The 55,205-nt window shown below is 63.9% G+C and carries 59 protein-coding genes and 2 tRNA genes (2 of these 61 running past the window's edge); 23 read left to right on the forward strand and 38 right to left on the reverse strand.

All coding sequences use genetic code 11. The features are described from left to right. The 10 genes from pheT to K3178_RS10370 all read right to left on the reverse strand — a co-directional run. On the reverse strand, positions 1-685 hold the start of the coding sequence (pheT, locus tag K3178_RS10325) for a phenylalanine--tRNA ligase subunit beta (protein ID WP_221571355.1). 1,709 nt of this gene lie to the left of the window's left edge; only the first 685 of its 2,394 coding nucleotides appear in the window; its start codon is at positions 683-685; its stop codon lies off the left edge, out of view. After that, positions 682-1,818, reverse strand: a complete 1,137-nt coding sequence (gene pheS, locus K3178_RS10330; protein WP_221571356.1) for a phenylalanine--tRNA ligase subunit alpha — start codon at positions 1,816-1,818, stop codon at positions 682-684. The genes pheT and pheS overlap by 4 nt, the downstream gene beginning before the upstream one ends. 57 nt (positions 1,819-1,875) lie before the next feature. Further along, the gene (locus K3178_RS10335) at positions 1,876-2,799 is read right to left on the reverse strand and encodes a helix-turn-helix domain-containing protein (RefSeq protein ID WP_221571357.1); all 924 of its coding nucleotides are present in this window, start codon (positions 2,797-2,799) and stop codon (positions 1,876-1,878) included. Positions 2,800-2,872: 73 nt separating this feature from the next. Beyond that, on the reverse strand, positions 2,873-3,766 hold the full coding sequence (locus K3178_RS10340) for a helix-turn-helix domain-containing protein (RefSeq protein WP_221571358.1): 894 nt from the start codon (positions 3,764-3,766) through the stop codon (positions 2,873-2,875). 124 nt (positions 3,767-3,890) lie between these two features. Next, positions 3,891-4,817 carry a helix-turn-helix domain-containing protein gene (locus K3178_RS10345; RefSeq protein WP_221571359.1) on the reverse strand — a complete coding sequence of 309 codons (927 nt, stop codon included), beginning with the start codon at positions 4,815-4,817 and terminating at the stop codon, positions 3,891-3,893. A gap of 107 nt (positions 4,818-4,924) precedes the next feature. After that, positions 4,925-5,284 carry a 50S ribosomal protein L20 gene (gene rplT, locus K3178_RS10350; protein WP_006834668.1) on the reverse strand — a complete coding sequence of 120 codons (360 nt, stop codon included), beginning with the start codon at positions 5,282-5,284 and terminating at the stop codon, positions 4,925-4,927. Between the two features lie 23 nt (positions 5,285-5,307). Further along, positions 5,308-5,511, reverse strand: coding sequence for a 50S ribosomal protein L35 (gene rpmI, locus K3178_RS10355; RefSeq protein ID WP_086438021.1), 204 nt, complete (start codon positions 5,509-5,511; stop codon positions 5,308-5,310). 118 nt (positions 5,512-5,629) lie between these two features. After that, a complete protein-coding gene (locus K3178_RS10360) occupies positions 5,630-6,376 on the reverse strand; it encodes an SDR family oxidoreductase (RefSeq protein WP_221571360.1) in 747 nt (248 codons plus the stop codon). Positions 6,377-6,471: 95 nt separating this feature from the next. After that, a complete protein-coding gene (locus K3178_RS10365) occupies positions 6,472-7,110 on the reverse strand; it encodes an outer membrane protein (RefSeq protein WP_221571361.1) in 639 nt (212 codons plus the stop codon). 104 nt (positions 7,111-7,214) lie between these two features. Continuing rightward, the gene (locus tag K3178_RS10370) at positions 7,215-7,994 is read right to left on the reverse strand and encodes an inositol monophosphatase family protein (RefSeq protein ID WP_221571362.1); all 780 of its coding nucleotides are present in this window, start codon (positions 7,992-7,994) and stop codon (positions 7,215-7,217) included. Between the two features lie 151 nt (positions 7,995-8,145). Here K3178_RS10370 and K3178_RS10375 point away from each other — a divergent pair, with 151 nt between their 5' ends. Further along, positions 8,146-9,099 carry a helix-turn-helix domain-containing protein gene (locus K3178_RS10375; RefSeq protein WP_221571363.1) on the forward strand — a complete coding sequence of 318 codons (954 nt, stop codon included), beginning with the start codon at positions 8,146-8,148 and terminating at the stop codon, positions 9,097-9,099. Here K3178_RS10375 and K3178_RS10380 read toward each other — a convergent pair. From K3178_RS10380 to glpX, 4 genes are all read right to left on the reverse strand, one after another. Then, positions 9,096-9,557: a cupin domain-containing protein gene (locus K3178_RS10380; RefSeq protein ID WP_221571364.1), complete on the reverse strand. Its 462-nt coding sequence runs from the start codon at positions 9,555-9,557 to the stop codon at positions 9,096-9,098. The two genes, K3178_RS10375 and K3178_RS10380, sit on opposite strands and share 4 nt — an antisense overlap. A gap of 50 nt (positions 9,558-9,607) precedes the next feature. Next, entirely contained in the window at positions 9,608-10,543 is a 936-nt protein-coding gene (locus tag K3178_RS10385; protein WP_221571365.1) for a ribose-phosphate pyrophosphokinase, read from the reverse strand. 101 nt (positions 10,544-10,644) lie between these two features. Next, positions 10,645-11,328: a DUF6920 family protein gene (locus tag K3178_RS10390; RefSeq protein ID WP_221571366.1), complete on the reverse strand. Its 684-nt coding sequence runs from the start codon at positions 11,326-11,328 to the stop codon at positions 10,645-10,647. Positions 11,329-11,375: 47 nt separating this feature from the next. Further along, a complete protein-coding gene (gene glpX / locus K3178_RS10395; RefSeq protein WP_221571367.1) occupies positions 11,376-12,347 on the reverse strand; it encodes a class II fructose-bisphosphatase in 972 nt (323 codons plus the stop codon). 107 nt (positions 12,348-12,454) lie between these two features. Here glpX and K3178_RS10400 point away from each other — a divergent pair, with 107 nt between their 5' ends. Further along, positions 12,455-13,051 carry a hypothetical protein gene (locus K3178_RS10400; RefSeq protein WP_221571368.1) on the forward strand — a complete coding sequence of 199 codons (597 nt, stop codon included), beginning with the start codon at positions 12,455-12,457 and terminating at the stop codon, positions 13,049-13,051. Here K3178_RS10400 and K3178_RS10405 read toward each other — a convergent pair. The 3 genes from K3178_RS10405 to K3178_RS10415 form a co-directional block, all read right to left on the reverse strand. Further along, positions 13,005-14,312 carry a homoserine dehydrogenase gene (locus K3178_RS10405; protein WP_221571369.1) on the reverse strand — a complete coding sequence of 436 codons (1,308 nt, stop codon included), beginning with the start codon at positions 14,310-14,312 and terminating at the stop codon, positions 13,005-13,007. The two genes, K3178_RS10400 and K3178_RS10405, sit on opposite strands and share 47 nt — an antisense overlap. Further along, positions 14,305-14,718, reverse strand: a complete 414-nt coding sequence (locus tag K3178_RS10410) for an acyl-CoA thioesterase (protein ID WP_221571370.1) — start codon at positions 14,716-14,718, stop codon at positions 14,305-14,307. The genes K3178_RS10405 and K3178_RS10410 overlap by 8 nt, the downstream gene beginning before the upstream one ends. A 69-nt stretch (positions 14,719-14,787) precedes the next feature. Beyond that, positions 14,788-15,609 carry a hypothetical protein gene (locus K3178_RS10415; protein ID WP_221571371.1) on the reverse strand — a complete coding sequence of 274 codons (822 nt, stop codon included), beginning with the start codon at positions 15,607-15,609 and terminating at the stop codon, positions 14,788-14,790. A gap of 385 nt (positions 15,610-15,994) precedes the next feature. Between K3178_RS10415 and K3178_RS10420 the strand changes: the two genes are divergently transcribed. From K3178_RS10420 to K3178_RS10440, 5 genes are all read left to right on the forward strand, one after another. After that, positions 15,995-16,642 carry an energy transducer TonB gene (locus K3178_RS10420; RefSeq protein WP_247713723.1) on the forward strand — a complete coding sequence of 216 codons (648 nt, stop codon included), beginning with the start codon at positions 15,995-15,997 and terminating at the stop codon, positions 16,640-16,642. A gap of 46 nt (positions 16,643-16,688) precedes the next feature. Next, entirely contained in the window at positions 16,689-17,495 is an 807-nt protein-coding gene (locus K3178_RS10425; protein ID WP_221571373.1) for a MotA/TolQ/ExbB proton channel family protein, read from the forward strand. Between the two features lie 84 nt (positions 17,496-17,579). Next, a complete protein-coding gene (locus K3178_RS10430) occupies positions 17,580-18,107 on the forward strand; it encodes an ExbD/TolR family protein (RefSeq protein WP_221571374.1) in 528 nt (175 codons plus the stop codon). 47 nt (positions 18,108-18,154) lie between these two features. After that, the gene (locus K3178_RS10435; protein ID WP_221571375.1) at positions 18,155-18,598 is read left to right on the forward strand and encodes an ExbD/TolR family protein; all 444 of its coding nucleotides are present in this window, start codon (positions 18,155-18,157) and stop codon (positions 18,596-18,598) included. A 162-nt stretch (positions 18,599-18,760) separates the two neighbouring features. Then, positions 18,761-19,198, forward strand: a complete 438-nt coding sequence (locus tag K3178_RS10440) for an ExbD/TolR family protein (protein WP_247713724.1) — start codon at positions 18,761-18,763, stop codon at positions 19,196-19,198. A 6-nt stretch (positions 19,199-19,204) separates the two neighbouring features. On the opposite strand, the gene K3178_RS10445 is transcribed toward K3178_RS10440, so the two are convergent. Then, positions 19,205-21,667, reverse strand: coding sequence for a ligase-associated DNA damage response DEXH box helicase (locus K3178_RS10445; protein WP_221571376.1), 2,463 nt, complete (start codon positions 21,665-21,667; stop codon positions 19,205-19,207). Positions 21,668-21,868: 201 nt separating this feature from the next. Between K3178_RS10445 and K3178_RS10450 the strand changes: the two genes are divergently transcribed. Beyond that, positions 21,869-22,105, forward strand: a complete 237-nt coding sequence (locus tag K3178_RS10450; RefSeq protein WP_221571377.1) for a hypothetical protein — start codon at positions 21,869-21,871, stop codon at positions 22,103-22,105. Between the two features lie 9 nt (positions 22,106-22,114). On the opposite strand, the gene pgmG is transcribed toward K3178_RS10450, so the two are convergent. The 3 genes from pgmG to K3178_RS10465 are packed head-to-tail and all read right to left on the reverse strand — an operon-like array spanning position 22,115 to position 24,650. Beyond that, positions 22,115-23,518, reverse strand: coding sequence for a phosphoglucomutase/phosphomannomutase PgmG (pgmG, locus tag K3178_RS10455; RefSeq protein ID WP_221571378.1), 1,404 nt, complete (start codon positions 23,516-23,518; stop codon positions 22,115-22,117). A 2-nt stretch (positions 23,519-23,520) separates the two neighbouring features. Next, on the reverse strand, positions 23,521-23,817 hold the full coding sequence (locus tag K3178_RS10460) for a J domain-containing protein (protein ID WP_221571379.1): 297 nt from the start codon (positions 23,815-23,817) through the stop codon (positions 23,521-23,523). Next, positions 23,814-24,650: a division plane positioning ATPase MipZ gene (locus tag K3178_RS10465; RefSeq protein ID WP_221571380.1), complete on the reverse strand. Its 837-nt coding sequence runs from the start codon at positions 24,648-24,650 to the stop codon at positions 23,814-23,816. Before K3178_RS10465 ends, K3178_RS10460 begins: the two co-directional genes overlap by 4 nt. A 73-nt stretch (positions 24,651-24,723) precedes the next feature. Between K3178_RS10465 and panC the strand changes: the two genes are divergently transcribed. Continuing rightward, complete coding sequence (gene panC, locus K3178_RS10470) at positions 24,724-25,575, forward strand: pantoate--beta-alanine ligase (RefSeq protein ID WP_221571381.1); 852 nt, start codon at positions 24,724-24,726, stop codon at positions 25,573-25,575. 274 nt (positions 25,576-25,849) lie between these two features. Here the strand turns inward: panC and K3178_RS10475 are convergent. The 9 genes from K3178_RS10475 to pepN form a co-directional block, all read right to left on the reverse strand. Further along, positions 25,850-25,923: transfer RNA gene (locus tag K3178_RS10475), tRNA-Gly, on the reverse strand. A 71-nt stretch (positions 25,924-25,994) separates the two neighbouring features. Continuing rightward, complete coding sequence (locus tag K3178_RS10480; protein ID WP_221571382.1) at positions 25,995-26,633, reverse strand: OmpA family protein; 639 nt, start codon at positions 26,631-26,633, stop codon at positions 25,995-25,997. Then, on the reverse strand, positions 26,630-28,480 hold the full coding sequence (locus K3178_RS10485; RefSeq protein WP_221571383.1) for a cation:proton antiporter: 1,851 nt from the start codon (positions 28,478-28,480) through the stop codon (positions 26,630-26,632). The genes K3178_RS10480 and K3178_RS10485 overlap by 4 nt, the downstream gene beginning before the upstream one ends. An 89-nt stretch (positions 28,481-28,569) precedes the next feature. Next, a complete protein-coding gene (locus K3178_RS10490; RefSeq protein ID WP_221571646.1) occupies positions 28,570-29,106 on the reverse strand; it encodes an adenine phosphoribosyltransferase in 537 nt (178 codons plus the stop codon). A gap of 79 nt (positions 29,107-29,185) precedes the next feature. Then, positions 29,186-30,034 (reverse strand): cytochrome c1, encoded by an 849-nt coding sequence (locus K3178_RS10495; protein WP_221571384.1) that lies wholly within the window; start codon positions 30,032-30,034, stop codon positions 29,186-29,188. A gap of 18 nt (positions 30,035-30,052) precedes the next feature. Beyond that, positions 30,053-31,348, reverse strand: coding sequence for a cytochrome b (locus tag K3178_RS10500; protein ID WP_221571385.1), 1,296 nt, complete (start codon positions 31,346-31,348; stop codon positions 30,053-30,055). 23 nt (positions 31,349-31,371) lie between these two features. Next, positions 31,372-31,944, reverse strand: a complete 573-nt coding sequence (petA, locus tag K3178_RS10505; protein WP_221571386.1) for a ubiquinol-cytochrome c reductase iron-sulfur subunit — start codon at positions 31,942-31,944, stop codon at positions 31,372-31,374. A 195-nt stretch (positions 31,945-32,139) separates the two neighbouring features. Further along, on the reverse strand, positions 32,140-32,829 hold the full coding sequence (pgeF, locus tag K3178_RS10510; RefSeq protein ID WP_221571387.1) for a peptidoglycan editing factor PgeF: 690 nt from the start codon (positions 32,827-32,829) through the stop codon (positions 32,140-32,142). After that, positions 32,822-35,473, reverse strand: coding sequence for an aminopeptidase N (pepN, locus tag K3178_RS10515; RefSeq protein ID WP_221571388.1), 2,652 nt, complete (start codon positions 35,471-35,473; stop codon positions 32,822-32,824). The genes pgeF and pepN overlap by 8 nt, the downstream gene beginning before the upstream one ends. A gap of 42 nt (positions 35,474-35,515) precedes the next feature. Here pepN and K3178_RS10520 point away from each other — a divergent pair, with 42 nt between their 5' ends. After that, complete coding sequence (locus tag K3178_RS10520) at positions 35,516-36,307, forward strand: Rossmann-fold NAD(P)-binding domain-containing protein (RefSeq protein WP_221571389.1); 792 nt, start codon at positions 35,516-35,518, stop codon at positions 36,305-36,307. Here K3178_RS10520 and K3178_RS10525 read toward each other — a convergent pair. Both K3178_RS10525 and K3178_RS10530 read right to left on the reverse strand, forming a co-directional pair. Further along, positions 36,291-37,235 carry a DMT family transporter gene (locus K3178_RS10525; protein ID WP_221571390.1) on the reverse strand — a complete coding sequence of 315 codons (945 nt, stop codon included), beginning with the start codon at positions 37,233-37,235 and terminating at the stop codon, positions 36,291-36,293. The genes K3178_RS10520 and K3178_RS10525 overlap by 17 nt on opposite strands. Then, positions 37,232-38,227 (reverse strand): threonine aldolase family protein, encoded by a 996-nt coding sequence (locus K3178_RS10530; protein ID WP_221571391.1) that lies wholly within the window; start codon positions 38,225-38,227, stop codon positions 37,232-37,234. The genes K3178_RS10525 and K3178_RS10530 overlap by 4 nt, the downstream gene beginning before the upstream one ends. A gap of 54 nt (positions 38,228-38,281) precedes the next feature. Between K3178_RS10530 and K3178_RS10535 the strand changes: the two genes are divergently transcribed. Continuing rightward, complete coding sequence (locus K3178_RS10535) at positions 38,282-38,578, forward strand: GNAT family N-acetyltransferase (protein ID WP_221571392.1); 297 nt, start codon at positions 38,282-38,284, stop codon at positions 38,576-38,578. Here K3178_RS10535 and K3178_RS10540 read toward each other — a convergent pair. The 4 genes from K3178_RS10540 to K3178_RS10555 form a co-directional block, all read right to left on the reverse strand. Next, positions 38,575-40,098, reverse strand: a complete 1,524-nt coding sequence (locus K3178_RS10540) for a PH domain-containing protein (protein ID WP_221571393.1) — start codon at positions 40,096-40,098, stop codon at positions 38,575-38,577. The genes K3178_RS10535 and K3178_RS10540 overlap by 4 nt on opposite strands. Further along, positions 40,095-40,562 carry a PH domain-containing protein gene (locus K3178_RS10545; protein ID WP_221571394.1) on the reverse strand — a complete coding sequence of 156 codons (468 nt, stop codon included), beginning with the start codon at positions 40,560-40,562 and terminating at the stop codon, positions 40,095-40,097. The genes K3178_RS10540 and K3178_RS10545 overlap by 4 nt, the downstream gene beginning before the upstream one ends. A 31-nt stretch (positions 40,563-40,593) precedes the next feature. Further along, on the reverse strand, positions 40,594-41,763 hold the full coding sequence (locus K3178_RS10550; protein ID WP_221571395.1) for an acyl-CoA dehydrogenase family protein: 1,170 nt from the start codon (positions 41,761-41,763) through the stop codon (positions 40,594-40,596). Positions 41,764-41,948: 185 nt separating this feature from the next. Further along, positions 41,949-42,023, reverse strand: a tRNA-Thr gene (locus tag K3178_RS10555). Positions 42,024-42,138: 115 nt separating this feature from the next. Here K3178_RS10555 and K3178_RS10560 point away from each other — a divergent pair. From K3178_RS10560 to K3178_RS10605, 10 genes are read left to right on the forward strand one after another with little or no spacing between them, the layout of a single operon-like run. After that, the gene (locus K3178_RS10560; RefSeq protein WP_221571396.1) at positions 42,139-42,282 is read left to right on the forward strand and encodes a hypothetical protein; all 144 of its coding nucleotides are present in this window, start codon (positions 42,139-42,141) and stop codon (positions 42,280-42,282) included. A gap of 33 nt (positions 42,283-42,315) precedes the next feature. After that, positions 42,316-43,002 (forward strand): 2,3-diphosphoglycerate-dependent phosphoglycerate mutase, encoded by a 687-nt coding sequence (gpmA, locus tag K3178_RS10565; RefSeq protein ID WP_221571397.1) that lies wholly within the window; start codon positions 42,316-42,318, stop codon positions 43,000-43,002. Position 43,003: 1 nt separating this feature from the next. Then, a complete protein-coding gene (gene purE / locus K3178_RS10570; protein WP_247713726.1) occupies positions 43,004-43,507 on the forward strand; it encodes a 5-(carboxyamino)imidazole ribonucleotide mutase in 504 nt (167 codons plus the stop codon). Next, a complete protein-coding gene (locus tag K3178_RS10575) occupies positions 43,507-44,574 on the forward strand; it encodes a 5-(carboxyamino)imidazole ribonucleotide synthase (protein WP_221571398.1) in 1,068 nt (355 codons plus the stop codon). The genes purE and K3178_RS10575 overlap by 1 nt, the downstream gene beginning before the upstream one ends. Beyond that, complete coding sequence (locus K3178_RS10580) at positions 44,571-45,062, forward strand: dihydrofolate reductase (protein ID WP_221571399.1); 492 nt, start codon at positions 44,571-44,573, stop codon at positions 45,060-45,062. Before K3178_RS10575 ends, K3178_RS10580 begins: the two co-directional genes overlap by 4 nt. Next, positions 45,059-45,985, forward strand: a complete 927-nt coding sequence (locus K3178_RS10585) for a bifunctional riboflavin kinase/FAD synthetase (RefSeq protein ID WP_221571400.1) — start codon at positions 45,059-45,061, stop codon at positions 45,983-45,985. Before K3178_RS10580 ends, K3178_RS10585 begins: the two co-directional genes overlap by 4 nt. Continuing rightward, complete coding sequence (locus K3178_RS10590; RefSeq protein ID WP_221571401.1) at positions 45,982-47,037, forward strand: glycerophosphodiester phosphodiesterase family protein; 1,056 nt, start codon at positions 45,982-45,984, stop codon at positions 47,035-47,037. The genes K3178_RS10585 and K3178_RS10590 overlap by 4 nt, the downstream gene beginning before the upstream one ends. Before the next feature lie 41 nt (positions 47,038-47,078). After that, positions 47,079-49,946, forward strand: coding sequence for an isoleucine--tRNA ligase (ileS, locus tag K3178_RS10595; RefSeq protein WP_221571402.1), 2,868 nt, complete (start codon positions 47,079-47,081; stop codon positions 49,944-49,946). Position 49,947: 1 nt separating this feature from the next. Further along, positions 49,948-50,496, forward strand: a complete 549-nt coding sequence (lspA, locus tag K3178_RS10600; RefSeq protein ID WP_221571403.1) for a signal peptidase II — start codon at positions 49,948-49,950, stop codon at positions 50,494-50,496. Next, positions 50,496-50,906 (forward strand): DUF3035 domain-containing protein, encoded by a 411-nt coding sequence (locus tag K3178_RS10605; RefSeq protein ID WP_221571404.1) that lies wholly within the window; start codon positions 50,496-50,498, stop codon positions 50,904-50,906. Before lspA ends, K3178_RS10605 begins: the two co-directional genes overlap by 1 nt. On the opposite strand, the gene K3178_RS10610 is transcribed toward K3178_RS10605, so the two are convergent. Next, positions 50,878-52,236, reverse strand: a complete 1,359-nt coding sequence (locus K3178_RS10610; protein ID WP_345719892.1) for a hemolysin family protein — start codon at positions 52,234-52,236, stop codon at positions 50,878-50,880. The two genes, K3178_RS10605 and K3178_RS10610, sit on opposite strands and share 29 nt — an antisense overlap. 145 nt (positions 52,237-52,381) lie before the next feature. Here K3178_RS10610 and K3178_RS10615 point away from each other — a divergent pair, with 145 nt between their 5' ends. Further along, a complete protein-coding gene (locus K3178_RS10615; RefSeq protein ID WP_221571405.1) occupies positions 52,382-53,080 on the forward strand; it encodes a YiaD family glycine zipper/OmpA-like lipoprotein in 699 nt (232 codons plus the stop codon). A 65-nt stretch (positions 53,081-53,145) separates the two neighbouring features. Here K3178_RS10615 and K3178_RS10620 read toward each other — a convergent pair whose 3' ends face one another. Beyond that, positions 53,146-53,928 (reverse strand): 3'(2'),5'-bisphosphate nucleotidase CysQ, encoded by a 783-nt coding sequence (locus tag K3178_RS10620; RefSeq protein ID WP_221571406.1) that lies wholly within the window; start codon positions 53,926-53,928, stop codon positions 53,146-53,148. 122 nt (positions 53,929-54,050) lie between these two features. Here K3178_RS10620 and sucC point away from each other — a divergent pair, with 122 nt between their 5' ends. Then, positions 54,051-55,205: the 5' portion of an ADP-forming succinate--CoA ligase subunit beta gene (sucC, locus tag K3178_RS10625; protein WP_221571407.1), read on the forward strand. Its footprint extends 45 nt past the window's final position; only the first 1,155 of its 1,200 coding nucleotides appear in the window; the start codon lies at positions 54,051-54,053; its stop codon lies beyond the right edge, outside the window.

Genomic DNA, 55,205 nt, shown 5'->3' on the forward strand with positions numbered 1-55,205 from the left:
CCTTGGTGTTATCGACACCGCGGATGGCGCGGCCGTAGAAGGCCGGGCAGCCAGCCATGTCGTCGGTGCGGATTTCGACCGGGCAGGTTCCTTCGCCCGCGATCGACGGCACTTCGACCGGCTTGAACGTGCCGAGACCCGCCGCGGCGAGGTCGCGCGCGATGCCCATCACGCCCATGCAATCGGGGCGGTTGGGGGTAATCGCCACGTCGAACACCGGCGAGGCATCGTGGTATTCGGCAAAGGTCTGGCCGACGGGCGCATCCTCGGGCAGCTCGATGATGCCCTCGTGGTCTTCGCCCAGTTCGAGTTCGCGCACCGAGCACATCATGCCGTTCGATTCGACACCGCGGATCGCGCTCTTGCGGAGTTCCATGCCGTTGGCAGGGACCACCGCGCCGGGCAGGCCGAGCACGCCCTTCATGCCCGCACGCGCATTGGGCGCGCCGCAGACGACCTGCAGCGGATCACCCTCGCCGGTATCGACAGTGAGGACCTGCAGCTTGTCGGCATCGGGATGCGGGGCGGCGGTCAGGACCTTGGCCACGCGGAAGCCGGTGAGCTTATCCGCCGGGTCCTCGATGCCTTCGACCTCGTGGCCGATCCGGTTCAATGCAACAGCAATGTCCGCCACCGAAGCGTCGGTGTCGAGGAAGTGCTTGAGCCATTCGAGCGAGAACTTCATGCGCCTGCTCCCACGCCTGCGGAAATCGTCGGCTGGTCGAAAGGCGAGAAGCCGTAGTGGCCCAGCCAGCGAAGGTCGCCGTCGAAGAAGGCGCGCAAATCGTCCATCCCGTATTTGAGCATGGCGAGGCGGTCGACGCCCACGCCGAATGCAAAGCCCTGCCATTCATCCGGGTCGAGCCCGGCGAATTCGATCACGCGGCGGTTGACCATGCCGCTGCCGAGCAGTTCCATCCAGCCGTGGCCGGGCGCATCGCCGTCACCGCCAAGCACGCGGCGACCGTTCACGTCCTGCCAGCCCACATCGACCTCGACCGAAGGCTCCGTGAAGGGGAAGTAGGAGGGGCGCAGGCGCAGCACGATATCGTCGCGCTCGAAGAAGGCCTTGAGGAAGGTTTCCAGCGTCCACTTGAGGTGGCCAAGGTTGATATCCTTGTCGATGACGAGGCCTTCGACCTGGTGGAACATCGGCGTGTGCGTCGCGTCGCTGTCCGAGCGGTAGACGCGGCCCGGCGCGATGATGCGGATCGGCGCGCCCTGCTCGACCATCGAGCGGATCTGCACGGGGCTGGTGTGAGTCCGGAGCAGCATGCGTTCTTTTTGGCCTACCGCTTCGCTGCTTGAGGCCGATTGCCCTTCGCTGTCCTCATCGGGGAAGTAGAAGGTGTCGTGCATGGCGCGCGCAGGGTGCGTTTCGGCCATGTTGAGCGCGGTGAAATTGTGCCAGTCGTCCTCGATCTCGGGGCCGGTGGCGACCGAAAAGCCGAGGTCGGCAAAGATTTCGGCAAGCTCGTCCATCACCTGGCTGACGGGATGGACGCTGCCCTTCGGCGCTTGCGGTGTGGGCAGGGTCAGGTCGAGCCGTTCCTCGGCCAGCTTGCGCTCCAGCTCTTCCGCCTCGAAACCTTCCTTTCGCGCGGTGATCGCATCGGCAACCGCCGTGCGGGCGCCCTGAATCTTCGGCGCCTGTTCCTGCCGCTCTTCGGGCGTCATCTTGCCCAGCGTCTTCATCAGCGCGGAAATGCTGCCCTGCTTGCCGAGATATTCGATCCGCAGCGCTTCGAGGGCATCGGCGTCGGTTGCGCCGTCGATGCGGGCAAGCGCATCGGATTGTAATGTGGCCAGGTCGGTCATTCGTCTTTCCGGGGATTCGTCCTTCGGGGGCAGCCTCTAGCGGCATTGGCGCGCAAGCTAAACCCCGGTCGCATCCCCGTTCGATGCTTCGGGCCGGTAGAGTGCCTGATGCGCCACGCCGGCGTTCTGGTTGGTCACCGAAACCGCCGCCCTGACGATCGGATGGTCGAGCGCGGCATATTCGCCCGGCTTCATCCCCATGGTGGCGCGGAAATCGCGGATGAAATGCGCCTGGTCCCAGTAATGTGTGTCGAGCGCGCTGATCCAGTTCATCGAGGGATCAAGCATGTATTTACCGAGACTGCGCAGGAAACGCTGGCGCTTGAGCAGGGCGCGCGCGGGGAAGCCGAAATGGCGCTTGCAGAAGCGTTCGAAAGTGCGCGGGGTCATGCCCGCCATTGTGGCGATCGGGGCGACCGCATTCATGTCTTCGGACAGGAGACGCAGGTGCACCGCGTGGATCGTGCTTTCCGAGGCCGGCCTGTTGCCCAGAACCGCACGAAAGCCCTCGTTGAGCATGTCGCGTGCCGCGGCCAGATCCTCGCCATCGTCGAGCAGCCGGTCGAGCATGGTCACGATCGACGGGTCGAGCGCTGTCGCATGTGTATTCACGAAGCGGTTGGCGTATTCGCTGGCGGGGAGCCGCACCAACCGCGACCATCCGGCGGGCGTCAGGCCGATGCCCCAGAAGCTACCCCCTCCGATACGCAGGCGGGTGACCCGGTCGGTCGGGCCGGAGACGATGGCAGGGGGAACTTCGGTCAGGGACTGCTCGCCAATCGCCGCTTCGTAAACATCCGCACGCCCGACACGCAGGTTCGATTCTTCAGGCGGCAGCCAGTCGTCGACAATCGCACCTTCTTCGACGTCGGTGCGGTAATAGCTGGAAATATAGGGCGCCAAATCGCCCGAGGGCACCAGCAGGCGAAGGCTCAGGGGTCCCGCTTTATATTCTGCCGTTACAGTTTGGTCGCCCGACATTTGTTGCGGCTTTCGCCACTATTCGAAGCAATTTGCAAGGGGCGATGGAGGTATCGTTACACCTTGCCCAGCATCAGCTCTCCCGGGCTTTCGGGTTCTGCAATACCTGCATGGCATCGCCCGCCGCTTCGGTCCGCGCGTGCACTGCCGCTGCCAGGATCGGATGGTCGAGCGCGGCGTACTGGCTCGGCGTCATAGTCATGAAGCGGCGAAATTCACGGATGAAATGCGCCTGGTCGTAATATTGGTCGTCGAGCGACTCGTTCCACGAGGCTTCCGGATCGGTCATGAAAACCGCCAGGCTGCGAAGGAACCGCTGGCGCTGGAGGAGCAGGCTTGGCGTAAAGCCGAAGACCTTGTCGCAAAACCGCTCGAGCGTACGAACCGACATGCCGGCCGCTTCGGCCAGCGATGCGGTCGAATGATCCTTGTGTTCGACCAGTGCCGCATGGACATCGGCGATGGCTTCTTCATTGCGGACGGGGCGTGAGAGAAAGGCGCGAAAGCCTTCGGTCAGGTAGGCGACGTCGCCTTCCAGATCGCCCTTTGTCTCGGCAAGCGGAGCAAGCAATTCCACCAGATGCGCGAACCCCGGCTCACCCTCGATCGTATCGAAGCGATCGGCCCAGTCCCTCGCCGACACGCCGACGAACTTGGCAAAGCCGCGCGGCAACAGGCCGACGCCCCAGAACCGCCCGCCCCCGATGCGGAACCGCATTGCCTTGCTGGTCGCACCGGACAAAATGATACGGTCGATCGGACGCGGCGTGTCATCGCCGCTACCTGCTTCGTAAACAGCCGACTTCCCGACGCGCAGGTTTGCCCATTCGGGATGCATCCAGTCTTCGACGGTTTTGCCCTCGGGCACTTCGGTAAAATAGAATGTCGAAATATAGGGGGTGAGATCAGGTGGCGGAATAAAGAATTTCAGCCGGACATTTGGCAAAGCAAAGCCGCTCGACTTCATAATTCACGCGCCCCCTCGAACCTTTTCGGTGACGGGACATGTCATAATTTTACCCCTTAAGGCAAATCCACCCTTTCGCACGAATTGGCATTCCGGATCGATGAACCCGACGACCCGACCGCGCTCATTCCTTGTCGTGGTCTCCATTGTCATGGCGCGGTGCATCCAGTGTCTGCACGGGCGATCCCCATATGCGTTTGCGTTCGACCATGAATGCTTCGAGGATGGGATGGTCCATCTGCGCATATTGCGTCGGGCTCATCCGCATGAAGCTCTGGAATTCGTGCACGAAATGGGCCTGGTCGTGATAATGCCGGTCGATCGACTCGCTCCAGTTCTTGCCGCCCGAAAGCATGAAGGCCGCAAGGCTGCGCATCATCCGCTGGCGCCGCAACAGGAGGCGCGGGGGAAAGCCGAAATGGCGCGAGCATAGCCGCTCAAGCGTCCGCTTGGTGAGACCGACCCGATCGGCCAGTTGCCCGACCTCGATCAGGTATGGATCGATCATGGCCTCGTGCACTTCGAGGATGCGCGCAGCATCCCGGGGTGGTGGTGCGGCATCGCGAAAAAAATCGGTGATCAGCGCGAACTGCTCTTCTTCATCGGCTCTCGATGAACACAGGCGTTCGCACAGGGGCGTGAAGCGCGAGAAGGGCTCCGTTTTCTCGCCATCGCAGATCGTGTCGGCGAAATCGGAAGCAGGTGCTCGGATATAACGCGCCCACCCCAGCGGCATGAGGCCGATGCCCCACATGGAGCAGGTGCCGATTTCGAAGCGCGTCGGGTGCGAACTGGGACCGGTCGCGGTGAAGCGCGAGTCCACCACAGAGCCATTCGCAGCGGTTGCCTTCGGGGGACCGCGCATGAAGAACCGCAGGTTCGACCATTCCGGCTGGAGGTAATCGACAAAGGTCTTCCCCTGGGGAAGTTTCACGTCGAGCTTGTAGAAGGTGGTAAAGCAGGCGGCCAGATCGTCGGGCGGCGCAAAGAAGCGCACGTTTACCTCGCCGTGCACCTCGCGGCCACCGCTATGGCTTTTGGCCCCTGTCATTTTGCCTGCATAGCGCAGATTGGAAGCGCGCTCTAGCCGCGCGCAAAGAAAAACGGGCGCTTCCCGGTAGGGGAAACGCCCGTAAATCTTCGATCGGTCAAGAGCGATTAGGCGGGAAGCGCCTTTTTCGCCTGGTCGATGATCGCCTTGAAGGCAGCGCCTTCGTTCATGGCGAGATCGGCCATTACCTTGCGGTCCAGTTCGATGCCGGCAAGCTTGGTGCCGTGCATGAACTGCGAATAGGTCAGGCCTTCCGCGCGAACCGCAGCGTTGATGCGCTGAATCCACAGGGCGCGGAAGTTGCGCTTCTTAACCTTGCGATCGCGGTATGCGTACTGGCCGGCCTTTTCGACGGCCTGGCGCGCGACGCGGATGGTGTTCTTGCGGCGACCGCGATAGCCCTTGGCCTGGTCTAGGAGCCGCTTGTGCTTCTGGCGCGTGGTGACGCCGCGTTTAATGCGAGGCATATCAGTTTCTCCTTAGTTCGCGATCAGTCGAGGCCGTAAGGCGCCCACTTCTTCACCGTCTTGGTGTCGGCTTCCGACAGGACGGTGGTGCCGCGGTTCTGGCGAATATACTTCGCATTGTGGCTGATCAGGCGGTGGCGCTTGCCGGCGACACCATGTTTGACCTTGCCGGTGGCGGTGATCTTGAAGCGTTTCTTCACACCGCTCTTGGTCTTCAGCTTGGGCATTTTCATCTCCTTTGCAGAGACACGTCGCGCCAGCCCTGGCAGCCCTATTGGCCAGACCGGCGGGGAATCACGTGTCGGTGAAGGCCGCGCAGATAGCGATTCTGCCTGCGAATGCAAGTCAGAAGTGGGTGAGATAGCCGCCGTCGACTGCCAGCGTCTGCCCGGTGATGTAGCTTGCATCGAGCGATGACAGGAAAGCGACCGCGCCTGCGATCTCGCCCGGTTCGCCCCAGCGGCCCAGCGAGGTGCGCCGCGCGAGGTGGCGGGCGATTTCGGGATCGGAGGTCATTTCCCCGTTCGCCTCGGTCGCGAAATAGCCGGGCGCGACGGCGTTGACCGTTATGCCCTGGCCCCCCAGTTCCGCCGCCAGTGCGCGGGTCAGCGCGGCAAGCCCGCCCTTGCTGGCGGTATAGAGCACGTCGCCGCGCGCGATGTCGGCGGCGATCGAGGTGATGTTGACGATCCGCCCGTATTGGCGCGCCTGCATCAGCTTGGCCGCCCGGCGGGCCAGGTCGAACGGCGCGACGAGGTTGGTGGCGAGCATGACGGTCATGTCTTCGCGCTGCAATAGGTCCAGCGGCCGCCGGTCGCGCTGGCCGACATTATTGACGAGGATGTCTAGGCCTTCCTGGCCGAGCATCTCGAAAGCAGTCTCGCTCGCCGCATCGTCTGCAATATCGAAGGCCATCGCCCGCGCACCGCTGCCGATCCGCCCGGCCGCTGCATCGAGCGCTTCGCGGTTGCGGCCATTGAGCCAGACCTGCGCCCCGTCCGCGGCCAGCCTTTGCGCGATCTCGAGGCCGAGCCCGCGCGCCGCGCCCGTCACCAGCGCAATCTTTCCCTCGAGCGGTTTTTCCGATGCCATGGAGAGGCCTGTTAGATGATCGGGCCCGCAATGCCATGAAAAAGGGGCGGGAAGCCTCTGCCGCCCACCCCCGAATTCTTGCGTATGGCTATCGCTTAGAAGCGAGCGCCCAGCGCAATCGCGAACAGGCCGCGCTGAAGGTCGAAGCCATAGATGTCGTAGCTCTCGCTCACGCCAAGTTCGCCGCGCGCGTAGATCGTATCGCCGAAGCCGTGTTCGTAACCGAAGGCGAAGTTGTAGCCACCCTTGGTTTCGGTTTCGTCGAGCGTGACCGGGCCGTCGAACGGATCGACGAAGCTGCCCTCGACGGTCACGGTTTGCTGCCCGTATCCAAGCTTGCCGTAGATCTGGCCAGCATCGCCGGTGGCGATCCCGATATGCGCACCGACAGCCCAGTATTCGGGCGCCGCAAAGCACAGGCCGCCCTCGCAGGTCTCGAGACCCGAGAAATCGTAGGTGGCGTAGGGACCGACCACGACCGTTTCGCCCACGGCAATATCGAAGCCGGCCTCTACGCCAGCGCCGAAGCCGTTGCCGAATTCATAACGGATACCGGCATCTTCGTCCGGATCATCGATGCGCTCGTAAAACCCGCGCGCTTCGATGCGGAACCCGGCCTTGTTTTCGGCCGGTGCAGCCCATTCCTCGCCTTCATCGGCATAGGCGTCCTGGGCGAAAGCCGCACCGGGCATGGCGACACCCGCCATGGCGAGCGCGTAAACAATCTTCTTCATTATCGAGACCCTCAATTCTTTCTGATGCCGTCCAATCGGCATGGCGGCGTTTAGCCGCGCAAAAGTGAGCAATCGGTGAACTAACCCGGACCTTTGCTTAACGGTCAGGCAAGGTCCATGGCCTCGAGCACGTCCTCAAGGCGCGCGGGGTCGCCGATCGCCAGCGCATTGCCGTCGCTCCCCGCATGCAGGGGTTCGCCGCGCCAGTCGCACATCAGCCCGCCCGCACCTTCGACCACCGGTGCCAGCGCGGCGAAATCGTGCAGCTTGAGCCCCGCCTCGCACACGACATCGACATGCCCGCTCGCGACAAGGCCGTAATTGTAGCAATCGCCGCCGTAGATGATCTTGCGTTCGGCCACCGCCTTGGCGAGGCCCATGAAGTGGTCGGCCTCGTGGTCGGAGAACTGGTGCGGGGTGGTGGTGGCGAGGACCGCGCCCGACAATTCGCGGCAGGCGGCGGTGCGAACAGGCTTGCCGTTGAAGGTCGTCCCCTCTCCCGTGCGCCCCGCCCAGCGCTCGCGCCCGATCGGCTGGTCGATGATGCCCAGCACGGGGAAGCCGTCCTGCAGCAGCGCGATCAGCGTGCCGAAGATCGGGCGGCCCGCGATAAAGCTGGTCGTCCCGTCGATCGGGTCGAGCACCCACTGGCGGCCCGCGCCTTCATTGCGCGTGCCGTATTCCTCGCCGATGATACCATCCTCGGCGCGCTCGGCTTCGATAATGGCGCGCATGGCCGCTTCGGCTGCGCGGTCCGCCTCGGTCACGAAGCTGCGGTCGGCTTTCTGCTCCTCGCCCCATTCGCCGCGGAAAAGCGGACGGATCGCCTCTCCGGCAGCATCGGCGAGGCGGTGGGCGAGTTCGAGATCGGAACGAGTGGCCATTCCTGCGCATTTGACACCCGGAGCGCTTTGGTCAAGACGCGGCGAACGACTGACCTCGCCCTTCGGGTCGCACTGAAGGGGAAAAACGATAAGCAAGACCGGGTCACCCGATTCTCCGAACGGGAGCGCAAACGGCGCGGCACCTGCCCTGGTGTCGGCGACCGGTACAACACGCGAAGGTCTGCCCCTGGCTCTTAATCGCGCCCCCTGCGAACAGCTGCAGCCCTGGGTAGCGCGTATCGGGGTTACATCGGTCGAACTGCCGGAAGGAGGCGCGATCGAATGCGGCACCTTCAGCGAACATCCCGCCATGCGAATCATCTATGGTGCGAAGTGGACCGCCCGGACAGCCGAGGGTACGCGTGAATTCGATCCGGGCGAGGACGGGCTTGCGCTCTATTTCGGCCCCTGCACAAAGCTGATGCGGCTCATCGTGCACGGATCGTTTCGCGTGGTCTCCATCTACTTCACTCCCGGGGCGACGCTAGATTTGGACCTTCCGCCGGTAGAGGCAATTATTGACCGCATCCTGCCTTTCGATTGCTTCACCAAGGATTCCACCCCGCACGAGGCCTACGCGCCGCAGGACGATGTGAGGGCCTGGCTGTCCTCTTGCGAAGAACGGTTGCTGGCCGAAATCGAAGGCGCAGGGCTTTCGAAGCCGCACGACCTGCTCGGTTCCTTCGAAACGCTTTGCCTGGCCGATCCCGGCGCTTCGCTGGACGAGTTTGCCGAAAGACACGGCCTGACCCGCCGCACACTGGAGCGGACCATCAAGCGCGATTTCGGCGTGACTCCCCGCTTCGCCATGCGCCGCGCCCGCGCGCTCGACATGGCAGCCGCCCTGCTGAATGTCGCGAGCAAGGACGAGGAAGCGGCGATTACCCTGCGCTATTTCGACCAGTCGCACGTCACGCGCGAGATGCACCAATTGCTCGATACGACGCCGGGCCGCCTTAAAAAGGGCGATCATCCCTTGCTGAGCATCACCATGGAAATCCGCCAGTCGCGCCGGCTCGAAATGCTCGAGCGGCTCGAGAGCGGAGGCCCCCGCCCCTGGCGCGATCCCGAAGCCGAGCCGCAAAGGTCGGGAGATCCGGCCTAGTTCCCGGCAGCCGTTTCAGCCGGAACGGCAATCCGCTCGGGTTGATCTTTTAAATGAACCCTGAACACGATAGCCCGCGTGCCATTGGCTCCGCCGCGCGGCGAATGGACCGCCTCCGGCTCGATCACCATGGCATCGCCCGCGCCTAGCTCACGGTCGGGTTGGCCTTCCTGCACATGGATGGCGGATCCCTCGATCACGTAGACGAATTCCTCGCCCGGATGATAATGGCGCGGGACCTCGGCGCCCGGCGGGATGATCACGTCGGATACAAGCACTTCGAGATCTGGCGCGGCGGACAGCTTTGCGCGCAGCATCTCGTTCGAGCCGGGCGCAAGGCCTTCGGGAGCCTCCACGACTCCCGTGCCAGCCGCATCGGTATCGGCCTCGTTCTCGACCTTCACGCAGCCCGAGAGCGCCAGCGCGCCCGCCATGCCCAGAATTGCAGCAAATCTCATGAACCATCTCCCCCGTCGACCCGGCGCGGGAGACTAGCACGAAGCGCGCCCTAGTCGAACAGCGAGCTGACCGAGCTTTCGTCGGCAATGCGGCGCACCGCCTCGCCGATCAGCGGAGCGATGGTGAGGATGCGGACCTTTCCCGAATCCTTGGCCGCATCGGTCGGACGGATCGAATCGGTGATGACCAGCTCGTTCAGGGCCGACCCGTCGACCCGCGCCACCGCACCGCCCGAAAGCACGCCGTGGGTGATATAGGCGGTGACCGAAGCCGCGCCCTGGTCGAGCAGCGCCTGCGCCGCGTTGCACAGCGTGCCGCCCGAATCGATGATGTCGTCGATCATGATGCAGTGGCGGCCCTGCACGTCGCCGATGATGTTCATGACCTCGCTCTCGCCGGGGCGGTCGCGGCGCTTGTCGACGATGGCCAGCGGCGCATTGTCGAGCCGCTTGGCGAGCGCGCGGGCACGGACCACGCCGCCGACGTCGGGCGAGACCACCATGAGATCCTTGTCGCCATAGCGGGCCTGGATATCGGCCGCCATGACCGGCGCGCCGAAGAGGTTGTCGGTCGGGATGTCGAAGAAGCCCTGGATCTGCCCGGCGTGGAGATCGACTGCCAGCACGCGGTCGGCGCCCGCTTCGGTGATGAGGTTTGCCACGAGCTTGGCCGAAATCGGCGTGCGCGGTCCGGGTTTCCGGTCCTGGCGGGCATAGCCGAAATAGGGAACGACCGCCGTGATCCGCTTGGCCGACGCACGCTTGAGCGCATCGATGCAGATCAGCAGTTCCATGAGGTTGTCGTTGGCGGGATAGCTGGTCGACTGGACCACGAAGACATCCTCGCCGCGCACGTTCTCGTGGATCTCGACGAAGATTTCCTCGTCCGCGAAACGCCGCACCTGCGCATCCACCAGCGGCATTTCGAGATATCCTGCGATAGCCCGGGCGAGCGGCAGGTTCGAGTTGGCGGCCATGATCTTCATGCGGTGCGAATCCTCGTCGGCTGGCAGTGCGTCCCGCCTAGCGACACGTCACAAGATTGCAACAGAGAGGCGGGGGCGTTTTCCCCGTATCGTCGCCTGCATCAGGTCATGCGCCAGTCGGAAAGCTTACCGCGCCACACTTCGAAGGCTGAACCCTCCAGCACCCACGAAACTGCGGCTTCATGAGGAACGGTGTATCCGTCACATTGGCGGAACTCGGAAAATTCCCCGATCCAGAGGCGCTCGACATATCCGTCTTGTTCCATTGCGGGTCGCAACCCCTCGACTCTGACCGGAAGGCCCGCGTCGTTCAGCTTGAACGTCACCTCGCCGCAAACGCCGCGTGACTGCGTGCTCACGCGAAGCTCGTCCTTATCGGTAACCGACCATCGCAGGTCCCGATTGGCGAGGATGGCGGTTGGGCACCAGGGAAGTTCGGCAAGATACCGCATGAGCTGCCCCTTGAGCAGGTCCGGCGACGCTGCCGCGCGGTCCAAGGTGACAAGACCGGCAATACTGACGCGTCCTGACGGCGTGTCGCCGTGGAGCGAATCCTCGACATGGATTGCCCCCAGCGGTCCCACCCTTGCCCGCCAATCGAACGCGCAGCTGGCGCACTCGATCATTTGCCGGGCAGAAAAGGCCATCCATTTCTCTCGCCCGATATTTCTCAGCCGGCCGCTCTGACGAAATCTTGCCACGCCTTTGCCGGGATCGAGAACGCCCAGCCGTGCCGCGAGCGCCCTCGCCTCCTCGGGCGGGTCGATGGGGTGGGGCAGGGCCATGCGGCAGCCTTATACCCCGGATTGAGCCAAGCTCTGAATCCCGCCCGTCAGACCCGGTGTTCGCCCTTGATCCAGCGCACGGTTCCGCTCGAGGCGCGCATGACAACACTCTCGGTCGTCATCGTGCCGTTGCGGCGGTATTTGACCCCCTCGAGGAGCGAGCCGCTGGTCACGCCGGTGGCAGCGAAGATGCAGTCGCCCTTCACCAGGTCGTCGCGCGTGTAGATGCGGTCGAAATCCTCGATGCCCCATTTGCGCGCGCGGGCTTTTTCGTCCTCGTTGCGGAAGACGAGGCGGCCGTTGAACTGGCCGCCGACACAGCGCAGCGCGGCAGCCGCAAGCACGCCCTCGGGCGCGCCGCCCTGACCCATGTACATGTCGATCGTGGTGTCCTCGTCGGTCACCGCGATGACGCCTGCCACATCGCCGTCGCCGATCAGTACCACGCCGCAGCCGATGCTTCGCAGTTCGGCGATCAGGTCGGCATGGCGCGGACGGTCGAGGACGCAGACGATGATGTCGGAAGGCTTCACGCCCTTGGCTTCGGCCACGGCGGTGACATTTTCAGTCGGAGACTTGGCGAGGTCGATGATGCCGTCGGGATAGCCGGGGCCGACCGCGATCTTGTCCATATAGGTGTCGGGCGCATTGAGGAGGCAGCCTTCCGCGCTCGCGGCCAGCACGGCGAGCGAGTTTGGCCCGGCCTTGGCGGTGATGGTCGTGCCTTCGAGGGGGTCCAGGGCGATGTCGATCTTCGGGCCCTTGCCGATCGCCCCGCCGACCTTCTCGCCGATGAAGAGCATGGGCGCTTCGTCACGTTCGCCCTCGCCGATCACTACCGTGCCATCCATGTAGAGCGTGTCGAAAGCCTTGCGCATGGCCTCGACTGCGGCGGCATCGGCAGCCTTCTCGTCGCCGCGACCGATGAGCTTGGAGGCGGCCACGGCGGCAGCCTCGGTCACGCGGACCATTTCGAGCACGAGGACGCGGTCGAGCGGGTTGTCGGCAGGCGAGTTCATGGGGCGTTCAGTCCTTGGAGCCAGAGGTGCGAGGAGGGCCAGCGGGGCCCGTGCAATCCTATGCGCGGCCCGATAGACGAAGGAGTGTTTCATTGTCGAGACCGGGGGTGGGCATTGGAACACTTATTCTTGTAGTTTCGGGTACCGCGCCGCTTTCGGCGCAAGAGGGCCTTGAGGCCCAGTCGAGCGAGCCTCCCGCACGGATCGATATCCTGGTCGAACCGGCCCCTGCAGATCCGCGTTACGATAGATGCGAGGAAGACCAGGAAGCCGCCGTTATAAGCGGGGAGATCGTGGTCTGCCGGCGGATCAACCGCGAAGAGGACAACCTCTACAACAAGGAAGCCGCCGAGCGGCGCCATGCCGAGAAGACGGCTTACAAGAACGATCCGAAGACCCCCGATTTCATCCTCGATTGCCAGGACCAGGGCTGGCCGGTGGGCTGCTTCAAGGTCGGCAGCGTGCCGCCGCCCGTCACCCTGATCGACCTCGACGCGATACCCGAGGCCCCCGCTGGATCGGATGCGGACCGTATCGGCCGCGGGCTGGCGCCAAGGGGGTACGACACTTCGCCCGATGGCTCGGTCATCGTGGCCGGCGAAAGGGGCAGACAGGACAACGCCGAAGAACTCGGTCTTCCGCCGGTGCCGGACGATGTCAGTCCTTCAGGATCGGCATCACCAGGGGAGGAGCCGTCAGGCTAGGCGAACCGTCGAGCAACTCGAGCGCCTTGTCGACGCAGCGTTCGGGCCCCTCATGCGTGACCATTGCCACCTGTACATCGCCCCCGTCGGCATCGCGGCCGCGCTGGATCAGGCTTTCGATCGATACGCCCGCATCGCGCATGGCGGCGGTGATCTCGGCCAGCACGCCGGGTCGGTCGGCCACGGTGAAGCGGATATAGTCGCGCCCGATACGATTGCCCGGATCGGCCGGGGGATACTGGACCAGCGACGTGGTCGGCACGGAGAACGGCGCGCCGCTCTGCCCGCGGGCGATGTCGATAAGGTCTGCCACCACGGCACTTGCCGTCGGCTTGTCGCCTGCGCCCGCACCCTGGAACAGCAGGCGGCCCGAGAAATCGCCTTCGGCCACGACCGCATTGGTCGGTCCGGTCACGGCTGCAAGCGGATGGCGGAAGGGCACGAGGCAGGGGCGCACGCGCTGGAGCAGGCGGCGCTCCTCGCCCTCGCCCGTCAGCGTGGCGATGCCGACGAGGCGGATGACGTAACCGAGGCTGTCGGCCTGCGCGATGTCGCTCGCGCGGACCTGCGTGATGCCTTCGGTCTTCACATTCTCGAAATCGATCCGCGTGCCGAAACCGATGGCAGCGAGGATCGCCAGCTTGTGCGCGGCATCGACACCCTCGATGTCGAAGGCAGGGTCGGCCTCGGCATAGCCCTTGTCCTGTGCGGCGGAGAGCATTTCGCCGAAATCGGCGCCGGTCTGCTCCATCTCGGAAAGCACGTAATTGCAGGTGCCGTTAAGAATGCCGTAAATCCGGTCGAGCGCATTGGCCGCTGTGCCTTCGCGCAATCCTTTCAACACCGGGATACCGCCCGCCACCGCCGCCTCGAAAGCGATCGGCGCATTGGTGATTGCCGCGATTTCGGCCAGCTCGAGCCCGTGATGCGCGATCATCGCCTTGTTGGCGGTGACCAGCCCCTTGCCCGCATCGAGCGCAGCGCGCGCGAGCGTGAGCGCCGGCCCGTCCGAACCGCCGACCAGTTCGACCACGACGTCGACATCCTCGCGCCCCGCCATGGCCTGCATGTCGTCGACCCAGGCATAGGGCGAGAGGTCGACACCGCGGTCCTTGCCGCGTTCGCGTGCAGTGACCGCAGTAATCTCGATCGGCCGCCCGGCACGTGTCGCGATCATGTCGCGGTTGGTCTCAATCAGGCGAATGACGCCGACACCCACGGTGCCGAGACCGGCAAGCGCGATACGCAAGGGTTCAGCCATCGACCGTCTCCCTCGCCGGAAAACCGAAGGCCTTGCGGACAGTGTCGGGAATCGGTGTCGGCCGCCCTTCGGGCAAATCCACATGCACGGTCAGCAGGCGGATTTCGGCACGCAGCGCGCCATCTTCGGCGCCGTGCAGCGTGATCAGCGTCCTCATGCTCGAATTTCCGATCGACTCGACCGTCAGCCTTCCCTCGATGAGTTCGTCGAGTCGGATCGGTGCGAGGTAATCGACTTCGGCCTTGCGGACATGGAATTCGACATCGGGCATACCGCGCGACCTTGCCTCGCGGAAATGCTCGCTGACGAGCACGTCTGCATATTCGAGATAGCGCGAATTGAAGACGACGCTTTGCGGGTCGACCTCGGCATAGCGCACGCGGAAGGTGTGGCGGAAAGGCTCCATGGCCTTGCCGCCTAGCGCATCGCGCTCGCCTGCGTGAACCAGTTTGTCTTGTGGCGGCCTAAGCTGCGCTCAAAGAGACCGCTCGCACGGCCCCAATTGCTCCACGACAAAAGCGTAATCGCGCGCCGCCAGTGCCCGCGCCCGCGAATCGCGGGTGAGATTGGCCTCGCCCGGAAGTTCGGCTGGAAGCGTGCAGGCAAGGCGGTACCAGGCCAGCGTGCCCTTCTGCGGCGGACGGGCGGACTGGTCGACGATTTCCGTCCACGACACGCCCCAGCTCGGCGGCTGGTTGGGACGGCGCACCACGGTGATCGAGACCGGACCGTCGTTTTCCGTATCGAGGAAGAGCTGGGTTTCGGATTCGCCCACCAGAGTGCCCTCGACGGCGAGCGCGTCGGCCACACGGGTCACGCGCGGCGGCGCATCGGGTGCGACGAGCGAGGTCAGGACCGGGCGGAAACGCGCTTCGAGTTCCGGGCTGTAAAGCTGCTGCGCGCCTTCGCCGACGAGCTGGATTTCACCCGGGCGCCCGGGGACCGGCCGCGCAAACAGCAGCACTTCGCTGCGCTTGAGCTTGGGCACCTTGCCCTTCGCGGTCAGCGGCATGTCGACGAGATAGCGCAGGCTCTGGCCGACCGGCACATTGCCCGCGATCAGCGCCTGGGTCTCGGCCTCCACATAGAGACGCACATGGCCGGGCGCGAGGCCGGGTGCTCGCTCCGCCTCCAGCGCAACCTGATCCTTCACCTTGGCACGCACGACCAGTGGCGCCGCATCGCCGAGGGCCACCATGTCGGCATAGGTCAAGGGAGTCGCGGCGATATCCTGCGCAGCCAGCGGATGCGACAGGGCCAGTCCGGCGGCTGTAGCGAGGAGCAAGAAGTTGCGCATGTGCGGTTGGTAAACCCTTCGTAAATTCTGGAGCTTGGGGCTTCCCGGAAACAACCGAGGCCCCTGATGCGTTCCATGGCCGGATGGCCGTGAATTCGCGGTTAACCGATAAAGCGTTTGCCCCCCATGCCCTCCACGGCTAAGGGGTGCCACAGAACCGGGTTAATGATACAATATTGCCTGAGAGTTGCCATGCGCGATTTTTTCGGGAACAAGCCTGGGCCTTTGCCGACGTTCCTGATTGGGCTCGCGTAGGTAGAAATTGGAATGCGGCGCCGGGGACACGGGCAAGTGTCCACCCCCCGTTCGGCGTCGAAACTGGCCCGGTGCGAATCGGGCGGACACGATGGAGTGATGCAACCGAATGGCTTATGCTGACCAACAGATGAGTGGGAATCGCGTCGTCGCGATCATCATCGTTGCCATTATTCACATTGCCCTCGGTTACTTGCTCGTCACTGGACTCGCCATCGATGCGGTGAAGAAGGTGGTTGAGCGCGTAACTACGGTCGACGTGGAAGAACCCCCGCCCCCCGAGCCGGAGGACGAACCCCCGCCCCCGCCGGAAGACATTCCCGATGTCGTGCCGCCGCCTGTCGCGCCGCCGCCGCCGATCAATATCGCACCGGCTCCGCCGCCGATCCGCACGCAGGTCACGATTCCGCCGCCGGCTCCGCCTGCGATCACGATTCCGCCGCCCGCTCCGCCGCCGGCACCGCCCGCACCGCCTTCGCGCGCTCGCGGTGCCTCGCCGGACGGTCTCAACCGCTGGGCTGCGCGCATCCAGGGCGACTATCCCTCAAGCGCGATCCGTCGCGAAGAGGCTGGTACCGTCACGATGCGCATTTCGATCGGCGCCAACGGCCGAGTGGAGGCCTGTTCGGTTACGGGTAGTTCGGGTTCGAGCGCACTCGACCAGGCAGCCTGCCGCGGGATGCAGCGCTATGCACGCTACAACCCTGCCTTGAATGCCGCCGGCGATCCGATCCCGGCTACGACTACCCAATCGATCCGTTACGTCCTGCCCGAATAGGGACACGGGCAAGACCAATTACGACTTTTCAAGAGGATAATCCGTTATGTATCTCAACCTTATCGCAGCCGGCGGCGACGAAATTAAGAACTCGTTCGGCTTCATGGAAGCAATGCGCGAAGGCGGCCCCGTCGCCTGGACCATCCTGGGCGTCATGATCATCATGTCGGTCGGTTCGTTCTACATCCTGTTCACCAAGTTCTTCGAACAGCAGAAGGTGATGAACCAGTACAAGGGCGTCCGCACCAACTTCTGGCGCGCCAACAGCCTCAAGGACGGTGCATCGAAGCTCGAAAAGAACAGCGCATGGCGCCAGCTCGTCGACGATGCCGTTGCGGCCGAAGACAAGCACGCCAAGCTCAACGACAGCCTCGAAGCGCATGACTGGCTTCACGGCTCGCTGGCACGTTCGGAGCATTCGATCATGGCCAAGCTCAACGGCGGCCTGCCGTTCCTTGCAACCGTGGGTGCAACCGCTCCCTTCGTCGGCCTGCTCGGTACGGTTATCGGTATCTACCGCGCCCTGATCAACATCGGCATGGCCGGCTCGGCCTCGATCGACAAGGTTGCAGGCCCCGTCGGTGAAGCCCTGATCATGACCGCCATCGGTCTGCTGGTCGCGGTTCCCGCCGTGTTCGCCTACAACTGGCTGCAGAGCCGTAACCGTCGCATTGCCGACCTGATGAGCGGTTTCTCGACCGACCTGCTCGCCAACATCAACTCGAACGGCGCCATCAAGCCGGCCGTGATGACGGCGACCTCGACGCAAGCTTCGGGCAAGGCGGCTGCAACCGGCCGTACCGTTCCGGGCGCGAAGCCGGCTGGCACCACGACCACCACGACCAAGCCCTAAGTCCTGTCGGCGCGGGCAGCCTCTCGCCGCCCGCGCCGCAAGACCCGCAATCGTGTGAATACTGATACGGATAGGATGTAAGCTATGGCGATCCAGATGGGCGGCGAAGGAACGCCGATGTCGGACATCAACACCACGCCCCTCGTGGACGTGATGCTGGTGCTCCTGATCATCTTCCTCATCGCGGTTCCGGTCGCGATCCAGACCATCGAGAAACTGGAAATCCCGGTGCTCGAGTCGGTCGAATCGAAGGACAAGGTCGAAAACCTGCTGCTGACCGTCAGCACCAGCGACGCTGCCGGACGCAGCGCTGGCGATGCCGGCTTCGAAGGCGCTGCCCGCAACGGCGAATGTCGCGTCTATTTCAACAACATCACGCCGGTCACCTCGGAAGAGCTCTACGACCAGGCATTCGATCGTCTCGACAAGATCGTCCAGCGCGCCGGTGGCCCGGAAGCGATCATGGAAGATCCGGAGAAGATCCCGCAGGTTCATATCCGCGGTGACGTGAATGCTCCGTGGTCCTGCGTTGCAGGGGCCATCTACAATGTGCAGGCGGCTGGCTACCCGACCGTCGGCTTCATTTCGAACCCGATCGACCCGAACGGCTGATCGCAATCGCGATCGGGCCAGGCAGAAGAATTCAGGAGTAACCCACCATGGCAATGGCAGGCGGCAAGGACGATGGCAGTCCGATGATGGAAATGAACATGACGCCGTTGATCGACGTCCTGCTCGTTCTCCTCATCATGTTCATCATCACCATTCCGGTCGCGACCCACTCGGTCGATATCGACCTTCCGCAACCCAACCCCAATCCGCCCCCGACCACGGTCGAGCCGGACAAGAACAAGCTGATCCTCACGCAAGACGATCGCATGTTGTGGAATGGCCAGCAGATCAACGAAGGCGATCTGGTGAACCTTCTCCAGCAGTCGACCCGGATCAATCCTGAGCCGGAACTGCAGTTCGAGCCTGAAGCGCTCGCCAGCTACGATCTGTCGGCGCGTACGCTGCAGATCATCAAGGCCAGCGGCGTCACCAAGTTCGGCTTCGTCGGCAACGAACGGTATCGTACCTTCGGCAAGGGCGGCTCGCAGTAAGCACCCTGCAAAGGCGAAACAGATTGGAGGGGCGGAGCGATCCGCCCCTTTTTTCATGCCCGCGCAAAATCCGCCCTGATTTCTCCAGCCTGTCCGGTCACCCCCTTGCCTTTCCCATCTCTTTGTGATGTTATTACATCTATTCGAGAGAGGAGAACCGGTATGGCGTTTACGGCAACACGCGGCGGAACTCACGGTCAGCCCATGAGCGATATGAACGTCACACCCTTCATCGACGTCCTGCTCGCGTTGCTGATCATGTTCATCATGGTTATCCCGATCGCTACGCACGCGCTGCTGATCCCGCTGCCCAATGGGCAGGGTGAACAGCCGATTCTCGAAAACAATTTGGTCCATATCGACCGGAGCGACAGGCTTTACTGGAACGGCGCCGAAATGGATCGCCAGCGCCTGCTCAACCAGCTCGCTTCGGTTGCGGAGATCCCGAAACCCGATCAACCCGTGGTCCGCTTCGAGCCCGATGCGCTTGCCAGCTACCAGACCTCGGCGCGCGCGATCGCCCTCATCAAGGATTCGGGCATCGAGAACTTCGCTTTCGTCGGCAACGAGAAATACCGCGAATTCGGCAAAGCGGACTGAAGCCGCTCAGCCCAGCGGATCGTCCACCCGCATCGCTGCACCGGCGAGGCTTTCGGCCTCGAGCAGCAATTCATCGTCGACCGAACCTTGCGGTGTTGCCTCGCGCCCGATCATCACCATCACCGGCACGGCGAGCGGACTGACCCGGTCGAGTTCGACATGGACAAGCTGCTCGGCAGAACGGTCGAGCAGATCGCCCAAGCGCCCCACATCGGTCATCCGCGTGCGCGCATCGGCCCAGGCGGCTTCGAGCAGCACATGGTCGGGCTCGTATTTGCGCAGCACGTCGTAAATGAGGTCGGTCGAAAAGGTGACCTGCTTGCCCGTCTTGCGCTTGCCCGGATGCTGTCGTTCGACCAGCCCGCCGATCACCGCCACTTCGCGGAAAGCACGGCGCAGCAGGTGCGAATTCTGGACCCATTCGATGAATTCGTCCTGCAGGATATCGGGCGATAGCAGGGGGGCGGGATCCTCGACCGGCTTCAGCCCCCAGACCGCGAGCGAGTAGTCGTTCGCCACGAAGCCGCCCGGCATCAACCCGCGGTCCTCCATCCGCCGCGTGATCAACATGCCGAGGCTCTGGTTCGCGTTCCAGCCTTCGAAAGTATAGTAGACCGAGTAATGCCGCTTGGCGTGCGGGAAGCTTTCGACCAGCAATTGGCCCGGCCCCGGCATCTGGCTGCGCCAGTCCTGCACTTCGAGCCATTCGCGCACATCGTCGGGAAAGCGCGCCCAGCCCGCGCGGTCCACCAGCATGGTCCGCACCCGCTCCGCTAGATGGGTCGTCAGCGGCATGCGGGCGCCGCCATAGCTCGGAATCATGGCGTTGGAGGTGGCGGCCTTCACCAGCACCTCCATGTCCTGCAATTTGACCACCTCGAGGCTCATCCCCGCAAACGCGAAGGTGTCGCCCGGACTCAATTGTGCGGCAAACCTCTCCTCGACCTTGCCGAGGCTGCGCCCGCCGCGCCCGCGCCCCGAATTGATCCGCACCTCGAGCATTTCGCTGTCGATGATAATGCCCGCGTTCATCCGGTGCCGCGCCGCCTGTTCTGGATGCGTCAGCCGCCAGACGCCCGCACGATCACGCACGATCCGCTTGAACTTGTCATAGGCCTGCAAGGCGTATCCGCCGGTGGCGACGAAGGTCAGGACGCGCTCCCATACCTCTTCGTCCACCCAGGCATAGGCGAGTGAGGATTTCACCTCGCGCAGCAGTTCCGCCTCCTGGAATGGCGCAGCACAGGCGCAGGCCATGACATGCTGGGCGAGCACGTCGAGCCCGCCGGGGCGGAAATCCTCGCCATCGCGCTTGCCCTCGTCGACCGCTTCCTTGGCTGCGGTCGCCTCGAGGAATTCGAACCGGTTTCCGGGCACGAGCAGCGCGCGGCTGGGCTGGTCGAGCCTGTGGTTGGCCCGCCCTATGCGCTGTAGCAGGCGCGACGAGCCCTTGGGCGCGCCCATCTGCACCACGAGGTCGATATCCCCCCAGTCGACACCGAGATCGAGGCTCGCCGTCGCTACCAGCGCGCGCAATTCGCCCCGCGCCATTGCCCCTTCCACCTTGCGCCGCGCCTCTTTAGAAAGCGAGCCGTGGTGGATGCCGATGGGCAGGTTCTCTTCGTTCACGTCCCACAGGTTCTGGAAGATGTATTCGGCAAGGAAGCGCGTGTTGGTGAAGACCAGCGTCGTCTTGTTGCGCCGGATTTCCTCGTAGAGCTGCGGGATCGCCCAGGTCGCCGCATGACCGCCCCAGGGCACGCGCTCTTCCTCGGGGAGCAGGATTTCGACCTCGGCAGGCGCGCCCTGCTCGCCCTCGACCAGTTCGACGCTGTCGATATCGCCCCAGGGCGCGAGCCATTCGCGAAAGCCTTCCGGCCCCGCCACCGTTGCCGACAAGGCCGCGCGCTGCATATCGGCCGCAATCGCCTGGAGCCGGGTCAGGGCGAGCGCCAGCAGGTCGCCGCGTTTGCCGGTGGCGAAAGCGTGGACCTCGTCGATGACGATCCGCTTGAGCCCGGCGAACATCTCGAAACTGTCCGGATAGGATAGCAACAGCGAGAGGCTTTCGGGCGTGGTCAGCAGGACATTGGGCGGCTTGGTCCGCTGGCGCTTCTTGCGGTCGGATGGCGTATCGCCGCTGCGCGTCTCCACAGTGATCGGCAGGCCCATTTCCTGCACCGGCGTGAGGAGGTTCCGCTGCACGTCATGCGCAAGCGCCTTCAAGGGCGAGACGTAGAGAGTGTGCAGGCCTCCGGGCGGTTCACCCCCGGTCCGAGAAGGTGCGAATGCCGCCAGCGTCGGCAGGAAGCCGGCAAGCGTCTTGCCCGCCCCCGTATCGGCGACCAGCAGCGCATGCCGCCCCGCGTCGCTCGCGCCGAGCATTTCCGTCTGGTGCCGCCGGACGCGCCATCCGCGGCCTGTAAACCACTCGGTTATCTCGGGGGGGATAGGCTCGGCTGCGCTCACATATCCCTAGCGTTCGGTGTCGGAGCCGGTTCCAAGGGCCACGGCAAGGGGGAAGGAAGGGAGTGCGAAAGCGCAGCTGCACCGCTCTACCTTCTACCCTTAGAGCGGGTATGGTATGGGGGGCGCAATCAACGAAGAATAGAACGGGTCCGTCTGGGTCGCAGCTTTGTCGAAGGGGCTAGCTTCAACGGAGGATCATCGATGCCGTTCATCGAACTTGCGACACAGGGCGAAAGCAAGAACGCGATCGTCAACACCGACCATATCTCATTCGTAACCGAGGGGGTTTACGGTCCGTGCATGCACTTCATCTCGGGCGAGCACATCGTCTGTGTCGCCGAACTGGACGAGCTGACAGCCTTGCTGGGAAGCAAGCCCCTGACGGGCCACCAGCCGAACGAGACCTTCATGCTGAGCGATCAGGAATTGCCCAGCTAAGCGCCGGGCCTAATGCCCTACGCTTTCACCGCGCTCGAGGCCGGATAGCGCCAGCTGCTCATCGATCTGGGCCATCAGGCGGCCGAGGCCCTCTTCGCTGTCGCTTTCAGCACGCGCGACCAGCACGTCCTGCGTGTTCGATGCGCGCAGCAGCCACCAGCCGTCCGGTGTATTCACGCGCACGCCATCGGTGCCGTTGACGTCGGCATCGGTGCCCGAGAGCCGGTCCTCGACTTCCTTGATGGCGGCAAACTTGCGGCTTTCATCGACCTGGAAGCGCATTTCGGGGGTGTTGATCATCTGCGGCATGTCGCTGCGCAGCTGGGTCACCGATTTGCCCAGCCGGGCGGCGGCGGCCATCAAGCGCACGCCGGCATAAAGCGCATCGTCGAAACCGTAATAGTCGTCGGCGAAGAAGACGTGGCCGCTCATCTCGCCCGCGAGCGGCGAACCTGTTTCCTTCATTTTGGACTTGATCAGCGAGTGGCCGGTCTTCCACATCAGCGGCTCGCCCCCGCAGGCCGCGACATGGTCGTAGAGCGCGCGGCTGGCCTTCACGTCGGCAATGATCGTCGCACCAGGGCGGCTCTTGAGCAGGTCCTCGGCATAGATCATCAGCAGCTGGTCGCCCCAGATCACCCGGCCCTCGCCGTCGATCGCACCGATCCGGTCGCCGTCGCCATCGAAGGCCACTCCGAAATCGAGGGACTTTGCGGAGACGAGCTTTCGCAAGTCTGCAAGGTTTTCCTCGACAGTAGGATCGGGATGATGATTGGGAAAATTGCCGTCGACTTCGGTGAAGAGGACATGATGCTCGCCCGGCAGTTCGGCAACGAGGCGTTCGAGCGCAGGGCCGGCGGCGCCATTACCCGCGTCCCAGCCGATGCGCAGCCCTTCGAGCGCGGACGTGTCGATACCGTCGAGCGCTTCGAGCATGCGGGCGACATATTCGCCCATGATGTCGCGGTCCTCGACTGCGCCCGCCCCGTCGGTCCATTCCCCGGCGGCCGAACGGCGGCCCAGCTCCTGGATATCCGCTCCGAAGAACGGACGGCCCTGGAATACCATCTTGAAGCCGTTGTAATTGGGGGGATTGTGGCTGCCGGTTATCTGGATGCCGCCGTGCACGTCCTCGTCGCTTGCCTCGGCGTAATATAGCATCGGCGTCGCGCCCAGCCCCACGCGCACGACATCGCAGCCGGCCGCAGTCAGCCCTTCGACCAGCGCATGTTCGAGCATGGGCGAACTGACGCGGCCATCATAACCCACGGCTACGCGGCTGCCGCCCGCCTCGCTTAGCATCGAGCCGAAGGTGCGGCCGATGGCGCGCGCATCGTCCGCCCCCAGCGTCTCCCCGATGATCCCCCGTATGTCGTATTCGCGAAGTACGGTGGGATCGAATGTATGGGTCACGTCTAGGGCTCCGGCGTCTCGTAAGGGAGTTCATCTAAAAGAAGGTCGCGCGCAGCATTGAGTTCCTGCATCTGCGACTTGCTGCCGCCCCTATCGGGATGCGCCATGTGCGACAAGCGCCGATGCGCCTCGCGTATCTCCTTGTGATCCGCTTTTGCAGAAACATTGAGCAGCGTGCGCGCGCGGTAGAGCGCCTGCGACCTGGTCGGAGCGGCACGCAAATAATCCCAGGGCCACTTGCCCAGCGCCCAGCGACACAGGACCGCCAGCCCCACCGCGAGCATCAGAAACTTGATCATGCCTCCACGCTTTCGAGCGGCAATTCGTCACGCTTGGCAGGTTCGGGCAGGCGCAGCGCGGAAATCAGCTGGCGCAGCTCCTGCCGCGCGACAAGATGACTGGTGCCGAGATCGCCCAGGTGACCCTTGTCGAGCAGCGTGAGCCCCGAGGGGAAAAGCTCGCGGTAGATCACGCGTTCCGACAGGCCGCTTGCCACGCGGAAGCCAACCCGCTTGGACATTTCGGTCAGCGCCTGCTCGATGCGCATGACGTTGCGTGCTTCGGTGTGGCCGGTGCGGTTGCGCACGACCACCCAGTCCATCTCGCGGCGCTTTTCCTCGATTGCCTTGCGGCTGCGCGCGATCCGCGCTTCCCAAATCAATTCGGCATAGAAGGACAGCTTGCGGACTTTGAAGCTCTCGCCCTCGACCTGTCCGATCAGGTCGAAATCGACGAAGCTGTCGTTCATCGGTGTGACCAGCGTATCGGCATGGATCGCCGCGAAGCGCGCCAGCGGATCGTCGCGGCCCGGCGTGTCGATCACGATGAAGTCGGCATCGCTGGCATATTTCTGCACCATCTCGCCGAACTCTTCCTCGGGGATCAGCGGTACGGTGTAGCAATCGATGGTCGGCAGGTTGATCAGCCGCTTGTGCGAGGTTTCCGCGCGGTTCTCGATATAGCGCGCCAGGGTGCGCTGGCGATGGTCGAGATCGAAGCCCACCACCCGGGCACCCTTGTAGGCGAGCGCGATCGCGACGTGCACCGCCGTGGTCGATTTGCCCGTCCCGCCCTTTTCATTGGCGAAGGTAATCCAGTGTGGGGCCCTGTTGTCCAAGCTCGTGTCCGGCATTCTCTGTCGTTGTGCTGCCCGTCAGCAAGTGCTTAGGGAGGCGCGCCCGAACCATATCCGAGGGGATTCCCGCTTGCAAACCGCCCGCACGCTTGAATTGTTGAGGAAATCGCTTGCCGAGCTGCGACAGGACGGCGGCAGCGTTGCGCTGGTGCCGACGATGGGCGCCCTGCACGAGGGGCATCTGACGCTGGTTCGCGAGGCGCGCGAGGCGGCTGACCATGTGGTCGCTTCGATCTTCGTGAACCCCCGCCAGTTCGGCGAAGGGGAGGATCTCGACGCCTATCCCCGGCAGCTGCAGCGCGACAGCGAATTGCTCGAAGCGGAAGGCGTGGAGCTGCTCTGGGCTCCCACGCCAGACGAGGTCTATCCCGAGGGTTACGCAACGAACATTTCGGTCGCCGGCGTGAGCGCAGGGCTGTGCGGCGGCGACAGGCCGGGCCATTTCGATGGCGTTGCGACGGTAGTCTGCAAGCTTTTCAACCAGGTGATGCCCGACATGGCCTTTTTCGGCGAAAAGGACTGGCAGCAGCTCGCCGTGATCCGCCGGATGGCGCGCGACCTCGACCTGATGCGCCCACATGTCGATGCGATCCGCGGTGTGCCGATCGTGCGCGAGGAGGACGGCCTCGCGATGAGCAGCCGCAATGCCTATCTTTCCGCCCGGCAGCGCGAACAGGCGGCGGCCCTGCCCAAGGCAATGCGCGATGCGATTGCAGTCCTTGCCGAGGGAGGGGAAGCGGATCGCCCGCTAGGCAATCTTCGCGAGGCGCTTCGCGTTTCGGGATTCCAGAGTGTCGACTACGCCGAGATACGCGATGCCGACAGTCTCGCCCCATTGGCCCGAGACAATGGCAATTCCCGCCTGTTCGTGGCAGCGCGCATTGGCGGAACGCGGCTCATCGACAATATGGCAGTGTCCTGAACGTATACGTATACGTAAACTCGGTTTCCGGAACGAATGTCCCGGAAATCAATGTGTTGCTGCTCAAATGCAACCGCGTTGCATTTGTGTCCCCGTATCGGGTGACTGGCATATCAACCGGTCCTGATATAAAACCAAGATCCGTTTGGGCCATCGAGCATGACCCTTCGGGTTGCCTTGGCCGGATGCGCGCACCTCCCCGCTCGCGTCCGGCCATTTTGGTTTGTGGCGTAAGCCATCCATGCAGCAGCAAAGATCAGCGATTTCAGGGTTTTGGAGCGGGTAAGGGGAATCGAACCCCTCTAGCCAGCTTGGAAGGCTGGAGCATTACCACTATGCTATACCCGCATTGCGACGACCCTTGCGAGGTCGTTCGAGCGGAGGCGCAGATGCCACCGCCGGTGGGGATTCGTCAACCGCTATTGCGCGGGAGTTTTCCTGGGCTTGGGTGAGGTAGTTGCGGAAGCCGCCGGAGTAGCTCTTGCCGCAGGACTGCTCAGGGTTTCGATCAGCGTTTGCTCGCGCTTGCCGCTCTCGCCCGTCTGCACCGTCAGGTCGACCCGGCGGTTGGCTGCGCGGCCTTCCTCGTTGGGCGATCCATCGGGCAGCGCATTGGGCTCGACAGGGTTCTGTTCGCCGAACGCAATCACCCGAATTCTCGCTTCCGGAATGCCCGCCTCGACCAGGAAATCGCGCACCGCCTGGGCCCGCTCGCGCGAAGCTTCGAGGTTTTCCTCGTCGCTGCCGGCGGAATCGGAATGGCCGCGCAAGATGATGGGTCCGCCTGCCTCGACCTGCGGGGAATCGACGATCGTCGCCAGTTCCGCGCGGACTGCCTCGGTCATCTCCGGTGTGCCATCGGCAAAGGACAGGGTCATTTCAAGGGGTGGCAGGGTCGCCGGCGGAAGGGCCGTGTTTTCCTGCGGTTCCTCTTGAAAGATGGAGCGCGGGCCATCGGTCGCCGTCGGTTCGGGCTGCGGATCGCCCTCGTTTACCTTGCAGCCAGCTACGAGAAGCCCCGTTGCTATCACGATACCCAGTTTCTGCATCTGCCTCATGCTTCCTGCGCCCCCTGTCTCTTGCCCGCCTTCTTCGCTGCCATCTCTTCCGCTGTCTTGCGCTGCGGCGGCGAGAAGCTGAGGATCACGTCACCTGCGCGCGGCTCGGGCTTTGCCGCATGGGTAAAGAAACGGATCGTGCCGTTGTCGCGTACCAGCAGGAGCATGTTGGCTGCATTGGGCAGCTTTTCCTGCATCTTGTCGAAGTCGAATTCTTCCGACAGGCGGGTCTTGCGGAAGACCCAGCCCTGCCGCTGGCGCTCGGAAACATCTTCCACTCCGAAGCCGCTTTCGAACAGCGCGCGGCCGCGCAGGCTTTCGGGCAGGGCGTGGCGATCGTCGCCATCGGCGCTTTCGCCAAGCTGGAACACGCGGTCGCGGCCGATTTCATGCGCAAACTCGTTGCAGACCAGCGCATTGTAGGCCTCGTTCTCGGTCGCGGCGACGAGGTTCTGGTAGGGCGTCAGTTCGAGATTGTGCTCGGTCGCCTCGTTCAGGATCTCCCCGTGGTAGAATTCGATCCCTTTCTGGCGGGCGAGGCCCAGCCTCTGCCAGCTGGCATCGACGATCATGACGGGCGCCTTCAGTTCGCGCATCTGTTCGGCCAGCGCGACCGTCCAAGGCGTGCTGCCGACGATCAACATGCCGGGGCGCGTGACGCCTTTCACCTTGAGCAGCTTGGCGACGAAATCGACGGTGAACCCATGCGCAACGATGGTGACCACGACCACTGCGAAGCTGAGTCCGATGAGCAGGTTCCCGTCGGTAAAGCCGAGGTCGGACAGGCGCAGCGCGAATAGGCCCGAGATGGCCACCAGCACGATACCGCGCGGGGCGATCCAGGCGAGGAAGAGACGCTCGTTCCACGGAATACTGCTGCCGAGCAGGCTGAGCAGGATGGTTGCCGGCCTCACGAGGAACAACAGGGCGAGCAAGAAGAGGCCGATCTGCCAATTGATATAGCGGATATCCTCCAGCTCCAGCGAGGCCGAGAGCAGGATGAAGATGCCCGAGACGAGGAGGACCGCCACGTTCTCCTTGAACGGGTGGATCGACCGCAGCGAGGTGACGTTCATGTTCGCCAGGGCAACACCCATGACGGTGACGGCGACAAGGCCCGCCTCGTGTTCGATCAGGTTCGAGATCACGAACACCCCGATCACTGCGGTGAGCAGCACGGGGACCTTTAGATATTCGGGCACTGCGCCGCGCGGGAAAGACCAGGCGATCGCGAGGGCAGCGACATAACCGATCAGGCCGGCAAGGATGGCTGCGATAATCAGCGGCGGGACGACTTCGAACAGCGAAGCGCCGGGGCTTTCGGCAACCTTGCGGAAGTATTCATAGGCGATCACCGCGCACAGCGCTCCGGTGGGATCGTTGACGATCGCTTCCCATTTGAGGATCGAAGCCGGACGCGATTTGACCGAACTTTGCCGCAAGAGCGGGATGACAACCGTAGGCCCGGTGACCACCAGGATACCGCCGAAAAGGATCGCGACTTCGGGAGCGAGGCCGGCGATATAGATGCCGGCCAGCGCGCCGAACAGCCAGCCAAGCACTACGCCGATGGTGGCAAGCCGCGCGACCGCGCCGCCGGTATGCCTCAATTCACGGAAGTCCAGGCTCAGTCCACCTTCGAACAGGATCAGGGCGACCCCGACCGCCACGATGGGCTCGAGCAATTCACCGAAAGCATGTTCGGGATCAAACACGCCGAGCACCGGGCCGGCGAGAAAGCCCGCGGCGAGCATGAGGACGATGGCCGGCCACCCCGTGCGCCAGGCAATCCACTGCGCCCCTATGCCGAGAATGCCGACCAGCGCTATGACGAGTGTCTGTTCCATGCCCCTCGCAAAATTGCGCGCCCGCAGAGGGGCGCCTGCCTCTTCAATGCCCTAGCCACCCGATTTATCCAAGGATGGCAGGGTTTTTCTCAGTCGCCCTCGAATTCCATGAGCGAGGCGGCAATCACGCCGCAGTCGGCGAGCTTTGTCGTGCCGCCAAGATCGGGCAGGTCGATGACGAAGAATGCGTGTTCGACGACAGCGCCCGCTTCGCGCAGGAGTTGCGCCGTGGCGCAGGCCGTTCCCCCGGTCGCGAGCAGATCGTCCACCATTGCCACCCGCTGCCCGACGGCAACCGAGGCAGGATCCATTTCCAGCCTGTCGCTGCCGTATTCAAGTGCGTAATCGATCCCGATCGTTTCGCAGGGCAGCTTGCCGGGCTTGCGAACCGGCAGGAACGGCAACGCCATCTTCGCAGCCACCGCCGCGCCGAAGATGAAGCCGCGTGCTTCCATGCCTGCGATCGCGGTGGCGCCACTCTCACGCACCCTATCGGCGAGCCATTCGACCGTGGCGGCAAAGCCATTGCCGTGGGCGATGAGCGTGGTGATATCGCGGAACTGGATGCCCTCGATCGGGAAATCCGGAATGGTGCGGACCAGCGACTTCAGTTCTTCGGGCGCGATCGGAATTCTCCCAGAAACGAAAACGCCCCTCGCATCGCGTGGATGGAGGGGCGTTTCAAGTCGCTTGTGGCGGCGGGCCTTATTTCTTCGGCTTCACCGCTGCCCAGATCTGCTTTTTCGACATGTAGGCAAGTACAGTCGCGAAGAGCAGGAAGATCAGCACCGGCCAGCCAGTCTGCTTGCGCTTCACCATCGTCGGTTCGGCAGTCCAGGTCAGGAAGGCCGCAACGTCCTTGGACATCTGCTCGACCGTGGCTTCGGTGCCATCGTCATAGGTAACCTGCCCGGCAGTGGTCAGCGGCGCAGCCATGGCGAGGTTGAGATTAGGGAAATAAGGGTTGTGGTGCAGGCCCGGTCCGGGCGCGGCTTCGGGGTGCTCAGCCAGCAATTCCTCGCTTGGCGGTGCATAGCCCATCAACAGCGAGGCCACGTAATTCGTGCCGTCACCGCGCGCCTTGGTCATGAGCGAAAGATCGGGCGGGATGGCGTTGTTGTTCGCCGACGCCGCCGCGACATTGTTCGGATAGGGCGAAGGGAAATAGTCGGTCGGCAGGCCCGGACGCGTCGTCGCTTCGCCGGTCACCGGATCGATGCCCGGGACCTGCTTGGACGCGGCATAGGCTTTCACCTGGCCTTCGTCGTAACCGATCTGCTCGAGATCGCGGAAAGCGACGAACTTGAGGCTGTGGCAGGCCGAGCAGACTTCGTCATAGACCTTGAGGCCGCGCTGGAGCTGCGCATGATCCCACTTGCCGAAAGGCCCGTCGAAGGACCAGGCAAGGTCCATCGGCTTTTCATAGGGAACGTGCCCGGCAGCCTCTTCGGTGGCGGCGTTATACGCGCCGACCACGAAGGCCCACAGGACTGCGACGGCAAAGCCGAGGCCGACGAGGATAGCGACAAGGCGGACGCTGAGAAGCTTGGTCATGGGTCTCTCGTTACTCGCTTAGACGGCCGGCGACGTATTTTCGCCTTTGACGACCTTCTTGTCCGAGCCGAGGACGGCTTCGGTGATCGAATAGGGCAGCGGTTCGGGTTTTTCCACCGAGGAGATGATCGGCAGGATCACCAGGAAGTGGAGGAAGTAATAGGCCGTGGCGATCTGGCTGAGCATCACGAAGGGCTCTTCGGCCGGTGCACCGCCGCAGATGAACAGGACGATCATCGCCGGGATCAGGCCGAACCAGAAGAACTTGCGGAACATCGGGCGGTAATGGCCGCTGCGAACCGGCGACTTGTCGAGCCAGGGGAGGAAGAACCACAGCAGGATCGAGGCGAACATCGCGATCACGCCCATCAGCTTTGCGGGCACGAAGAAGAAGTCCACCGTGAAGGCGCGCAGGATCGCGTAGAACGGCCAGAAATACCATTCGGGCACGATGTGCGCCGGCGTCGAGAGCGGGTTCGCCTCGATATAATTGTCCGGATGGCCGAGCGCGTTGGGCAGGAAGAAGACCATCGCGAAATAGAGCAGCAGCGCGATGCCAAGGCCGAAGCCGTCCTTCGCCGTGTAGTACGGGTGGAAGGGCACGGTATCGCTTTCGGTCTTCACTTCGACGCCCGTCGGGTTCGAAGAACCCGGAATGTGCAGCGCCCAGATGTGCAGGATCACCACGCCCGCGATCACGAACGGCAGCAGGAAGTGGAGGCTGAAGAAGCGGTTGAGCGCGGCATTGTCGGGAGCAAAGCCGCCGAGCAGCCAGACCTGGATCGGCTCGCCCACGAGCGGGATCGCGCCGAACAGGCCGGTGATGACCTTGGCACCCCAGAAGCTCATCTGGCCCCAGGGAAGGACGTATCCCATGAAGGCGGTGGCCATCATGAGTAGGAAGATCACGACGCCGAGCAGCCAGATCATCTCGCGCGGGGCCTTGTAGCTGGAATAGAACAGGCCGCGGAAGATGTGCAGGTAGACGACGATGAAGAAGAAGCTCGCGCCGTTGGCGTGGGCATAGCGCATCAGCCAGCCCCAGTTGACGTCGCGCATGATGTGTTCGGTCGTGGCGAAGGCAACCTGCGCGTTCGCTGCATAATGCATCGCGAGCACCACGCCGGTGACGATCTGGACCACCAGGAAGAAGCCGGCGAGAACGCCGAAATTCCAGAAGTAGCTCAGGTTGCGCGGAACCGGGTAACCTGCACCGATCGCATTATAGACGAGGCGCGGAAGCGGGAGCCGCTCGTCGAGGAACTTCGTGAAACCGTTGGAAGGTTCGTACTGGCGTGCCCAGGGAAAGCTCATGTGTCTGTCTCTCGTCTTCTAACTCAGCCGACCTGGATGACGGTGTCCGAGGTGAACTCGTATTCCGGCACTTCGAGGTTGGTCGGGGCCGGGCCTTTGCGGATGCGGCCGGCAGTGTCGTAATGCGAACCGTGGCAAGGGCAGAAATAGCCGCCGAACTCGCCCTTCACCTCGCCTTCGGCAGCGCCCAGCGGCACACAGCCGAGGTGGGTACACACGCCCATGGTGACGAGGATGTCGCCGTGACCTTCCTTGGTGCGTTCGGCGAGGGTCTGCGGGTCGCGCAGGCTGGCGGTATCGTCGCGCTGCGCGGCGGCGATTTCTTCAGCCGTCAGGCGCTTCACGAACAGCGGCTGCTTGCGGAACACCGCCTTGATCGCCTGGCCCGGCTCGATCGCCGAGACATCGACCTCGGTCGAACTCGCGGCGAGCACGTCCTTCGACGGAGCCATCTGCGACACCAGCGGATAGACCACCGCGAGCCCGCCGATACCGGCGGCGCTTACGGCTGCAATGTCGAGGAAGTCGCGGCGACGGATGCCATCATCGCTCGTCGTCGCCGTGTCGGGAGTAGCGGTTGCAGTCGTGTCTGCCATCAGCGCCTTGCCTTGCCTGCCTTAGCTTTCCGCACCGGATGGTGCGGAGTGAAATGTTGCGATCCATGTCCGGAAGAGGCCGGTAGCGAGCGCCGAAAATGCGTGCGCAGATGCCCCCGGTAAATCCGGTTTGGACGCGCCTCTAGCCTCTCCGTGTCACATTGCCAACCGCCATTTTGGCGGGAATGTGTCGCTTTATTCGGACGCGGGAAGTGCAATCGCGCTGATCTGGCGGCCCTCGGTCGGCTCGCCGAGATGGGTTGCACGGCGATAGGAATGGAAGTCTGCCGAATTTGCGTAGGTGTCGATGCCCAGCGAGTCGGTCATTCCCACCCCTGCCATTGCCAGTCGCCATGCGACATAGCTGTCGAGATCGAACTGGTAGTGACCCTCGCGACCGGGCCGGAAGAAGCGCTCGTCTTCTCCGGTGAACTGGTCGCGGAAGCCCGCATCCACCTCGTAGCTATCCTGCGCGATCGCCGGGCCGATGGCGGCGACGATACGCTCGGGCTTCGCGCCGAGCCTGGTCATCTCGGCCAGTGTCGCCTCGATCACGCCGCCATGCGCACCGCGCCAGCCCGCATGGGCGGCAGCGACGACTCCCGCATCTTCGTCGGCGAGGAGCACCGGGGCGCAATCGGCCGTGACGATGGCGAGGCGGAGGCCCGCCTTGTCGGTCACCAGCGCGTCGGCTTCGGGCCGCGCCTCAGCCTCGAAAGGGGCATCGACATAGATTGCCCGCGGCGAATGGACCTGCTTCACCAAAACCGTCGGCAAATCGCCGCCGATACGGTGCAGCTCCGCGCGGTCGCTCTGCGGGCCGGTCAGGAAGCCGTGCGGCACTCCGATCAGGTCCGAAGCAATGAGGCCGGTCCACTCAGCCAAGCGAGCGGGTTACCTGCTCGAAAGTATCGCGCGAAAGCTTGGGGGCTTTCGAAATCCGCTCCAGCTCGGCGCGCATCATCGCGCTGCGACCCGGCTCCATCTTGCGCCATTTTCCCAGCGAGGGCACGAAGCGCGCCGCGGTCTGCGCATTAATCGGATCGAGCGCGAGAATCAGGTCCGCGATCATCCTGTAACCTTCGCCGCTCGCCGCGTGGAAGCCGTGCGGATTGCCGGCAAAAGCCATGTAGAGCGACCGCACGCGGTTGGGGTTCTTCATGGTGAAGTCCTGATGGTCGGCCAGCGCCTTCACATGTTCGATAACCTGCGGGTGGAGCGACATGGCCTGCAGCGCAAACCATTTGTCGATCACCAGCGCATTGCCCTCGTAGCGATTGTAGAAGTCGATCAGCGCATTGGTCCGCTCGATGCTGTCGATGCCGGTCAGGACCATGAGTGCGCCCTGCCGGTCGGTCATATTGTCGGCCCTGTCATACTGGTGGCCGGCGAGTTCGGAGGCCTTGGCCGGATCGCTTGCCGCGGCATAGGTAAGAATTAGCGTCTTCAGCTTGCGCGCACCCTTGGCCTCGGCGCTTTGCGAATAGGGCAGCTTTTCGGAGCGGTCGTAGAGGCGGTGGAGTTCCTCTTTGAGTTCGCTTGCGATGAAACCTTTCAGCGCCTCGCGCTCGTCGAAGATGCGGCCCGGATCGGCCGCCTCGATCTGTTCGGCGATATAGGTCTGGCTTGGCATGGAGAGCAGTTCGCCGCGCATGAGGTCGTCGATCGCCTCGTCCTCAATGACCGCTTTCAGCGCCCGCACGATGTCCCTGCGACCAGTCTCGCGGTCCGCATCGGACAGCACGCCGGTGCTGGCCGAGACGAGGTGGCCGACCATCAGATCCTGCATCGCCTCGTAGCGGGCGAAGGAATCGTCGTCCCTGGCGGCGAGGAAGACCAGATCTTCGCCGGGTATATCGCGCTGGATCGTAACCGGCGCAGAGAAGCCGCGGTTGATCGAGAGGACAGGCTTGGAAGCGAAACTGCCGAAGCGGAATGTGTCGCTTTCCTTGTCGAGCACGACCAGTTCCTCGCCCGAATGCTTGCCACTCTCGCGATCGAACAGGGCGATCTTGAGCGGGATCGGCATGGGCTGCTTGTCGGTCTGGCCCGGCGTGTCAGGCACGGTCTGCGAAAGCTTGAGCACGGCTTCGTCGCCTTCGTGCGAGAGATCGACCCGCACCCTGGGCGTGCCCGCCTGCGAGTACCAGCGGCGGAACTGGGTCAGGTCGAGCCCGGCGCCGTCCTCGATCGACTTGACGAAATCCTCGCAGGTCGCCGCCTCGCCGTCGTGGCGGTCGAAATAGGTGTCGGTGCCTTTGCGGAAGGCCTCTTCCCCTGCCATCGTGCGCATCATCCGGATGACTTCGGCGCCCTTGTTGTAGACCGTCGCGGTGTAGAAATTGCTGATTTCGCGATAGCTGTCGGGGCGGATGGGGTGCGCGAGCGGCCCCGAATCCTCGGGGAATTGCGCCCCGCGCAGGACGCGCACGTCCTCGATCCGCTTGACCGGTGCGCTGCCCATGTCCTGGCTGAACAGCTGGTCGCGCAGCACGGTGAAGCCTTCCTTGAGCGAAAGCTGGAACCAGTCGCGGCAGGTGATGCGATTGCCCGACCAGTTATGGAAATATTCGTGGCCGATCACGCCCTCGATACCGTCGTAATCGCCGTCGGTGGCGGTTTCGGGGTCGGCGAGGACGTATTTGGTGTTGAAGACGTTGAGGCCCTTGTTCTCCATCGCGCCCATGTTGAAATCGGAGACGGCGACGATGTTGAACAGGTCGAGATCGTACTCGCGCCCGAACACCTCCTCGTCCCATTTCATGGAGCGCTTGAGGCTTTCCATGGCATGCTCGGTGCGATCGAGGTCGCCCTCGCGCACGTAGACGTTCAGCTCGACCTCGCGCCCGTTCATGGTGGTGAAGCTGTCGGTCCGGGCGACGAGATCGCCAGCCACCAGCGCGAAGAGATAGGACGGCTTGGGCCAGGGATCGTGCCATTCGGCCCAGTGCGTGTCGCCATCCTCGCCGGTCTCGACGCGATTGCCGTTGCACAGCAGGATCGGGAACTGGTCCTTCGGGCCGCTCATCCGCACGGTGTAGGTGGACAGCACGTCGGGCCGGTCAGGGAAGAAGGTGATGCGGCGGAAGCCCTCGGCCTCGCACTGGGTGCAGAGCATGCCCGAGGAGGCATAGAGACCCATCAGCTGCGAATTGGCGCTGGGGTCGATCTCGGTGACGATCTCGATCGTGTGCTTGTCGCCCTCGAGAGTGACTACGAGATCGTCGCCATCGATCATGTGCCCGGCACATTCGCCATCGTCGCACTTCAGCGAGACCAGTTCGATCGCGTCGCCATTGAGGCGGATGGTGGGCGAGACTTCAGCGGCGGGATTGCGTTCCACCTCTAGCCTTGCCGTGACCCGCGTTTTCTCCAGCCCCAGCTCGAAGGTGAGATGCGTCGCCGGCACGAGCCACGGAAAGGGCGTATAGTCCTCGCGCCGGATTTCGGGCGGGGCCTTGGGCTCGAAGGCGGCGTCGGCCATTTCGATATTGCCATCGGGAGTGGCGGGCGTGCGGGCGATATCCATGTCTGTCCTGTCTTTTTCGGTGCTCGGCGCTAGAACGCCCCGATGTCCCGTTTGTTCATCTTCGGTCTCGGCTACACGGCAGGACGTTTTGCGCAAGAGATGCGTGCGCGCGGCTGGCAGGTCGATGCGACCGGAAGCGCGGGGAATGTAGATTTTTCCGACCGCGATGCAGTGGCCCGCGCGCTTGGTGTGGCGAGCCATGTGCTGTCCTCGGTCCCGCCCGACCGCGAGAGCGGGCTCGATCCGGTCCTGAGCACGTTCCGCGAGGTCATGGGCGAGGCGTGGTACGGCTATCTGTCGTCGACCGGCGTCTATGGCGATGCGGGCGGGGCATGGGTCGACGAGAGTTCAGCCACCGGCGAAGGACGGCGTACGGCGCGCAGCGAGGCCGATGCCCTGTGGCTGCGGTTGGGAGCAAGGGTCTTCCGCCTACCCGGCATCTACGGGCCGGGCCGGAGTATCTTCGAGCGGCTGGAAGCGGGCAAGGCGCATCGGATCGACCTGCCCGGTCAGGTCTTCAGCCGCATGCATGTCGACGATATCGTGGGCGGACTGGTCGCGGCCATCGAGAGCCACGCTCCGGAGGGGGCCTACAATCTCGCCGACGACCTGCCGACAAGCCAGAATGCCGTCGTCGAAGAGGCTGCTCGCTTGCTGGGAATCGACCCGCCGCCACTGCAAACGCTCGAAGAGGCCGACCTGTCGCCCATGGCGCGCGGTTTCTATGCCGAGAACAGGCGCGTGGCGAATGGCAAGGCCAAGCGCGTGCTTGGCTGGGAGCCGCGCTATCCGACCTATCGCGAAGGGCTCGCCGCGATCAGGGCTCGGGCGTAGAGCGCCTTGGCGGAGGGGCCGCCCGCCCGCGCATGGCGACGACCATGCCGATCAGCGTGATTGCCGCTCCCGCTGCCGGGAGCGGCCCCCAGACGAAACCTTCGAACAGCGTCGAAAGGACCATCGCCACGATGGGGACGATGACCGAACTGTAAGCGGCCTGCCCGGCCCCGACCTTGCGCACCAGCCCGTAATAAAGCGGGAAGGTGATCACCGATCCCGCCAGGCCGAGATAGAGGATACCGAGCGAATAGCCGGGCCGTGTATCGAACTGCGGCGGCCCTTGGGTGGCAAAAGCGAACACGGCGTTGAGCAGGACGCCGGTCACCATGGACCATGCGAGCAGGGTCAGCAGCGGCTGGCGTTTCGCTCCCTCCATCGCCTGCACGATATTGGCGGCGCTTGCAGCGAGGATGCCGCCGACGGTCAATCCGGCTCCGGTCAGCACTTCGGCGAGAGTGGCGGGCGAAGCGCGGTATTCCTGCGCGAAAAGCATCGCCACGCCGACCGCCGCAATGCTCGACCCGATTACGAATGCCCCGGTGATCCTCTGCCCGAGCACGACCTTGCCAAGTATCGCATTGGGCACCACCAGCAGGGCGAACATCACTGCGACGAGGCCGGAAGTGATGAACTTCTCCGCATTGTAGACGAAGCTGAAATTGAGGCAGAACTGGAACAGGCCGAGCGCTAGTGCCCAGCGCCAGCCCTCGCGCGGCAGCCCCAGTGGCTCGCCGCGAAATCTCGCCAGCGCGAACATGCCGAGCGCTGCTACGATGAATCGCCAGGTGATCGACCAGCTTGCCGGAACGGTAGAGATCTGGTCGCGGATGACCAGCCAGGTTCCACCCCAGATCACGCTCACCAGCAGGAAAGCGGCAAGGTTTTTGGGTGCAAGCAGGCTTTCACCGCCGGATTGCGCGGTCATAGGTCAGCCACGGCCTTCGCCAGAGCGCGCGCATCTTTCTCTCGCGTGTTCCATGCCGTGACGAAGCGCGCTGCATCGCTGCCCCAGTCGTAGAACCCGAAACCCCGGGAGCGCAGCGTCTCGCGCTCGGCTGCCGTGCATCGCACGAAAAGCTCGTTGGCCTCGACCGGGTGCATCAGCCGCTCGCCGCAAGCGCCAGCGATCTCGGCTGCGGCAGCATTGGCCGCGCGCGCATTCGCGAGCCAGAGATCGCCGTCGAGCATGGCGTGGATCTGGGCGGCGAGATAGCGCCCCTTGCTCTGCAAATGACCAGCCCGCTTGCGGCGATAGCGCGCGACGTCGGCCAGCGCCTCGTCGAAGAAGACGATCGCCTCTGCGCTCATCGCGCCGTTCTTGACGAAGCCGAAACTCAGCGCGTCGACCGGCCCCGCCACATCACTCGCCGGGAGGTCGAGGAACGCCGCGGCATTGCCGAACCGCGCACCGTCCATATGCAGGCCCAGCCCGCGCTCATCGGCCAGAGCGCGAATAGCTGCCAGTTCCTCGGGCCGGTACGCTCTCCCGTATTCACTCGCCTGGGTGATCGAGATCGCGAAGGGCTGGACCTGGTGTACATCGTCGCGGATCGGATCGACGACCTCGCGGATGCCATCCGGATCTAGCTTTGCCCCCTCGCCCTTTCCCAGCAGCAGTTTCGCCCCGTGCAGGTAGAAACCCGGCGCGCCGCATTCGTCCATCTCGATATGCGCTTCCTCGTGGCAGACCACCCCTCCATGCGGCGGAACCATGGTGGCGAGCGCGAGGCAATTGGCCGCCGTCCCCGTTGCCACCCACAGTACCGCAGATTCGCGTCCGAACAGCGCGGTCATCTTCTCGTCGAGTGACGCGCTTAAGCTGTCGCCGTCATAGGGCGCATCGGCTTCGTCGGCAGCGCGCATGGCGTCCCACACCTCGGGATGGACGCTGGCGGCATTGTCGGAAAGGAACTGCATCGGAACGCCTCTAGCCACCTGCGCGTTGGAATAACAGCAAGGAAAGAAAAGAACATGGGCACCGCAGAACTTGAAATAGAACGACGCGATCGCGTCACTCACGGCGACTATATTGCAAAATTGGATGATAGCGACAGCGCGGCCAAATTAAGCTGGACCGATCGCGCCGGCGTCCGCCATGCAGAACATACCTTCGTCCCCCCCGAACATCGCGGCAAGGGGATTGCCGAACAACTGGTGAAGGCACTCGTCAGCGATGCGCGAAAGCAGGGCTTCAAGATCTCGCCCGACTGCTCCTATGTCGACACTTATTTCCGTCGCCACAAGGATCTGGGCGACCTGCGCGCCTAGGCAGCAACCGCACACTTCATTTCCAGCAGTTCGGAAAAATCCGTGCCCGCAATGCTGTCGAGTATGGCATCGCGCCAGCGACGCGCCTCTGCGAGCGGCATGCCATGAACCCTGAGCTTCCCGCCCGCGAGACCCAAATGCAGGCTTGCATATCCCCGGTAGCGCGCGATGGGGCCCTGAGCGATTTCAACCGACTGCAGCTTCACCCGCGAGGCAATCGCGAGGCTCGGTGAGAACCAGCCGTGGCGCGAATAGAGCTGGCGCTCGCCCAGCGCGCGATAGTCGTGTCGCCAACGCCAGAACTGCTCGGCAAGGGTGTATAGCAGGCCGAAGAAAGGCGCGAGCCACAACCACGGACTTCCGACAATCGCGACCAATATCGTAACGGGCAGAAGGACAAGCGAGGCGAGCACTGCCTTGTCCACCCGATATCGCTTCGTTGCGCGCGCCCACTTCGCATCGATGGGCGGCAACTCGAAACCGGTCACGCCGATTACGGGCTCGATCTCATCCATCTGGCCAAACGGCACCGCATCATGGTTCGCCCCGCCGCTGTCGCTCGCAAGGCTGATGATCTTGAGCGAATGCCAGCCGAAGTGACGGCGCAGGAAACCGGTGTTGAGCCGGAGGGCCTGTACCCGGTGCAGCGGCATGACGAGGTCGGTACGCGTCAGCAGCCCGCGGCGACGACGCAGGCCCTTGGCGGTGCGTTCGAGCCGGAAGTCCCATTCGCGCAATGCGGTGCGTACAAGGCCGGTAGCGACACCGAGAACCGTGAGGCCCGCCACCGCAATGACGAGGCCCGCGAATTGCGCGAGCGGACCAAGACCTGCGAGCCATTGTCCCGGACCTGCAAGACGCTGCTCCCATTCGTCGAGGTCCCAAAGCTCGAATGGAAGCAGGAATTCGAACTGCTGGGCAAGGCCGCCGATAACTGCGACGACGGCGAGCGAAAATTCGAACAGGCCGAAGGTGAAGACGCGCCGCGGTCCCATCGCAAAAAGGACATCGGCCTCTTCGGGAGGAACGATCTCTCCCTCGGCTGCCACCTCCGAGACACCTTCGCGCCGGTTGCGCACCAGTTCGCGCAACCGCTCGCCCTCGGCTTCGGAGAGATAGGTCAGCGAGAGGTCGTCCTTACCACCCGCGCCGGTCTCGAACTTGACCTCGACCAGCCCGAACAGGCGCGGCATGAGCTTCTGCTCGAGGCTCACGTCCTGGATGCGCTCGTAAGGTACGGAACGGGCTGCGCGCGACAATACGCCGCTTTCCACGCGGATATCGGCCGCCCCCACCGTGTAGGTAAGTTTGGTCCACTGCAGGTAGGCGATCACGACGTTGAAGATGATCAGCGCGGCAATGAAGGGCGCTGCCCAGATCAGCTTGCCCATGTCGCCATCGTCGAAAATCGTCACCGATGCGATGCCAAGCGGGATCACGAGCTGCGCGAGCATCATCACCGCGCGCACGATGAAGCCCTTGGGATCGGTCCGCCGTCCCTGCGGCTGCAAATCGCTCATTGCGTGTCGCGCCGGATGGCCGCGCGGATGCCTTCGCGCATGGCTAGTGCATCCTCGTGCGCAAGGCCGGGGAGCGAGACGGAAGCATTGTGCGAGCCGGCCGTGTGAACCGTCAGCGTCGCAAGGCCATAGGCGCGCTCGAGCGGGCCCTGGTCGACATCGATATGCTGCACGCGCCCGAACGGCACGACCGTGTCCGAATGGAACAGCACACCGCGCACCACGCGCAGGCGCTCTTCGGCGAGCGAATAGCCGCGCGTCGCATAACGCCGCATCGGCAGGTATATGACGAGATAGGCGACCACCAGCAGAACCGGCAGCCACACCACACCGGTCCAGCCTGGGATGGCGATTTCGGCAATCGTCGCGGCGACCAGCAGCACGGCGGCAACGACGCCAGCGCTCACCCGCATCATTGTTTTGTAGCGCGGGTCGAGCTGGGTAAGGGTGTCGCTTTCGTCCATACTGCCTTACCTATGCAATACGGCGTGCGCGTCAACGCCTTTGATCGAACCGCCGCCCGACGATGGCAGCTGCGATATTGGTCTTCTGCACATCGGTGGTCCCGCCCGCGATGCCCCAGGCAAAGCCGTCGCGTACGCGCTGCTCCATGCCGTATTCCTTGTGATAGCCGTAGCCGCCCATCACCTGCATCCCGTTGGCGGTTACCGAGCGAACGATCTCGTTGGCAAAGCACTTGGCGGTCGAGCTTTCATAAACACTCGGCAGGCCGTCCGCATTGTGCTCGGCATTGGCGGCGGCGCGGTAGATAAGCAGCCGCGCCGCCTCGACCTGCATCGCCATTTCAGCAAGTCGCATCTGCACCGCCTGGAAATCGACGATCGGCTTGCCGAAGGCCGTGCGCTCCTGGACATAGTCGGTCGCCTGTTCGAGCGCGGCGGCAGCAAGGCCGAGCGACTGGGTCGCGTTACCGCAGCGCTCCAGCCCGAAGGCGCTCATCAGCTTGCCGAAGCCGCCAGCGGGAACGATCAGGTTCTCGCGCGGCACCTTCACGCCCTCGAACGTAATGTCGCGCGTCTCGATTCCGCGGAAACCCATCAGCTGTTCGCGCTGGCCGAAGGAGACGCCCTCCATCTCCTTGTCGACCAGTAGCGCGCCAAGCCCCTTCGCCCCCGGCGCATCGGTCAGACGCGTGTATACGACATAGTACCGCGCGTGCCCTGCGCCCGAGGTCCAGCGCTTGTTCCCGTCGAGGATGAAATGGTCGCCCTCCTCGCGGGCTCGGGTGGAAAGATCGGTAAGTGCCGTCCCCGCATCGGGCTCGGACATCGAGACTGCCACGGTCGCCTCGCCGCTCACGACCTGAGGGATGATCCGCGATTTCAATGCGGCCGAACCGAATCGCTCGATCGTGCGTGCAGGCCCGACCAGCGCCTCGAAGATCGGGAAGGCAACGGCATTGGAGATCATCGCAAACTGTTCGAGCACCAGCAGCGCCTCGAGATGGCCGAGCCCCAGCCCGCCATATTCCTCGGGAAGGTTCACCCCGAGGAACCCCATCTCACCATATCGCCGCACCATGTCGGCGGGCACGGAGAAGTCCTTCTCCTCCATCTCGCGCGCCAAGTCAGGCAATTCCTTGCGCGCAAATGTGCGCGCCGCGTCCTGAAGCTCGCGCTGTTGGTCGGTAAGGCGGAAATCCATCGTTCTCTCCCTTGAGAGAACGAGTGCCGTGACGGGTGGCCTGGTGCAACCCAAAACCGGGCCGGCGGAGGCCCGGCAAGGGCGACCGTCCGCCCGCAGGCGCTCGACGCGCCAGCGTCGAAACAGCGCCGAGGACGCGCCGACGGAGGTCGGCGCGAAAAACCAGGATTCATTTTCGAAGAAAATGGTGCTGCTGGGGAGGATTGAACTCCCGGCCTCACCCTTACCAAGGGTGCGCTCTACCACTGAGCTACAGCAGCACATGCCGCCCGTCGGAAAACGCCGATGGGGTGGAGGCGCGCGCTATTGGCAGACGCGGCGGATAAGTCAACCTTCGCTTGCTCTCCGGCAGCATTTTCGCAAAAGGATTGCGTCATGAACAGCGCAGACGAAAAAATGACCCGCGAGGAACGCCTCGCCGCGAAACTTCGCGAGAACCTGCGCCGTCGCAAGTCCCAGAGCCGCGAAATGCGCGAATCGGGCGACGACGGGGTTTCCAAGCCGCAAACAGGCCGCTAACGCGCAGTGCTCCTAGGCAAAACTGGAGCGCGCATGTCCAAGCTAATCCTCGTCCGCCACGGCCAGAGCGAGTGGAACCTCGCCAACCGTTTCACCGGCTGGTGGGACGTCGATCTCACTGAAAAGGGCGAAGAGGAGGCGCGCGAGGCCGGACGGCTGATGAAAGCCAAGGGCGTGCTGCCCACCACCGCCTTTACCAGTGTCCAGAAGCGGGCGATCAAGACCATGAACATCGCGCTCGAAGAATGCGACCGGTTGTGGATTCCGGTGACGCGCGACTGGCACCTGAACGAGCGTCACTACGGCGGCCTTACCGGTCTCAACAAGCAGGAAACCCGCGACAGGCACGGCGACGAGCAGGTGCATATCTGGCGCCGCAGCTTCGACGTGCCGCCACCCGAGCTTGAAGCGGGGAGCGAGTTCGACCTCTCGGACGACCCGCGCTACGCCGGGATCGACGTACCGAAGACCGAGAGCCTGAAGCTGACCATCGAGCGTGTGCTGCCCTATTGGGAAGCGGAAATCCTGCCCCTGCTCGGCAAGGGCGAGACGGTGATCATCTCGGCCCACGGCAATTCGCTACGCGCACTGGTGAAGCACCTGTCGAAGATTTCTGACGACGAGATCACCGGCCTCGAAATCCCGACCGGCCAGCCGATCGTCTACGACTTCGACGGCACCACGCCCACGGGCGAACGGTATTATCTGAAGGACGCATGAGATGAGCCAGGGGGAGGCCCAAAAGAAGGCTGCGGTTGCAATCGTCATGGGGAGCCAGTCGGACTGGTCGACCATGAAGTGCGCCGCCGAGGTGCTCGAGGAACTGGGCGTGGCAAGCGATGTGCGCATCGTCTCCGCACACCGCACGCCCGACCGGATGTATGATTTCGCCAAGTCCGCGGAGAGCGAGGGCTTCCACGTCATCATCGCGGGCGCAGGCGGGGCAGCGCATCTTCCCGGCATGATCGCCGCGCTGACGCATATTCCCGTGCTTGGCGTTCCCGTGAGATCGAAGGCTCTTTCCGGACAGGACAGCCTGCTTTCCATCGTGCAGATGCCTGCGGGTGTGCCGGTGGGCACGCTCGCCATCGGAGAGGCGGGGGCGACCAATGCGGGCCTGCTGGCCGCCGCGATCCTCGCCAATGGCGACGAGACGCTGGCCGGTCGGCTCAAGGACTGGCGCCAGTCGCGCACCGATGCGGTCACCGAGAGGCCCGAAGACTGATGCTGCCGCGCGGGTCCACCATCGGTATCCTCGGTGGCGGCCAACTCGGCCGGATGATGGCGACGAGCGCTGCGCAACTGGGCTACAAGGTCATCGGCTATGCGCCCGAAGGCGACAATGTCGGCGGCGCGGTCAGCACCGGTTTCGTTACCGCCGAATGGGACGATCAAGCCGCCCTCGCCGCCTTCGCCGAGCGCTGCGACGTGGTCACCTGGGAATTCGAGAATGTTCCCGTCGAAACCGCGCGCGCCATCGACCAGGGCAAGATCTATCCCGACCCGCTCGCACTCGAAACAGCTCAGGACCGGCTCGCCGAGAAGCGCTTTATCGAGGGGCTCGGCGGAAGGCCGGCGGCCTATGCCAAGGTAGATTCCTCGCACGACCTCGTGGCCGCCGTCGACCGACTAGGCGCGCCCGGTATCCTCAAGACCCGGCGCGACGGATATGACGGCAAGGGCCAGTGGCGCATCGGTTCGGGCCACGAGGCCGAAGCGCTGAATGTGCCCGAAGTCCCCTGCGTCTACGAAGGTTTCGTGGAATTCGATGCCGAATTCTCGATCATTCTCGTGCGCAATCGAGAGGGCGAGATCCGCTTCTGGGATTCCACGCGCAACGTGCATGAGGGCGGCATCCTCGCCGCCTCGCATTTCCCGGCCGGCGAGGACATCGACGCGCAGGTCGGCGAGGCGCGCGAGCTGGCACGCAAGGTCGCCGATGCGCTCAAATATGTCGGCGTGCTGACGCTCGAATTCTTCGCCACGCGCGAGGGACCGATCTTCAACGAGATGGCGCCGCGCGTGCACAATTCGGGTCACTGGACGATCGAGGGAGCCGCCACGAGCCAGTTCGAGAACCACATCCGCGCCGGGGCCCGCCTCCCGCTGGGCGATACGCGCACCACCGCCGCTGAGGTCGAGATGCGCAATATCCTCGGCAGCGATATCGAGAGCGCTGGGGCAAAGCTTTCCGATGCCCGTGTGCACCTCCACGACTATGGCAAGGCCGAGGCGAAGGAGGGGCGCAAGATGGGCCACTTCACGCAAATCACGCTCGAAACGCGCGGATGAGCCTGTTCCTTATTTATGCGCGCGCCGCCAATGGCGCGATCGGCAAACAGGGCCGGCTGCCCTGGCACCTTCCCGCCGACCTCAAGCGATTCAAGGCGCTGACGATGGGCAGCCCGATGATCATGGGGCGCAAGACTTTCGAGAGTTTGCCGGGCCTCTTGCCCGGACGCCGCCATATCGTGCTGACCCGGCGCGAACGGTGGGACTCGACCGGTGCGGAAGTTGTGCGCTCGGTCGAGGAAGCCATCGCCAAGGCAGGCGAAGGCGACGTCGCGGTTATCGGCGGGGCGGCGATCTTCGATGTCTTCATGCCGCTTGCACAAAAGGTTGAACTGACCGAAATCCACCGCGATTTCGACGGCGACGTCTTCATGCCGCCGCTCGGCCCCGAATGGGAAATCACCGGACGCGAGGATTTTGAGGCGGAGGGCGAGGCGCCGTCCTATTCCTTCCTCACCTACACCCGCGTCGGCGAGAACGACGAATGAGGTTCCTCGACCACCGCGATCCGCTGCCCGAAAGTTTGCGCGGAGCAATCATCGCGCTGGGCAATTTTGACGGGTTCCATCTTGGCCACCAGGCGGTGGCGCGCGAAGCTATCGACTGGGCGCGCAGCGAGGGTCGTCCCTCCATCATCGCCACTTTCGATCCGCATCCGGTGCGCTTTTTCAAGCCCGATGCCGCGCCCTTCCGCCTGACGACGCTCGAGCAGCGGCAGGAACTCTATCTCTCCGCCGGGGCAACCGCGATGCTGGTGTTCCATTTTGACGGCGAGCTGGCGAGCACGACGGCGGAGGATTTCGTCCGCGTGCTGCTGGCCGAAAAGCTTGGCGTGAAGGGCGTGGTCACCGGCGGCGACTTCACCTTCGGCAAGGCGCGCGGCGGCAATTTCGAGCGGCTGGTCGAGCTGGGCCGCGAGGTCGGTATCGAGGCACGCGCGGTCGATCCGGTGATGGACGGCGGCGAGCCGGTGTCCTCCAGCCGGGTGCGCGAGGCCTTGCGCGCAGGCGACCCGCAGGAAGCGGCGCGCCTCCTCACCCGCCCCTTCGCCATTCGCGGCGTGGTCGAACATGGCGACAAGCGCGGACGCGAGATCGGCTATCCCACGGCCAATCTCTCCATCGAGCATTACCTGCGCCCAAGATACGGCATCTACGCCGTCACCGGGCGCATCCTCTCGACCGGGCAGGAACTCAAAGGCGCGGCCAATATAGGCGTGCGCCCGCAATTCGAGCCGCCCAAGGAATTGCTTGAGCCCTATTTCTTCGATTTCTCCGGTGATCTTTACGGACAGGAAATCGAAGTCGCCTTCCACCACTTCCTGCGCGGCGAGTCGAAATTCGACAGCCTGGAAGAATTGACGGCGCAGATGAAGAAAGATTGCGAAAGGGCGACAAGCCTCCTGCAATGAAGAGAACCTTCAAATGGGCAGGTCTCGCCTTCGCGGTCGCCCTCCTCGCTCTCAGCCTGATAAATGCCAGCTGGCTCGCCCCCGAGCCCGTCGGCGCCCCCAAGCTCATCGCGCATCGCGGCCTGTACCAGATGTATGACAGGACCGGCCTCGGGCGCGACACCTGCACCGCAGACCGCATCTACGAGCCTTATCATCCCTATCTCGAAAACACCGTCGAGAGCGTATTGCGCGCACAGAAACTTGGCGCGTGGCTGGTCGAAATCGATATCGCGCCCACGAAGGATGGGGAACTGGTCGTGTTCCACGACTGGACACTCGATTGCCGGACCGAAGGCGAAGGCGATGTCCGCGATGCGACGCTGGCGGAACTGAAGGACCTGGATATTGGCCATGGCTATACCGCCGACGGCGGCAAGACATTCCCCTTCAGGGGCAAATTCAAGGGCGCCATGCCGACCTTCGCCGAGGTCATCCGCGCGCTTCCGCCGCGCGGGAAGCTGATGATCAACTTCAAGTCGAAGAACCCGAAAGAGGCCGACCTCGTTGCCCGCGAACTCGCCGACGCCGGTCGCGACCCGGCGAACTCGGGCGACGGATTCTACGGTCACGAAAGGCCGATTTCACGGATCCGAGAACGTTATCCCGATGCCTGGGCCTGGAGCCAGGACGGGGCGAAGAAGTGCTCGGAAGACTATGTCGCCTATGGCTGGACCGGCTATCTGCCGCAAAGCTGCCGGGGGGAAACCCTGCTCGTCCCGCTCAACTACCAATGGGCCTTTTCCGGCTGGCCCAACCGCCTGATCGCGCGGATGGAAGCCCATGGCGGGCGGGTCATCGTGATCGGTCCCTTCGGCGAGAACCGCCCCCGCGGCCTGACCCTGCCCGAACAGCTGACCGAGATCCCCGCCAGCTTCAACGGCTATGTCTGGGTGGAAGATACCTTCACGATCGCCCCGGCGCTTTTCTCCCGCTTCGACGACCGCACGCCGGAGGAATGGGAGGCGAGCGAGACAGCGCTGGAGAGGAGGCGGGCAGCAAGCGGCGATTGACGCTTTATTGCGAGGCGCAAATCCCCTAACGGCGCAAACCTATGTCCGAACAGCGCGATTACCGAGACACGGTCTTCCTTCCCAAGACCGATTTTCCCATGAAGGCCGGCCTCCCCCAGAAGGAGCCGAAGATCCTTGCGCGCTGGCAGGAAGAAAACCTCTACCAAGAGCTGCGCGAGGCCCGCAAGGACCGCGAGAAGTTCATCCTTCACGACGGCCCGCCCTATGCCAATGGCGACATGCATATCGGCCATGCGCTGAACCGCATCCTCAAGGACATGGTGGTGCGCAGCCAGACACTGCTCGGCAAGGACGCGCCCTTCGTGCCCGGATGGGACTGTCACGGCCTGCCGATCGAGTGGAAGGTCGAGGAACAGTTCCGCAAGAAGAAGCAGGACAAGAACGCCATTCCGGCGAGCGAATTCCGCGCCGAATGCCGCGCCTATGCGCAGAAATGGGTCGACGTTCAGCGCGAACAGCTGAAGCGCTTGGGGCTCATGGCGGATTTCGACAATCCGTATCTCACCATGCAGTTCGAAAGCGAGGCGACCATCGTTGCCGAGCTGATGAAGTTCGCCGAAGCCGGAAACCTCTATCGCGGATCGAAGCCGGTGATGTGGTCGCCGGTGGAAGAAACCGCGCTGGCGGAGGCCGAGGTCGAGTACGAGGACATCACCTCGACCCAGATCGATGTGGCCTTCGAGATCGTGGAATCGCCGATCGAGGAACTGGTCGGCGCGCATGCGGTGATCTGGACCACCACGCCGTGGACGATCCCGGTGAACCAGGCTTTGGCTTATGGGCCTGAGGTTGATTACCGCCTCTTCAATGTTGGCGGCTGGAAGCTGCTTATCGCCGACGACTTGGTCGAGAGCTGGTTCTCGCGCCTCGAAAACCCGCCGATCCATGACGATCATGGTCCCGAAGGTCGCCAAGGGACGCTCATCAAGGGCTCCGACCTCGCTGGCACTGTCGCGCGCCATCCGATGCACCGTCTCGGCGGGTTCTACGCCAAGCCCCGTCCGCTGCTCGCGGGCGATTTCGTCACCACCGACAGCGGTACGGGCCTCGTCCACATGTCGCCCGACCATGGCGAGGACGATTTCCTGCTCTGCCGCGAGCACGGCATCGAGCCGGTCTTCGCGGTCATGAGCGACGGGCGTTATCGCGACGACTGGGAATGGCTCGGCGCATCCGACGATCGTCGCCGCGCGGTGATCAACAAGACCTTCAACGCGCCCGACGGGCCGATCTGTTCGGACCTGCGCCAGGCCGGCGCGCTGCTTTCTGCCAGCGACGATTACGAACACTCATACCCGCATTCGTGGCGCTCGAAGGCCAAGGTCATCTATCGCTGCACGCCGCAATGGTTCGTGCCGATGGACAAGCCGCTCGACACCGGCGACTTCGACGTGGCCGTACCCGAAGGCTTCGGCGCCGCTGTCGCCATGGGCACCAGCAAGGACCACTCGACCTTGCGCGAAATCGCCATGCGCGAGATCGAGCGAGTGAAATTCTATCCCGAAAAGGGCCGCCGCCGCATCGGCTCGATGGTCGAAGGCCGTCCCGACTGGGTGCTCTCCCGCCAGCGCGCATGGGGCGTGCCGATCACGCTCTTCGTCCGCAGCGACGGGACGTATCTGCAAGACCCGCAGGTCAATGCCCGCGTGGTCGCAGCCGTGCGCGAACAGGGCGTCGATGCCTGGGACGAGGCTCGCAAGGCTGAATTCCTCGGGCCCGACCACGATCAGAACGAATTCGAGATGGTCACCGATATCCTCGACGTCTGGTTCGATTCGGGCTGTACCCACGCCTTCACATTGGAAGGCGACCGCTGGCCCGACCAGCGCTGGCCCGCCGATCTTTATCTCGAAGGCAGCGACCAGCATCGCGGCTGGTTCCAGTCCTCGCTCCTCGAAAGCTCCGCCACCCGCGGCCGTGCGCCCTATGACGCGGTGCTGACCCATGGCTTCACCATGGACAAGCAGGGCAAGAAGATGTCGAAGAGCCTCGGCAATACCATCGATCCGTTGAAGGTCATGGAACAGTATGGCGCCGACATCATCCGTCTCTGGGCGCTTAGCGTCGACTTCACCGAAGACCACCGCATCGGCGATGAAATCCTGAAGGGCGTGGGCGACCAGTACCGCCGCCTGCGCAATACCTTCCGCTACCTCCTCGGTGCGCTCGACGGATTCGTCGGCGACATGGGTGATGCGGGCGAGATTCCCGAGCTGGAGGTCTATGTCCTCGCGCTGCTGGCCGATCTCGACGGCAAGCTGAAGCGCGCGCTCGAGGAATACGATTACAACACCTACACGCGCCTGCTGGTCGATTTCTGCAACGAGGACCTGTCGGCCTTCTACTTCGATATCCGCAAGGACGTGCTCTATTGCGACGGGCCGGACTCAACGCGCCGCAATGCCTATCGCACGGTGCTCGACCTGCTGTTCCACGCGCTCGTCCGCTATGCCGCGCCGGTGCTGGTATTCACGGCGGAAGAGGCCTGGACCACGCGCTATCCCGATGGCGGAAGCGTGCACCTGCTCGACTGGCCCGCAGTCCCCGGCGTCACCGCCGACGGCGCGCGCTGGGATGCCCTGCGCGCCCTGCGTGAGCGCGTGACCGAGGCGATCGAGCCGCTGCGCCGCGACAAGACCATCCGCTCGAGCCTCGAGGCCGACGTGGTGGTTCCTGCCGGTGCCGTGCCCGAAGGCTTTACCGACGAAGATCTCGCCGAGCTGTTCATCACCGCGTCAGTGACGCGCAGCGATGAGGGCGAGGTGTCCGTTACCCGAACCGACGAAAACAAGTGCGGCCGCTGCTGGCGCCTGCTACCTTCCGTTGAGGAAGACGGCGCGCTGTGCGATCGCTGCGAACCGGTCGTCGCCCAGATGGATGCTGCCTGACATGAACCCGTTCCTGAAAATGCGCCTGATCGGCGTGGCCGTCGCTTTCGCGATCTACGCGGCCGACCAGTGGTCGAAATGGTTCGTGACCGAGAGGCTGGGCGTCGATCGCCTTGGCGACGTCATGTACCTGCTGCCCTTCTTCGACCTGCGCTACACGCAGAACTTCGGCGTCTCGATGGGCCTGTTCGAGGCCGACAGCTTCGAATCGCGCTGGATGCTGGTCGGCGTGACCGCGCTGATTGCGCTGGTGGTGACGATCTGGATGTTCCGCGAAAAGGCTTTCGGCGACATCCTCGGGCTCGCGATGATCCTCGGCGGGGCGCTGGGCAATATCAAGGACCGCTACGAGCTCGGCTACGTCACCGATTTCGCCGACCTCCATTTCGGGGATTTCCGCCCCTTCCTCATTTTCAACGTGGCCGATGCAGCTATCACCATCGGCGTAGTGATAATCCTTGCCCGCGCCTTCTTCATGCGCGACAAGGACGACGAAGAGGTCGACGACCTCATGCAAGGCAAGCCGGCAGACGCCGCGGAGAGCAATTGATGAATACCCTGACCCGTATCGCCCTTCTTGGCGCAACCTCGTGCATGCTGGCGGCATGCGGCAGCGGCGGCTTCCTCAGCCGCGACCGGCCCGACGAATTCGCCGTGCAGCGCCAGGCGCCGCTGGTGGTCCCGCCCGATTTCAACCTCGTGCCCCCGGCACCGGGCGCACCGCGTCCGGCTGAAGGCACTGCGGCGGAACAGACGCTCGAAGCGCTGTTCGGCGGCCCTGCGCAGCGCAGCTCGGTCGAAACCAGCGCGCTCGACCGTGCAGGGGCAGCCGAACCGGGCATCCGTTCGGTCGTGGGTTCGGAAGGCACCAACACCGTCGCCAAGGGCAGCGTAACCCGCGACATCATTGCCGCGCCGGAAGGTGACGGCGCTACCGCTCAGGCGGTGATCCCGGGTTAAATTTCTCGAGTTCTTCGGTGGCGGGCTTGGACCTCGAGTCGAGCTCGCTCACCAGCACCTTGTCGATTCGCCTCTCGTCGAGATCGACCACTTCGAAGCGCCAGCCCTGTTCCTCGAACCACTCCCCTTCGGCGGGGAGTTTTTTCATGACCGCGAGGCAGAAGCCCGCGACGGTCGCGAATTCGCGGTCGTCGCCATAATCGAGGCCCAGCCGGTCGGCGAGCGCGTCGGCCGAAAGCGAACCAGCCACCAGCAGCGAGCCGTCCTCGCGCTCGACGATACCGGGCGCTTCGTCCGGGTCCTGGTCGCTGGCGAAATCGCCCACCAAGGCGGTCAGCAGGTCGACCGGCGTGACGATGCCGTCCAGGTGCCCGTATTCGTCATGCACCATGGCCATGGCGATATCGGCCTGCTGGAGCACGCGCAGCGCGTCGACCGCGTCCAGCTGGTCGGGCACGACCTCCGCCTTTCTCATCAGGGCCTCGAGTTGCACGCCTTGACCTGCCAGCAGCGCGCCCAGCACCTCGCGCACGCGCACGAGGCCCATGACCTTGTCGGGCGAACCATCGGCGACAGGCCAGACCGAATGCGGGCTTTCTTCCAGCAGCGCGTGGATCGCCTCCTCGTCGGCATTAAGATCGATCCAGTCGAGATCGGTCCGCGGCGTCATCACTTCGCGCACCGGGCGCTCGGCGAGCCGGACGACGCCGGCGAGCATCTGGTGCTGTTCGCTCTCGATAATGCCGGTACGCGTTGCCTCGGCGAAAAGCATGTGCAGTTCCTCGGCAGTGACCGCGCTTTGCCCTGCAGGCTTCACGCCGAGCAGGCGGATGAGAGCGCCGGATGAGGTGTCGAGCAACCAGACGACCGGCGCGGCCACCCTGGCCAGCAGGGCCATCGGCCGCGCCATGGTGATCGCTATCGGCACCGCCGCGCGCAGGGCGACCTGCTTGGGCACAAGCTCGCCGATGACGAGGCTGAAATAGGTCGTAAGCGCAATCACGACGGCAAAACCGGCCTCGGCGGCCCATTCCGCCGGAAAACCCAGCGCCGCCAGCCGCTCGCCGACCGGACCGCCGAGGCTCGAGCCCGAATAGGCGCCCGCCACGATGCCGACGAGAGTGATCCCGATCTGCACGGTCGAGAGGAATTTTCCCGGGTCCGCTGCAAGGTCGATGGCGGTCTTGGCCCCGCTGCTGCCCTGATGGGCGGCGGAACGCAGGCGCGCCGTGCGCGCGGAGACGATCGCCAGCTCGCTCATGGCGAAGATGCCGTTGAGCAGGATCAGTCCGGCGATGATGAGGAGGTCGGTCCAGGGAAAGGGTGTCACGCACCCTCGCTAGCACAAAAGCGCCGCTGTGCCAGTCTCTCTCGGAACATGCTGTTTATTCGCGTGTTGGGGACAATTGGAGACGCTGGTGGGCGCGCCCAACGGCAAACGGGCGCATGCCCGGCTCGCAAAAAGGGAAGACAACATGAAAAAATCACGCATTTTCCTCGCAGGTTTTTCGGCCATGGCCCTCATGGGCACCTCGGCCTGCGTCACGGACCCGAATACGGGTGAGAAGAAGATTTCGCGCACCGTGCTCGGCGGTGTCGGCGGCGCAGTCGCCGGCGGCCTGCTCGGCGGTGTCATCGGGGGCAAGACCGGGCGCATCATCGGCGCCGCAGCAGGCGGTGCAGCAGGCGGTTACGTCGGCTACCGGATGGACCAGCAGATCAAGGAACTGAAGGAGCAGACCGCAGGTTCGGGCGTCGATGTCACCGAGACCGACGGCGGCGAGGCGATTCTCGTCAACCTGCCCGACGGCGTGACCTTCGCCACCGGCAGCGCGACGATCAATTCGACCTTCCGCGCCACGCTCGACAATGTCGCGGCGAACCTCGTCCAGTATCCGAACAGCCTCGTCGACGTATACGGCTATACCGACACCACCGGTGGCACCGACTTGAACCAGCGCCTGTCCGAGCAGCGCGCCCAGGCCGTCGCCAACTACCTCATCAGCCGCGGCGTGAGCTCCTCGCGTATCCGCTGGCAGGGTTACGGCGAGCAGTACGAGCACCTCAAGATCAAGACCGCCGACGGCGTGAACGAACCGCTCAACCGCCGTGTGGAAATCAAGATCATCCCGTTCGACCAGGACGATGTGAACGCTGCACAGGCGGCACAGTAAAGAGACTGGCGCCCTTCAGGCAAAGTCGCAGAACGAAGGGGTCGGGCGAAAGTCCGGCCCCTTTTTCATGCCTTGGCGAACTGTTCCGCCCGTTCCGAGAGATGGTCGACCGTCGCGGCGTGGATTCCCGGCGCGCTCGCGATGATGCCGAACGCACGCGGGTCGCGCTTGTTGTAATCGAGCTTGCGTCCGAAACTGTCCGACACCGCCGCCCCTGCCTCGCGCGCGATCAGGCCTGCTGCGGCGATGTCCCATTCGAAGCCCCAGCGAAGCGTGGCGACGAGGTCGGCGCGGTCGTCGGCGACCATGGCGATGCGCAAGGCGATCGAATTGGGCTGCTCCACTTTTTCGAGCATCCGGTCCTGCTTCATCAGGTCGTTTGCGGGCACGCGCGCACCGGCGAAGTCCTGCCGGGTCGAGGCGGAAATTCTCGTGCCGTTGAGCGTCGCGCCCTGCCCCGCAACGGCTTGCCAAACCTCTCCCCGTGCCGGTGCGCATAGCGAACCGATCAGGGGCCGCCCGCCGCTGATCAGCGCCACAGAGACCGCCCAGCCCTTGCGCCCGCGGATGAAGTCGCGCGTGCCGTCGACCGGATCGACCAGCCATATGAGATCGCGTTCGAGCCGGGACGGATCGTCGACCGTCTCTTCCGACAGCCATCCCGCCGATGGCAGCAGTGCGCCCAGTTCGCGTTTCAGGAAGGCATCGACCGCAAGGTCGGCCTCGCAGACCGGGCTGCCGGGCGTTTTTTCCCACGACTCGAGCTCGGCCCCCACCCCCGGCCACAGGCCGAGCGCGATCTCGCCGGCGCTAGCGACGATGGATTCGAGGCGTTTGCTGTCGATCATGGGGTGCGCGCGGGCACTGCACCCGAAAGTCGCACTTTTCAAGCGGGCCTACGTATGCTTATGCGCGCAGCGACTCCCATCCCCCCAGACGCGCGGCCCTGCGCGAAGGATCAGCGACAGACATGAACATCCACGAATACCAGGCCAAGGAACTCCTCGCGAAATACGGCATCGCCGTCCCGACGGGCTATGCAGCCATGACTGTCGAGGAAGCAGTCGAAGGCGCGAAGAAACTCCCCGGACCGCTCTATGTCGTGAAAGCGCAGATCCATGCCGGCGGCCGCGGCAAGGGCAAGTTCAAGGAGCTCGGCCCCGACGCCAAGGGCGGCGTCCGCCTGTCTAAGAGCATCGAGGATGTCGAAGCCAACGCAAAGGAAATGCTCGGCAACACGCTGGTGACCATCCAGACGGGCGACGAAGGCAAGCAGGTCAACCGCCTCTATGTCACCGACGGCGTCGACATCGCGCACGAATACTACCTTTCGATGCTGGTCGACCGCGCTACCGGCAAGGTCGCCATGATCGCTTCGACCGAGGGCGGCATGGACATCGAGGACGTCGCGCACGAGACTCCCGAGAAGATCACGACCATCACCATCGACCCGGCGCAGGGCTTCATGCCCCACCACGGCCGCGCGGTGGCCTTTGCCCTCAAGCTGACGGGCGACACCAACAAGCAGTGCCAGAAGCTGGCGAAACAGCTCTACACCGCCTTCATGGACCTCGACATGGAAATGCTCGAGATCAACCCGCTGGTGGAAGACAAGGACGGCAATCTTCTCGTCCTCGACACCAAGATGAGCTTCGACGGCAACGCGCTCTACCGCCACAAGGACGTGGAAGCGATGCGCGACGAGACCGAGGAAGATCCGGCCGAAGTCGAAGCATCGGAATACGACCTCGCCTACATCAAGCTCGACGGTAACATCGGCTGCATGGTCAATGGCGCAGGCCTTGCCATGGCGACCATGGACATCATCAAGCTGAACGGAGCCTTCCCGGCTAACTTCCTCGACGTGGGCGGCGGTGCGACGACGGAGAAGGTCACCGCAGCATTCAAGATCATCCTCAAGGACCCGGCGGTCGAGGGGATCCTCGTCAACATCTTCGGCGGCATCATGCGCTGCGACACGATCGCGGAGGGCATCGTGGTGGCGGCGAAGGAAGTCGAGCTCGACGTTCCGCTGGTGGTCCGCCTCGAAGGCACCAATGTCGAGAAGGGCAAGGAAATCCTCGCCAACTCGGGCCTGCCGATCGTTCCGGCAGACGATCTGGGC

Origin of the sequence: Qipengyuania sphaerica (assembly GCF_019711595.1) — a bacterium.
GTDB lineage: Bacteria > Pseudomonadota > Alphaproteobacteria > Sphingomonadales > Sphingomonadaceae > Qipengyuania > Qipengyuania sphaerica.

Coding starts and splice junctions, on each gene's coding strand:
- K3178_RS10560 (WP_221571396.1), top strand. CDS start 42,139: ATGAACAGCGCAGACGAAAAAATGACCCGCGAGGAACGCCTCGCCGCG.
- K3178_RS10420 (WP_247713723.1), top strand. CDS start 15,995: ATGAGTGGGAATCGCGTCGTCGCGATCATCATCGTTGCCATTATTCAC.
- K3178_RS10620 (WP_221571406.1), bottom strand. CDS start 53,928: ATGATCGACAGCAAACGCCTCGAATCCATCGTCGCTAGCGCCGGCGAG.
- K3178_RS10340 (WP_221571358.1), bottom strand. CDS start 3,766: ATGAAGTCGAGCGGCTTTGCTTTGCCAAATGTCCGGCTGAAATTCTTT.
- pepN (WP_221571388.1), bottom strand. CDS start 35,473: ATGGATATCGCCCGCACGCCCGCCACTCCCGATGGCAATATCGAAATG.
- glpX (WP_221571367.1), bottom strand. CDS start 12,347: ATGAACTCGCCTGCCGACAACCCGCTCGACCGCGTCCTCGTGCTCGAA.
- K3178_RS10360 (WP_221571360.1), bottom strand. CDS start 6,376: ATGGCATCGGAAAAACCGCTCGAGGGAAAGATTGCGCTGGTGACGGGC.
- rplT (WP_006834668.1), bottom strand. CDS start 5,284: ATGCCTCGCATTAAACGCGGCGTCACCACGCGCCAGAAGCACAAGCGG.
- ileS (WP_221571402.1), top strand. CDS start 47,079: ATGTCCGAACAGCGCGATTACCGAGACACGGTCTTCCTTCCCAAGACC.
- K3178_RS10460 (WP_221571379.1), bottom strand. CDS start 23,817: ATGATCAAGTTTCTGATGCTCGCGGTGGGGCTGGCGGTCCTGTGTCGC.
- K3178_RS10425 (WP_221571373.1), top strand. CDS start 16,689: ATGTATCTCAACCTTATCGCAGCCGGCGGCGACGAAATTAAGAACTCG.
- K3178_RS10580 (WP_221571399.1), top strand. CDS start 44,571: ATGAGCCTGTTCCTTATTTATGCGCGCGCCGCCAATGGCGCGATCGGC.
- K3178_RS10535 (WP_221571392.1), top strand. CDS start 38,282: ATGGGCACCGCAGAACTTGAAATAGAACGACGCGATCGCGTCACTCAC.
- K3178_RS10585 (WP_221571400.1), top strand. CDS start 45,059: ATGAGGTTCCTCGACCACCGCGATCCGCTGCCCGAAAGTTTGCGCGGA.
- K3178_RS10405 (WP_221571369.1), bottom strand. CDS start 14,312: ATGGCTGAACCCTTGCGTATCGCGCTTGCCGGTCTCGGCACCGTGGGT.
- K3178_RS10495 (WP_221571384.1), bottom strand. CDS start 30,034: ATGACCAAGCTTCTCAGCGTCCGCCTTGTCGCTATCCTCGTCGGCCTC.
- gpmA (WP_221571397.1), top strand. CDS start 42,316: ATGTCCAAGCTAATCCTCGTCCGCCACGGCCAGAGCGAGTGGAACCTC.
- K3178_RS10575 (WP_221571398.1), top strand. CDS start 43,507: ATGCTGCCGCGCGGGTCCACCATCGGTATCCTCGGTGGCGGCCAACTC.
- K3178_RS10335 (WP_221571357.1), bottom strand. CDS start 2,799: ATGTCGGGCGACCAAACTGTAACGGCAGAATATAAAGCGGGACCCCTG.
- K3178_RS10345 (WP_221571359.1), bottom strand. CDS start 4,817: ATGACAGGGGCCAAAAGCCATAGCGGTGGCCGCGAGGTGCACGGCGAG.
- K3178_RS10370 (WP_221571362.1), bottom strand. CDS start 7,994: ATGGCCACTCGTTCCGATCTCGAACTCGCCCACCGCCTCGCCGATGCT.
- purE (WP_247713726.1), top strand. CDS start 43,004: ATGAGCCAGGGGGAGGCCCAAAAGAAGGCTGCGGTTGCAATCGTCATG.
- K3178_RS10525 (WP_221571390.1), bottom strand. CDS start 37,235: ATGACCGCGCAATCCGGCGGTGAAAGCCTGCTTGCACCCAAAAACCTT.
- K3178_RS10430 (WP_221571374.1), top strand. CDS start 17,580: ATGGCGATCCAGATGGGCGGCGAAGGAACGCCGATGTCGGACATCAAC.
- K3178_RS10545 (WP_221571394.1), bottom strand. CDS start 40,562: ATGGACGAAAGCGACACCCTTACCCAGCTCGACCCGCGCTACAAAACA.
- K3178_RS10465 (WP_221571380.1), bottom strand. CDS start 24,650: ATGCCGGACACGAGCTTGGACAACAGGGCCCCACACTGGATTACCTTC.
- K3178_RS10385 (WP_221571365.1), bottom strand. CDS start 10,543: ATGAAGATCATGGCCGCCAACTCGAACCTGCCGCTCGCCCGGGCTATC.
- K3178_RS10500 (WP_221571385.1), bottom strand. CDS start 31,348: ATGAGCTTTCCCTGGGCACGCCAGTACGAACCTTCCAACGGTTTCACG.
- K3178_RS10380 (WP_221571364.1), bottom strand. CDS start 9,557: ATGAGATTTGCTGCAATTCTGGGCATGGCGGGCGCGCTGGCGCTCTCG.
- K3178_RS10365 (WP_221571361.1), bottom strand. CDS start 7,110: ATGAAGAAGATTGTTTACGCGCTCGCCATGGCGGGTGTCGCCATGCCC.
- rpmI (WP_086438021.1), bottom strand. CDS start 5,511: ATGCCCAAGCTGAAGACCAAGAGCGGTGTGAAGAAACGCTTCAAGATC.
- K3178_RS10450 (WP_221571377.1), top strand. CDS start 21,869: ATGCCGTTCATCGAACTTGCGACACAGGGCGAAAGCAAGAACGCGATC.
- K3178_RS10480 (WP_221571382.1), bottom strand. CDS start 26,633: ATGAGGCAGATGCAGAAACTGGGTATCGTGATAGCAACGGGGCTTCTC.
- K3178_RS10435 (WP_221571375.1), top strand. CDS start 18,155: ATGGCAATGGCAGGCGGCAAGGACGATGGCAGTCCGATGATGGAAATG.
- K3178_RS10485 (WP_221571383.1), bottom strand. CDS start 28,480: ATGGAACAGACACTCGTCATAGCGCTGGTCGGCATTCTCGGCATAGGG.
- K3178_RS10590 (WP_221571401.1), top strand. CDS start 45,982: ATGAAGAGAACCTTCAAATGGGCAGGTCTCGCCTTCGCGGTCGCCCTC.
- K3178_RS10520 (WP_221571389.1), top strand. CDS start 35,516: ATGTCCCGTTTGTTCATCTTCGGTCTCGGCTACACGGCAGGACGTTTT.
- K3178_RS10530 (WP_221571391.1), bottom strand. CDS start 38,227: ATGCAGTTCCTTTCCGACAATGCCGCCAGCGTCCATCCCGAGGTGTGG.
- petA (WP_221571386.1), bottom strand. CDS start 31,944: ATGGCAGACACGACTGCAACCGCTACTCCCGACACGGCGACGACGAGC.
- K3178_RS10615 (WP_221571405.1), top strand. CDS start 52,382: ATGAAAAAATCACGCATTTTCCTCGCAGGTTTTTCGGCCATGGCCCTC.
- K3178_RS10550 (WP_221571395.1), bottom strand. CDS start 41,763: ATGGATTTCCGCCTTACCGACCAACAGCGCGAGCTTCAGGACGCGGCG.
- K3178_RS10415 (WP_221571371.1), bottom strand. CDS start 15,609: ATGCGCAACTTCTTGCTCCTCGCTACAGCCGCCGGACTGGCCCTGTCG.
- K3178_RS10540 (WP_221571393.1), bottom strand. CDS start 40,098: ATGAGCGATTTGCAGCCGCAGGGACGGCGGACCGATCCCAAGGGCTTC.
- pheS (WP_221571356.1), bottom strand. CDS start 1,818: ATGACCGACCTGGCCACATTACAATCCGATGCGCTTGCCCGCATCGAC.
- K3178_RS10605 (WP_221571404.1), top strand. CDS start 50,496: ATGAATACCCTGACCCGTATCGCCCTTCTTGGCGCAACCTCGTGCATG.
- K3178_RS10440 (WP_247713724.1), top strand. CDS start 18,761: ATGGCGTTTACGGCAACACGCGGCGGAACTCACGGTCAGCCCATGAGC.
- lspA (WP_221571403.1), top strand. CDS start 49,948: ATGAACCCGTTCCTGAAAATGCGCCTGATCGGCGTGGCCGTCGCTTTC.
- K3178_RS10390 (WP_221571366.1), bottom strand. CDS start 11,328: ATGGCCCTGCCCCACCCCATCGACCCGCCCGAGGAGGCGAGGGCGCTC.
- K3178_RS10410 (WP_221571370.1), bottom strand. CDS start 14,718: ATGGAGCCTTTCCGCCACACCTTCCGCGTGCGCTATGCCGAGGTCGAC.